At 68.3% G+C, this 47,911-nt stretch carries 42 protein-coding genes (1 of these 42 cut by a window edge); 28 read left to right on the top strand and 14 right to left on the bottom strand.

Features of this window, described 5'->3' with window-relative positions; all coding sequences use genetic code 11:
* The 6 genes from ACFQ0E_RS02625 to ggt form a co-directional block, all read left to right on the top strand.
* Positions 1-3,097 (top strand): DUF7507 domain-containing protein (locus ACFQ0E_RS02625; RefSeq protein ID WP_386822144.1); only part of this gene is annotated, 3,097 nt, incomplete at its 5' end.
* Between the two features lie 11 nt (positions 3,098-3,108).
* Complete coding sequence (locus tag ACFQ0E_RS02620) at positions 3,109-6,819, top strand: hypothetical protein (protein ID WP_386822143.1); 3,711 nt, start codon at positions 3,109-3,111, stop codon at positions 6,817-6,819.
* Positions 6,820-7,070: 251 nt separating this feature from the next.
* The gene (locus ACFQ0E_RS02615; protein WP_386822142.1) at positions 7,071-8,489 is read left to right on the top strand and encodes a hypothetical protein; all 1,419 of its coding nucleotides are present in this window, start codon (positions 7,071-7,073) and stop codon (positions 8,487-8,489) included.
* A 442-nt stretch (positions 8,490-8,931) separates the two neighbouring features.
* A complete protein-coding gene (locus ACFQ0E_RS02610) occupies positions 8,932-11,454 on the top strand; it encodes a beta strand repeat-containing protein (protein ID WP_386822141.1) in 2,523 nt (840 codons plus the stop codon).
* 129 nt (positions 11,455-11,583) lie between these two features.
* Entirely contained in the window at positions 11,584-13,458 is a 1,875-nt protein-coding gene (locus ACFQ0E_RS02605; protein ID WP_386822140.1) for a putative bifunctional diguanylate cyclase/phosphodiesterase, read from the top strand.
* Positions 13,459-13,561: 103 nt separating this feature from the next.
* Positions 13,562-15,301, top strand: a complete 1,740-nt coding sequence (gene ggt, locus ACFQ0E_RS02600) for a gamma-glutamyltransferase (protein ID WP_386822139.1) — start codon at positions 13,562-13,564, stop codon at positions 15,299-15,301.
* A 52-nt stretch (positions 15,302-15,353) separates the two neighbouring features.
* On the opposite strand, the gene ACFQ0E_RS02595 is transcribed toward ggt, so the two are convergent.
* Positions 15,354-15,560: a hypothetical protein gene (locus ACFQ0E_RS02595; protein WP_386822138.1), complete on the bottom strand. Its 207-nt coding sequence runs from the start codon at positions 15,558-15,560 to the stop codon at positions 15,354-15,356.
* 205 nt (positions 15,561-15,765) lie between these two features.
* On the opposite strand from ACFQ0E_RS02595, the gene ACFQ0E_RS02590 reads away from it, so the two are divergent.
* The 6 genes from ACFQ0E_RS02590 to ACFQ0E_RS02565 all read left to right on the top strand — a co-directional run bounded on the left by ACFQ0E_RS02590 (position 15,766) and on the right by ACFQ0E_RS02565 (position 22,041).
* Positions 15,766-16,890 carry a hypothetical protein gene (locus ACFQ0E_RS02590; RefSeq protein ID WP_386822137.1) on the top strand — a complete coding sequence of 375 codons (1,125 nt, stop codon included), beginning with the start codon at positions 15,766-15,768 and terminating at the stop codon, positions 16,888-16,890.
* A gap of 44 nt (positions 16,891-16,934) precedes the next feature.
* Entirely contained in the window at positions 16,935-18,059 is a 1,125-nt protein-coding gene (locus ACFQ0E_RS02585) for a hypothetical protein (protein WP_386822136.1), read from the top strand.
* Positions 18,060-18,086: 27 nt separating this feature from the next.
* The gene (locus ACFQ0E_RS02580; protein WP_386822135.1) at positions 18,087-18,983 is read left to right on the top strand and encodes an AEC family transporter; all 897 of its coding nucleotides are present in this window, start codon (positions 18,087-18,089) and stop codon (positions 18,981-18,983) included.
* A 30-nt stretch (positions 18,984-19,013) separates the two neighbouring features.
* Positions 19,014-19,724, top strand: a complete 711-nt coding sequence (locus ACFQ0E_RS02575) for a 2OG-Fe(II) oxygenase family protein (protein WP_386822134.1) — start codon at positions 19,014-19,016, stop codon at positions 19,722-19,724.
* A gap of 119 nt (positions 19,725-19,843) precedes the next feature.
* Entirely contained in the window at positions 19,844-20,287 is a 444-nt protein-coding gene (locus ACFQ0E_RS02570; RefSeq protein WP_386822133.1) for a PKD domain-containing protein, read from the top strand.
* Positions 20,288-20,349: 62 nt separating this feature from the next.
* On the top strand, positions 20,350-22,041 hold the full coding sequence (locus ACFQ0E_RS02565; protein WP_386822132.1) for a serine hydrolase domain-containing protein: 1,692 nt from the start codon (positions 20,350-20,352) through the stop codon (positions 22,039-22,041).
* Positions 22,042-22,126: 85 nt separating this feature from the next.
* On the opposite strand, the gene ACFQ0E_RS02560 is transcribed toward ACFQ0E_RS02565, so the two are convergent.
* From ACFQ0E_RS02560 to ACFQ0E_RS02540, 5 genes are read right to left on the bottom strand one after another with little or no spacing between them, the layout of a single operon-like run.
* Positions 22,127-22,624 (bottom strand): hypothetical protein, encoded by a 498-nt coding sequence (locus ACFQ0E_RS02560; RefSeq protein ID WP_386822131.1) that lies wholly within the window; start codon positions 22,622-22,624, stop codon positions 22,127-22,129.
* A gap of 45 nt (positions 22,625-22,669) precedes the next feature.
* Positions 22,670-23,155, bottom strand: coding sequence for a hypothetical protein (locus ACFQ0E_RS02555; protein ID WP_386822130.1), 486 nt, complete (start codon positions 23,153-23,155; stop codon positions 22,670-22,672).
* A 5-nt stretch (positions 23,156-23,160) separates the two neighbouring features.
* The gene (locus ACFQ0E_RS02550; RefSeq protein ID WP_386822129.1) at positions 23,161-23,532 is read right to left on the bottom strand and encodes a hypothetical protein; all 372 of its coding nucleotides are present in this window, start codon (positions 23,530-23,532) and stop codon (positions 23,161-23,163) included.
* A 34-nt stretch (positions 23,533-23,566) separates the two neighbouring features.
* Positions 23,567-23,878: a hypothetical protein gene (locus ACFQ0E_RS02545; protein ID WP_386822128.1), complete on the bottom strand. Its 312-nt coding sequence runs from the start codon at positions 23,876-23,878 to the stop codon at positions 23,567-23,569.
* A 49-nt stretch (positions 23,879-23,927) separates the two neighbouring features.
* Positions 23,928-25,412, bottom strand: a complete 1,485-nt coding sequence (locus ACFQ0E_RS02540; protein ID WP_386822127.1) for an AAA family ATPase — start codon at positions 25,410-25,412, stop codon at positions 23,928-23,930.
* Between the two features lie 173 nt (positions 25,413-25,585).
* On the opposite strand from ACFQ0E_RS02540, the gene ACFQ0E_RS02535 reads away from it, so the two are divergent.
* Both ACFQ0E_RS02535 and ACFQ0E_RS02530 read left to right on the top strand, forming a co-directional pair.
* Positions 25,586-26,215, top strand: coding sequence for a nucleotide-binding protein (locus tag ACFQ0E_RS02535; RefSeq protein WP_386822126.1), 630 nt, complete (start codon positions 25,586-25,588; stop codon positions 26,213-26,215).
* A gap of 33 nt (positions 26,216-26,248) precedes the next feature.
* A complete protein-coding gene (locus ACFQ0E_RS02530; protein ID WP_386822125.1) occupies positions 26,249-26,572 on the top strand; it encodes a hypothetical protein in 324 nt (107 codons plus the stop codon).
* Between the two features lie 22 nt (positions 26,573-26,594).
* Here ACFQ0E_RS02530 and bla read toward each other — a convergent pair whose 3' ends face one another.
* Positions 26,595-27,380, bottom strand: coding sequence for a subclass B2 metallo-beta-lactamase (gene bla / locus ACFQ0E_RS02525; protein WP_386822124.1), 786 nt, complete (start codon positions 27,378-27,380; stop codon positions 26,595-26,597).
* A 4-nt stretch (positions 27,381-27,384) separates the two neighbouring features.
* Complete coding sequence (locus ACFQ0E_RS02520) at positions 27,385-28,302, bottom strand: penicillin-binding transpeptidase domain-containing protein (protein WP_386822123.1); 918 nt, start codon at positions 28,300-28,302, stop codon at positions 27,385-27,387.
* A 134-nt stretch (positions 28,303-28,436) separates the two neighbouring features.
* Between ACFQ0E_RS02520 and ACFQ0E_RS02515 the strand changes: the two genes are divergently transcribed.
* The 4 genes from ACFQ0E_RS02515 (at position 28,437) to ACFQ0E_RS02500 (ending at position 33,248) form a co-directional block, all read left to right on the top strand.
* Positions 28,437-29,987 carry a hypothetical protein gene (locus ACFQ0E_RS02515; RefSeq protein WP_386822122.1) on the top strand — a complete coding sequence of 517 codons (1,551 nt, stop codon included), beginning with the start codon at positions 28,437-28,439 and terminating at the stop codon, positions 29,985-29,987.
* 83 nt (positions 29,988-30,070) lie between these two features.
* Entirely contained in the window at positions 30,071-30,547 is a 477-nt protein-coding gene (locus tag ACFQ0E_RS02510) for a SixA phosphatase family protein (protein WP_137853232.1), read from the top strand.
* Entirely contained in the window at positions 30,544-31,113 is a 570-nt protein-coding gene (locus ACFQ0E_RS02505) for a YceI family protein (protein ID WP_386822121.1), read from the top strand. The genes ACFQ0E_RS02510 and ACFQ0E_RS02505 overlap by 4 nt, the downstream gene beginning before the upstream one ends.
* Complete coding sequence (locus tag ACFQ0E_RS02500; RefSeq protein WP_386822120.1) at positions 31,110-33,248, top strand: phospholipase D family protein; 2,139 nt, start codon at positions 31,110-31,112, stop codon at positions 33,246-33,248. The genes ACFQ0E_RS02505 and ACFQ0E_RS02500 overlap by 4 nt, the downstream gene beginning before the upstream one ends.
* An 18-nt stretch (positions 33,249-33,266) precedes the next feature.
* On the opposite strand, the gene ACFQ0E_RS02495 is transcribed toward ACFQ0E_RS02500, so the two are convergent.
* The 3 genes from ACFQ0E_RS02495 to ACFQ0E_RS02485 all read right to left on the bottom strand — a co-directional run bounded on the left by ACFQ0E_RS02495 (position 33,267) and on the right by ACFQ0E_RS02485 (position 36,666).
* A complete protein-coding gene (locus ACFQ0E_RS02495; RefSeq protein ID WP_386822119.1) occupies positions 33,267-35,726 on the bottom strand; it encodes a serine/threonine-protein kinase in 2,460 nt (819 codons plus the stop codon).
* 34 nt (positions 35,727-35,760) lie between these two features.
* Complete coding sequence (locus tag ACFQ0E_RS02490) at positions 35,761-36,342, bottom strand: ECF-type sigma factor (protein ID WP_386822118.1); 582 nt, start codon at positions 36,340-36,342, stop codon at positions 35,761-35,763.
* A gap of 111 nt (positions 36,343-36,453) precedes the next feature.
* Entirely contained in the window at positions 36,454-36,666 is a 213-nt protein-coding gene (locus tag ACFQ0E_RS02485; protein ID WP_386822117.1) for a hypothetical protein, read from the bottom strand.
* A gap of 155 nt (positions 36,667-36,821) precedes the next feature.
* On the opposite strand from ACFQ0E_RS02485, the gene ACFQ0E_RS02480 reads away from it, so the two are divergent.
* The 10 genes from ACFQ0E_RS02480 (at position 36,822) to ACFQ0E_RS02435 (ending at position 45,813) form a co-directional block, all read left to right on the top strand.
* Positions 36,822-38,573, top strand: a complete 1,752-nt coding sequence (locus tag ACFQ0E_RS02480) for a hypothetical protein (protein WP_386822116.1) — start codon at positions 36,822-36,824, stop codon at positions 38,571-38,573.
* A gap of 201 nt (positions 38,574-38,774) precedes the next feature.
* On the top strand, positions 38,775-38,963 hold the full coding sequence (locus tag ACFQ0E_RS02475) for a hypothetical protein (protein ID WP_386822115.1): 189 nt from the start codon (positions 38,775-38,777) through the stop codon (positions 38,961-38,963).
* Between the two features lie 89 nt (positions 38,964-39,052).
* Positions 39,053-39,250 (top strand): hypothetical protein, encoded by a 198-nt coding sequence (locus tag ACFQ0E_RS02470; protein WP_137853228.1) that lies wholly within the window; start codon positions 39,053-39,055, stop codon positions 39,248-39,250.
* A 306-nt stretch (positions 39,251-39,556) separates the two neighbouring features.
* A complete protein-coding gene (locus tag ACFQ0E_RS02465; RefSeq protein ID WP_386824005.1) occupies positions 39,557-39,937 on the top strand; it encodes a hotdog fold thioesterase in 381 nt (126 codons plus the stop codon).
* A gap of 60 nt (positions 39,938-39,997) precedes the next feature.
* Positions 39,998-40,780 (top strand): lysophospholipid acyltransferase family protein, encoded by a 783-nt coding sequence (locus tag ACFQ0E_RS02460; RefSeq protein WP_386822114.1) that lies wholly within the window; start codon positions 39,998-40,000, stop codon positions 40,778-40,780.
* A 61-nt stretch (positions 40,781-40,841) separates the two neighbouring features.
* Entirely contained in the window at positions 40,842-41,420 is a 579-nt protein-coding gene (locus ACFQ0E_RS02455) for a hypothetical protein (protein WP_386822113.1), read from the top strand.
* Between the two features lie 59 nt (positions 41,421-41,479).
* Entirely contained in the window at positions 41,480-42,478 is a 999-nt protein-coding gene (locus tag ACFQ0E_RS02450) for a YheT family hydrolase (RefSeq protein WP_386822112.1), read from the top strand.
* Positions 42,479-42,562: 84 nt separating this feature from the next.
* A complete protein-coding gene (locus tag ACFQ0E_RS02445) occupies positions 42,563-44,641 on the top strand; it encodes a tetratricopeptide repeat protein (protein ID WP_386822111.1) in 2,079 nt (692 codons plus the stop codon).
* A gap of 42 nt (positions 44,642-44,683) precedes the next feature.
* Positions 44,684-45,298 carry a YbhB/YbcL family Raf kinase inhibitor-like protein gene (locus ACFQ0E_RS02440; RefSeq protein ID WP_386822110.1) on the top strand — a complete coding sequence of 205 codons (615 nt, stop codon included), beginning with the start codon at positions 44,684-44,686 and terminating at the stop codon, positions 45,296-45,298.
* An 8-nt stretch (positions 45,299-45,306) separates the two neighbouring features.
* Positions 45,307-45,813 (top strand): RDD family protein, encoded by a 507-nt coding sequence (locus ACFQ0E_RS02435; protein WP_386822109.1) that lies wholly within the window; start codon positions 45,307-45,309, stop codon positions 45,811-45,813.
* Between the two features lie 35 nt (positions 45,814-45,848).
* Here the strand turns inward: ACFQ0E_RS02435 and ACFQ0E_RS02430 are convergent, their stop codons facing one another.
* From ACFQ0E_RS02430 to ACFQ0E_RS02420, 3 genes are all read right to left on the bottom strand, one after another.
* Positions 45,849-46,346, bottom strand: a complete 498-nt coding sequence (locus tag ACFQ0E_RS02430) for an META domain-containing protein (RefSeq protein ID WP_386822108.1) — start codon at positions 46,344-46,346, stop codon at positions 45,849-45,851.
* Between the two features lie 32 nt (positions 46,347-46,378).
* On the bottom strand, positions 46,379-47,272 hold the full coding sequence (locus tag ACFQ0E_RS02425; protein WP_386822107.1) for a DUF4377 domain-containing protein: 894 nt from the start codon (positions 47,270-47,272) through the stop codon (positions 46,379-46,381).
* Between the two features lie 121 nt (positions 47,273-47,393).
* On the bottom strand, positions 47,394-47,911 hold the 3' portion of the coding sequence (locus ACFQ0E_RS02420) for an undecaprenyl-diphosphate phosphatase (RefSeq protein ID WP_386822106.1). 307 nt of this gene lie beyond the right edge of the window; the window shows 518 of its 825 coding nt (coding positions 308-825); its start codon lies off the right edge, out of view; it ends in the stop codon at positions 47,394-47,396.

Genomic DNA, 47,911 nt, shown 5'->3' with positions numbered 1-47,911 from the left:
CGTGACGCTGGATCCGCTGACGGGCGCGGTGAATGTCGCGCCTGGCACGCCTGCGGGCACGTACGTGGTGACGTACGAGATCTGCGACGTGATCAATGGCCCTGGCGTGAACTGCGATACGGCGACGGCGACGGTGACGGTGGCAGCGGCGCCGATCGTGGCGAACCCGGACACCGCGACCGGCATCAATGGCTCCACGGGTGCCACGGGCGTCATCAACGTGCTGGTGAACGACACGCTCAACGGAAATCCGGCGACACTGGCTGACACCACGATCACCGATGTGATCGCGGCGACGCCGATCGGCGGCGGTCCGGTGCCGGTGCTGAATCCGGCGACGGGTCTGGTGGACGTGCCTGCAGGTACGCCGGCCGGTACGTACACGATCACGTACACGCTGTGCGAGCAGCTGAATCCGACGAACTGCAGCACGACGACGGTGACGGTCACGGTGGATGCGGCGCCGATCGATGCGGTGGACGACAACTACCCTGCCGTGGATGGCCTGGTGGGTGCGACGACGGCCTCGGTGCTGGCGAACGACACGCTGAACGGCGGTGCGGTGACGGTGGGCGTGGGCGGCAACGCCACGCTGACCCCGGGTGCGGCACCGACGCCGACCTCGGGCAGCATCGTGATGAACGCCGATGGCACGATCACGATCGCGCCGAACACCGAAGCGGGCACGTACACCTATCCGTACACGATCTGCGAAGTGCTGAATCCGACGAACTGCGATACCGCCATCGCGACCATCGTGGTGACCGCGCAGCCGAGCCTGACCGTGGTGAAGACGGCGGGCACGCCGTCGGGCAACACGGCCGGTTCGACGATCGCCTACAGCTTCCTGGCGACGAACACGGGCAACGTGACGGTCACGGGTCTGGTGGTGAACGACGTGCAGCTGGATGCGCCGGGTGCGACCTGCCTGGTGACGACGCTGGCGCCGGGCGCGAGCACGACCTGCACGGGCGTGCACACGATCACGCAGGCGGAAGTGGATGCGGGCGTGGTGAACAACAGCGCGACGGTGACCGGTTCGACGCCGGGCGGTGGCAGCACGACTTCGCCGCCGTCGACGACGAGCACGCCGCTGTCCCAGAGCCCGTCGCTGTCGCTGGTCAAGGCGCAGCCGACCGGCAGCCTCACCGCTGGTTCGACGATCACCTACACCGTGACCGCGACCAACACCGGCAACACCACCCAGACCAACGTGGTGGTGAGCGATCCGATGCTGACGCCGAACAGCGCGACCTGCGCGAGCGTGGCGCCGGGCGGCACCTGCGTGCTGACCGGTACCTACGTCGTGCTGCAGAGCGACGTCGACGCTGGCCAGATCGTCAATACCGCGTCGGTGACCTCGACGACGATCACGACGCCGGTGACGGCGACCGTGACCACGCTGATCGCGCGCAACCCGGCGATCAGCGCCACCAAGACGGCGACGCTGACCAGCGATGGCGGCGTGGCGGGTGCGGCGGATGTCGGCGACGTGATCACCTATGCGGTGACGGTGACCAACACCGGCAATGTGACCATGACGCTGAACTCGGTGATGGACAGCCTGGAAGGCCGCACGCCGGTCGCGCTGACCTGCACGCCGACGACCCTGGCCCCGGGCCAGAGCGCGACCTGCAACAGCTACACCTACACCGTGCAGGACAGCGACATCACGACGGTCGGACCGACCCTCGACAACGTGGTCACGGCCACGGGCACGTCGGTCGGCTCGGCGCAGTCGGTCAGCTCGTCCAGCACGGCGGTGGTCACGATCAATGCGGCGCCGGCGACGGTCCGCGTGACCAAGGTGGCTTCGCCGCGCGACGTGAAGGTCGGCGACCTGGTGCGCTACACGGTGACGATGCAGAACACGAGCCAGACCCCGGTGGTCGACGGCACGATGATCGACACGCCGCCGGCGGGCTTCACCTACGTCGAGGGCTCGCTGACGGTCGCCGATGCCGACAACGCCGGTCGCCTGGTCGGGACGTATCCGATCCGCGTCGACCGCATCGACATCGCGTCCGAGGGTCGCGCCACGATCACCTACCTGCTGCGCGTGGGCGCGGGCGTCCGCCCGGGCATTCACACCAACAGTGCGGTGGTCGAGGACAACGGTTCGGTGGTTTCGAACGTGGCCACGGCCGACGTGCAGCTGACGGGCGACCCGATGCTGGAGGAATCGCTGATCGTCGGTTCGGTGTTCAACGACACCAATGGCAACGGCCTGCAGGACGAAGGCGAACGCGGCGTTCCGGGCGTGCGCATCGCGACGGTGGAAGGCATCCTGGTCGAGACCGACCAGTACGGCCGCTACCATCTGACCGGCATGAACGGCGGACGCTGGGAACGCGGTCGCAACATCATCCTCAAGGTCGATCCGGCCACGCTGCCGCCGGGCACCACCTTCACCACGGACAACCCGCTGGTGAAGCGCGTGACCCCGGGCCTGCCGGCGCGCTTTGACTTCGGCGTGAAGCTGGTGCAGGGCACGTTCGAGGGCGGCACGAAGGCGGTGGAGATGGAGCTTGGTTCGGTGATGTTCGCGCCGGGCAGCGCCGAGATCCGCCCCGAGTACCGCGAGGCGATCGACAGGATGGCCGAGACGACGCAGAAGTTCGGAGGCGGCGAGGTGATCGTCGCCGCCGAAGGCGACAGCGACCTGCTCGCGTTCGAGCGTGCGGTCGCGGTGCGCGACGCGCTGGTGGCGAAGCTGCCGCCGGCCGTCGCCTCCGCCCTGCGGATCAGCGTGCGCGCCAATCCGCAGGAGCCGGCGAGCACGGTGGTGGGCGTGATGGACTGGCCGCTGATCGGCACGTTCCTGTTCGAGACCGACAGCGCCGAGATCAAGGCGGAGTACCTGCCGCTGATCCGTCGCATCGCCGAGTACATGGCGGAGATCGGCACGACGCGGGTCGCGGTGGTCGGCCATGCCGACAAGCGCGGTTCGGAAGAGCACAACGTGGCGCTCGGCATGCGCCGCGCCAAGGCAGTCCAGGAGGCCATCGCGGAAGCGTTGCCGGCAGAGATGCGCAACGGTGTGAAGGTCGATTTCAACGTGGATCCGGCAGCCCCTGCCGGCATGAACGGTCAGTGAGGGGCGCCGACATGAAGATGAAACTGCTCGACTACACCCTGATCGGCATCCTCGCCAGCGGCATGGCCACCCAGGCCGTCGCACAGGACCCGGCGCAGGCCGCGCCACCGGCAGACGCCACGCAATGCGGCGATGCCGGCTGCGAATCCAGCGAGGGCGTGCTGTTCAAGGTGCGCACCCGCGGCGAACAGCGTCCGGTCACGAACGCGATCAGCGAACGTGCCGACTCGACCACGCTGCAGCCCGACCGTCGCGTGACGGTCGAGGCCGAGCGCATCGATTCGAAGTGGGAATACAACCTCCAGCCCGGCCAGGCGATGGCGATCGGCCGCTGGTCGACCGACCTGCCCGGTGGCGGCGTGATCTGGGCGACTGAGGATCCCAACCTCGGCCAGCCGCAGTTCAACGTGTCCGCGCCGTCGCTGGTGCCGTTCGACGGCAGCCGCATCACCAAGCCGGTGCGGTTCTACGCGTACAACAACTATCCGGCCTTCATCCAGCGCGCCGAAGTGCTGGTCTTCCGCGCCACCGACGCCGACCTGGTGTCGCCGCTGGCCAAGGTCGACCTGCCGGTCGCTGGCGTCAGTGAAGTGCAGTGGGACGGCACCCTGCCGGGCGGCTACCAGCCGCAGGCCGGCGACGAACTGCTGTACCTGGTGCGCGCCTACGGTGCCGACGGCAGCTACGACGAAACCTTCCCGCGCCGCCTGCAGCTGGTGCGCCCGGAGGAAGTCGAGCGCGGCAACCAGGTCCTGCGCAACTCGGTCGAGCGCAGCACCGGCACGGCGATGAGCGCCGAGGAAGCGGAACAGCGCAGCCTGGTCGAAGGCGTGTTCGGCGAGAACTCGCTGCGCCAGCAGAACATCCCGATCTACGGCTCGCGCATCCGCATTCAGGGACGCGACATTCCCGACGGCATGGCCGTGCGCATCAACGGCCAGAGCCATCCTGTCGACCTGCAGCGCAAGCTCGTCGCCGAGTACCTGGTGCCCGTGGGTCGCCACCAGTTCGACATCGAAGCCAGCGGCCGCGACCAGCAGGCCGCGCGCGAACGCCTCGACATCGACGTCAGCGGCAAGTACATGTTCGCCGTCGCGATCGCCGACTTCACCGCGTCGGGCAACAGCGTGTCCGGTTCGATCGAACCGCTGGCCGGCGACGATCGCTACGACGACAGCTTCCTGATCGATGGTCGCCTGGCCTTCTATCTCAAGGGCAAGGTCAAGGGCAAATACCTGATCACCGCCCAGGCCGACACCCAGGAGCGCGAACTGCGCGACCTGTTCGACGGCTTCTGGGACGCCGATCCGCAGGACGTGTTCCGCCGCCTCGACCCGGATGCCTATTATCCGGTCTACGGCGACGATTCCACGACCTACCGCGATGTCGACACCATGGGCCGGCTGTATGTCCGCGTCGACTGGGACAAGAACCAGGCGCTGTGGGGCAACTTCAACACCGGCGTCACCGGCACCGAGTACGGCCAGTATTCGCGTTCGCTCTACGGCGCCGCGCTGAGCTGGCGCTCGCGTCGCGCGACCGACCTCGGCGAGGCCGGCACGCAGATCAAGGCCTTCGGCTCCGAGGCGCAGACCGCACCGGGCCACAGCGAATTCCTCGGCACCGGCGGTAGCCTCTACTACCTCAAGCACACCGACGTGCTGCCCGGTTCGGACAAGGTCGTCCTGGAAGTGCGCGACAACACGACCGGTCGCGTCGAGCGCCGGATCGACCTCGCGCGCGGCGCCGACTACGAGATCGACGAGTTCCAGGGCCGCCTGCTGCTGACCCGTCCGCTGGCGCAGATCACCCGCGAGAACATCCCCACGCTCACCCGCGACGCGCCGCTCGACGGCTTCGCGCAGGTGCTGCTGGTCGACTACGAATTCGTGCCCAACGGCTTCGACGCCGACGACACCACGATGGGCTTCCGCGGCAAGCACTGGTTCGGCAACCATGTCGCCGTCGGCGCCACCTGGATCGACGAGAACCGCGCCGGCGAGGACTACTCGCTGAAGGGCCTGGACCTCACGTTGCAGGCCGGTCGCGGCACCTACCTCAAGCTCGAACAGAGCCGCACCGAAGCGACCAGCGCGCCGATCTTCTATTCCGACAACGGCGGCCTGAGCTTCACCGAGCTCAATCCGGTCACCGGTCCGCGTGAAGGCGATGCGCGTGCGGTCGAGGCCCGGGTCAACTTCCAGGAACTGGGCTGGACAGATCTCGACTGGTCGGCCGGCGCCTGGTGGCGCAAGGTCGACGCCGGCTTCTCGGTCGGCCGCTTCGATCGCGGCCAGGAGATCCGCGAACACGGCGCCGAAGTGCTGGGCCAGTTCGCGCCGAACGTGAACGTCCGCGGCCGCTACAGCCGCGCCGAACGCGGCACCGATGCGCTGATCCAGGCGCAGGTCACCGGCGAATGGCGGATCAACGACCACAATCGTCTGTCGGCCGAGCTGCGTCGCGTCGAAGAGCAGCGTCTGCTCGGCGAAGCCGCCGGCCTGCTCGCCGCGCTGCAGTACACGCACCGCTTCGGCAGCAGCCTCGATGTCTACGGCACCGCGCAGTTCACGGTGGACGACGACGACGGCCGCTACGCCGACAACGACGCGCTGACCCTCGGCGCCAAGTACCTGTTCGGCGACCTGTCGAGCATCGGTGCGGAAGTGACCAGCGGCGATCGCGGCGACGCGGCGCAGATCAACGGCGAATACCGGATCAGTCCGGAGCACACCGTCTACGGCCGCTACACCTATTCGACCGACAAGACCGACTACGATCCGCTGTTCAACGACCGCCTCAACTCTGGCTGGACGCTGGGCCAGCGCTGGCGCCTGTCGAACCAGGTGAACCTGTTCAACGAAAGCCAGTTCCTCAAGGCGCCGAACGAGTCCGGCCTCGCGCATACCTTCGGCATGGATTTCTATCCGGGCGTGGGCTGGACCCTGGGTTTCACGCTGCAGAACGCCAACCTCGACCGCGACGTCGGCAATGTCGACCGCCGCGCGATCAGCGTCAGCGCCGGCCGCAGTTCCAACGACACGCAGTGGCAGAGCAAGCTGGAGTGGCGCGATGACAGCGGCGCCGAAGAGCGCACGCAGTGGGTGACGACCAACAACTTCACGCACAAGCTCAACGACAGCTGGCGGATCGCGGCGCGCTTCAATTACTCGAAGACCACCGACGACCTGCTGGCCACCGCGGGCGCGAAGTTCATCGAAGGCAACTTCGGCTTCGCCTACCGGCCGTTCGATTCCGGCAAGTGGGCGCTGCTCGGTCGCTACACCTATCTGTACGACGTGTCCGCGCTGCAGCAGGTGGGCGACAACGTCGCCAACTACGACCAGCGCAGCCAGGTGCTCTCGCTCGAAGGCATCTACAAGCCGAACGTGCAGTGGGAATTCGCCGGCAAGCTGCTGCGTCGCGAAGGCGAGGTGCGCTTCGGTCGCCTGAGCGGGCAATGGGCGGATTCGGGCGCGACCTTCGCCGCGATCCAGGGCCGCTACGCCTTCGCAGACAACTGGCACACGCTGGCCGAGTACCGCTGGCTCGGCGTGAAGGACGGCGGCGACCGCCAGGGCTTCCTGTTCGGCATCGATCGCAACCTCGGCAAGAACCTGCGCCTCGGCGTGGGCTACAACTTCACCGAGTTCAGCGACGACCTCACCGACTTCGATTACGACCACAAGGGATGGTTCGTGAATCTGGTCGGCTGGTACTGATCCTTTCCCATCGATTCCACGGAGCCGTGCGCATGGATTGCGCACGGCACGGAACCGCTCAGCCTCAAGAACAAGAAGTGAACATGCACAAGACCATAGTCGACCCACGCACTTCCTTCCGCAAGCGATTGGCTGCAACCGCATCTCTCGCGGCTCTGCTTCTTCTCCCTGGGCATGTGTTCGCGCAGCGCGCCATCGAAATGAATTCGGCGGGTGCCAGTACGGCGGCGACGCCTCCGTTCCAGGGGCCGTTGACCATCACCCTCCAGAACAACACCGACAATCCGGGCGGCAACACCTTCGCTGCGGTCGGTGCCACCACGCCGACGGCGACGCTGACGATCCTCAACCAGCAGTTCGCGAATGCCACCAATTTCGCCGCCAACGGCGCCATGATCGGCGGCACCTTCGCAGGCGACCCGCACTACGCCGCGATGAACTTCCTCGGTGGTGGCCAGAGTGCGCAGTTCACTTCGCTGCCCACGGTGACCGCAGGCACAGGTATCGCAGTCGCGACCAACCACGCCGCCCAGTTCGAGTTCCGCACCAACGGCCTGCTGGCCGCAGGATCTCCTGCGAGTGGTCGTTTCCAGTTCGCCGACCTGCGGATCGACCTCAACGTGCCGGTCTCGAACCTGGTGCTGCATATCGCCGGTCTCGGCGGCAACGCCGGCGGCAAGAACTTCACTGCGGAGTTCGACCTGGTGCCAGGCAGCTCGATCGGTGCCACCGGTATTGCGCGCCTGTCGGGCAACGCCGCGTTCGGCGTCGCCGGCAACCAGATCAATCATCTGGTCGCCACGCCTGCGGCGAACTGCAACGTGGCCAATTCGGGCGCGTGCGGCTCGGTTCATGTCACGGGCACCGCGATCACTCGCGTGTACCTGCGCATGTACATGCGTTCCAGTGATGCCACGGCCTGGCCGACCAATGGCGCGGAGGGTTGGATGTTCGCTCTCTCGGGCGAAGTCTCCGATATGACCCCGGCTTTCTCCGGCCTCCCGGCTTCCATCGTGCCGGGGACCAATTATTCGGCCACGCTGACCTGCACCAACCAGGGCCCGAACATCGCCTACTCGCCGACCTGCACGCCGACCGCCAGCGCGGGCACGATCTCCGCGCTCAACTGCGTGCCGGCGATTCCGGTTCCGCCTGCCGGCCTGAGCCCGATCGCACCGAACAACCAGATCGCGTGCAGCTTCAACTACGTGCTGCCTGCGGGCGGTGGCCAGACGCAGGTGACCTTCACCGGCCAGACCGGCGCGGTCAACGACCGCAACGGCGGCAGCGTGGGCTCGGCGCCGAACAATCAGGTCGTCGCGAACGTGCCGGTGCCCAATGCCGACCTGGTGCTGACCAAGACCAACACGCCGGGTGCGAACGGCAATGTCGACCAGGCTGCGGACACCGTGGTCTCTGGTGCGCCGAGCAACTATGCGATCACCGTGACCAACAACGGTCCGAATGCGGCGAACGGCGCCGTGGTCACCGATCCGGCGCCGACCAACCTCAACTGCACCACCGCGACCTGCAGCGCCGCAGGCGGTGCGGTCTGCCCGGTGCCGACCGGCGCCGCGCTGGTGACCGCGCTGCAGGGCGCCGGCGCCACCGTGCCCACCCTGCCCAACGGCGGGTCCGTGACCTTCACCCTGAACTGCACCGTCCAGTGAGTCTGGTCGTGGCGCGGTTGCGATGAGGACGGGGCCCTTCGGGGCCCCGTTTCTTTTGCGCGATCCGCTGGCGGGCGATCATCGAGGCATGGCCTCGGAAGCCCAGGGTCGTGCAACCTGCAATGGGGTGCCATGCTTCCGATGAGCGGCAACCATTCCGCTGCGGATGGTCTATCCTGTCAGACGTAACAGCATGAATGTGATACCGCCTGCGCCGTAAGGTGCAGGGACGGCAGGGTGCGGATGCGGGCAGTCACGGAAGTCGGATTCCCGGCTCCGGCACTGCGCATCCGTCAGGCTCATGCGGGCCGCAAGGTCCTGATGTTGGGAACGTCAACGTTACCGGGGTGTCTCCATGCAACTGAATGCACGAGCAGTCCTCGCCCATTGTCCGGAACGGCGTGCGTCGATCGCGCCGCGACCGTCCGGCTGGCGAATCCTCATGCTCGCGGCAGTCATGTTGCTGGTCATGCCGATCGCGCAGGCCGCGCAGGTACAGCAGCTCAACACCCAGTCCGCCACTGCTACCGGGGCGGGTGCCTCGGGCAAGCCGACGATCGCGAGTTTCAACATTCCCAGCGGAAAGAATCGTGCCCTGTTCATCTGGGGCTCGTTCGAGCGCGATCACTGTTCGCCTGCGGACACGTCCGGATTGCTGTGCACGAGCGGCAATGTCGCCGGCACCGGGTTGGGCGACAACTGGCCGGAGCCCCGCGTCGGTACGCCGCCGGCCACCACCACAAACAACCAGATCACCGCGCAGGTCATCGGCCCCGGCGGGACGATCAACAAGCAGAATGCCCTCGTGATCGGTGGCACGCCCAGCGGCGACACCCGTTTCATCACCATCAGCACCTCGCCGACCGGTTCGCCCGCCGGCACGGCGTTCTTCAGCGTCAGCAGCTTCCACATCGTGCTGTTCGAGAACGAGATCAACACCTTGCTTGGTGGTGCCGCATCGGGGACCGTCAGCATTTCCTTCCCCGACGTCACCACGCCCTCCGGAGCAGGCGATGATGCGATGGTGATCGCATCGGTGTTCCAGAACGTCGAACAGACGGTCACCGGTTTCGTGCGCAACGCCACCGCGACGGCGCAGGTGACCACCGGTACGCCCGGCAACTACAGCCTGGCACCGGCCGCCTACGATGCTGGTCAGGCACCGGATGAAGCCGACGATGGCAAGCTGGTGACGGGCGCCAACAGCAGCGTCGCAGGGTTCACCCTGCCGGCAGGCCACGTCGCGCTGGCCACGCCATCGGTCACCAATGCCGCAGGCCAGTACGACACGCCCAATGGCAACATCAATGACGAGCCGAACGGTTTCACCGGTGGTGCGTACTTCCGCAATGGCGGCGCCACGCCGGGCAGTCTCTATACGCTGCAGGCTGCCGGGGCGGCGGCCACGCTGGTCTACGGCGGCACCAACGCCTCCTTCCTGCTCGAATCCGACAACGCCGACGTGCCCGATGCGCCGATCAGCTACGGCAATCCGACGCACACCGTCACCGGCATCCGCCTCGGTGCGACGGTCGACGCCGATGCCTCGCTGCTCAACAATGCCACCGCCACCGGCGACGACGTCAACAACACCGACGACGAAGACGGTGTGACCCTCGTGCCGCTGCTGCCGATCGGGCAGACGACCGTGGTCCCTGTGAGCATCCAGAACGGCTCGGGCTTCCTCAGCGCCTGGTTCGACTGGAACGTCGACGGCGACTTCAACGACGCCGGCGAACAGATGGTCACCGCGCAGGCCGTGGCCGTGGGCACCGTGAACCTCAACATCGTGGTGCCGCTGGGCGCGGCGATCGGCCCGACCTTCGCCCGCTTCCGCGTCTGCACCAACAATACCGCGCTGGACAACTGCAACACGCCGACGGGCACCGTGCAGAGCGGCGAAGTCGAGGACTACCAGTTCCAGGTCGGGCGCACGCTCACCCTGCGCAAGATCACCGTCGGCGGTGCGGGCGGGCCGTTCGGCTTCACCCTGACCAACACCGTGCAGACCACCGGCACCGTGACCACCGCGGCCGCGAACACGCCGACCCAGGTCGATGGCGATACCGGTACGGCGGGCACGCAGGTGTTCACCATCGTCGCGCCGACCACGGCGGTGACCATCAACGAAAGCAGCCTGCCTGCCGGCTGGTCGCTGACCGGTGCGACCTGCGTCAACGCCAGTGCCGCCACCGTCGGCAGCCTCAGCGGCAGCACCTACACCATCACCGGTGCCGAGGTCGCGGCCAGCATCAGCTTCACCTGCAATTTCACCAACGACAAACTGCCGATCCTTCGCCTGCAGAAGGCGCTGCCGAGCGGCCGCTTCAATGCGGGCGACCAGTTCACGCTGAGCATCGCCGGCACCGGCGGGCCGGCCTCGGTGACCACCACAGGCGCGGGCAACACGGCGACCGGCGTGGCGACGCTCAACCCGGGTGCGGTCGGCGCCAGCTACACCTTCAGCGAGGCCGGCGCGTCTGGCGCGAACCTCGCGAACTACGCCACGACCTATGCCTGTACGAATGCGCTGTCTGGCGGGCAGACGCCCTCGGGCAGCGGCACCACGTTCAACGTGACCGCCGTGGCGGGCGACGACCTGACCTGCACCTTCACCAATACCCGCAACGCCCAGGCCGACCTGCGCCTGACCAAGACCAACACCCCCGGGCAGAACGGCGAAGTCGACCAGGCTGCGGACACGGTGGTCTCCGGTACGCCGACCACCTACACGATCACCGTGAGCAACCTCGGTCCGGACGCTGCCAACGGCGCGATCATCACCGATCCGGCGCCGAGCAACCTGACCTGCGCGACCGCGACCTGCGCCGCGTCCGGCGGCGCGGTTTGCCCGGTGCCGACTGGTGCCGCCCTGGTGACCGCCCTGCAGGGTGCGGGAGCCACGGTGCCGACGCTGCCCAATGGCGGTGCTGTGACGATCACCCTCAACTGCACGGTCAACTGAGTCGTGCCCGCCGTCGCCTCCGGGCGACGGTGGGCTGTCCGATCGACGCCGGTTTCCGCGTTAAGCTGTCCGATCATTCACGCCTATGGCTGCGCCGTGCGGCCGTGACGTGCGACCGAGGACGCGACCATGGCGGCAGGTGCGGGGAGCCCGAAGCAGCTGGATCGCGGCGCGCTGGCGCGCCGGCACAACCACGCGCTGGTCGCCATGGGGCGACGGGTCTGGAGCGAGGACTGCACCCTCGAGAGCGCGATCGCGCTGATCTGCGAAATCGCCGCCGATACCCTGGAGATCGAGCGCGTCAACGTCTGGCGCTGCGACCATCCCGCCGGCCGGATGCGCTGCATCCATGCCTACGAACGCAGCCTGCGCCGCCACAACCCGCCCGGGTTCGAGGAGGAGCTCCCCCTCGTCGGGGCATACGCCGACCAGCTCGACGACGTGCGCGTGATCGACGTCGCCGACGTGCATGTCGGTGACAGTCCCGCCGCAGACGACGGTTTCCAGGCGTATTTCGAACGCCACCAGGTGCAGTCGCTGCTCGATGCGCCGATCCGCAGCCAGGGCGAACTGCTCGGTGTGGTCTGCCACGAACATGTCGGCTGTGCCCGGATGTGGACGCCCGAAGACCAGGCCTTCGCCGGCAGCATCGGCGACTACATCGCCGCCGCCTACGAGATCAGCCGCCGGCGCGAGGTCGAAAGCCGCCTGCGCTACATCGAACGCCACGATCCCGAGACCAACCTGCCCAATCGCGACCACCTGCTGGAAGTCGCGCACATCGCGCTGCGGCCGATGCACGAGCAGGACAACGGCCTGGTGGTGGTTCACCTGCAGCTGGAGATCCCGCCCGAAGTGGCGGGCGACGACGCGGATCGCCAGCGGCTGGTCGCCGATGCCGCCGAACGCCTCCGCGACGCGCTGGGCCATACAGCGACCCTGGCGCGGGTGCGCGAGGATGCGTTCGCGGTGATCCCGCATCGCCAGCTGCAGGAAGTGGAGGCGCTCGCCCTGGCCGAACGCTGCATCGACCTGCTGCAGGCCGGTTTCGAGCCGCTCGGCGATGCCGCGCATCCGGTGGTGGTGTCGGCGGGCATCGCGTTCTCGCGCGACCTGGTGGCGCCTTCGGCGGACGCGCTGCTGCGCAACGCCGAGAACGCCTGCCATCGCGCACGGGACACCGGCTTCAATCGCTGCGAGGTGTTCGACGCCGACCGCCATCGCGGCCTGCTCGAACGGCTGCGCACCGAGCAGGCGCTGCGCGAGGCGTTCGCCAACGGCCACCTGCTCCTGCACTACATGCCCGAGATCGACCTGCGCGACGGGACCTGGCGGTCCGCCGAGGCCCTGCTGCGCTGGCGCGACGAGACCGGCCGGATCATTCCCGCAAGCGAGTTCATCGAAATCGCCGAGACCTCCGGCCTGATCGTGCGCCTCGGTCGCTGGGTCCTGCTCGAAGCCTGCTGCGCGGCGATGCGCTGGCCCGCACGCGACGGCGTCGCGCCGCTGCTGCGCGTCAACGTTTCCGCCCGCCAGTTCGAGCAGGCCGGCCTGATCAACGACGTGCAGATGGCGCTGGCCGAATCGCACCTGCCACCGGAGCGGCTGTGCCTGGAGCTGACCGAGACGATGCTGCTGCGCGAGCAGGACGCCGCCGCCAGGACGCTCGCACGGATCCGCGCACTGGGCGTGCGCGTGGCCCTCGACGATTTCGGCAGCGGCTACTGCTCGCTCAGCTATCTCAAGCGGCTGCCGATCGACACGCTGAAGATCGATCGCGGTTTCGTCGCGGGGCTGCCGCAGGACCATGCCGACCTGGCCATCGTCCGCGCCGTGTCGCAGCTCGCGAACAGCCTGGGCATCGATGTGGTGGCCGAGGGCGTGGAGACGCAGTCGCAGGCCGACTGCCTGCGCGACTGCGGCGTGCAGGGCGTGCAGGGCTGGCTGTATTCCCCGGCGATCGACAACGAGGCGCTGATCGCGGCGTTCGGCGCGGGGCGCTGAGCCCGTCGCGGATCGCGTCCCGCCGGCGCAAGACGCCAATCCGCGTCCTTTCCGTCCGGTGCGGGGGCGCTACCCTGTGTGCCTTGTCTTCCGGAGCGTGCCGATGTCCGTCCGTCCGAACCGATCGTCCTCCGTCCGCGCCGTGGCGCGTGTCGCCCTGCTGGCCGCTTCGCTGACCTGTGCGATGGGCGCCGTCGCCGCCGACCGCGTCACCGGCAAGCCCTTCGCCACGCGCAGCGAGGTCTACGCACCGCAGGCGATGGCCGCGACCTCGCATCCGCTGGCGACCCAGATCGCCCTGCAGACCATGCGCGACGGCGGCAGCGCGATGGACGCCGCGATCGCCGCGAATGCCGCGCTCGGCCTGATGGAGCCGACCGGCAACGGCATCGGCGGCGACCTGTTCGCGATCGTCTGGGATCCGAAGACAAAGAAGCTGCACGGTTACAACGGTTCCGGGCGTTCGCCGAAGGCGCTCACCCTGGAGGAATTCGAGCGTCGCGGCCTCAAGGACATCCCGCCGCACGGCCCGCTGCCGGTGACCGTGCCGGGCACCGTCGACGCCTGGTTCGCGCTGCACGCGAAGTTCGGCCGGCGCACGATGGCGCAGAACCTCGCGCCGACGATCGCCTACGCGCGCAACGGCCATCCGGTGCACGAGGTCATCGCCTACTACTGGGGACGCAGCGTGCCGGTGCTGTCGAAGTGGCCCGGCTTCAAGGAGCAGTTCACCATCGACGGTCGCGCGCCGCGACGTGGCGAGACCTGGCGCAACCCGCATCTGGCGAACACACTGCAGAAGATCGCCGAGGGCGGGCGCGATGCGTTCTACAAGGGCGAGATCGCGCGCACCATCGACACCTATTTCAAGGCGAACGACGGTTTCCTGCGCTTCGAGGACATGGCTGCGCACCGCGGCGAGTGGATCGACCCGGTGAGCACCAACTATCGCGGCTACGACGTGTGGGAACTGCCGCCGAACGGGCAGGGCATCGCCGCGCTGCAGATCCTCAACCTGCTCGAACCGTACGACCTCAAGTCCTACGGTTTCGGCAGCCCCGAGCATATCCACCTGTTCGTCGAGGCGAAGAAGCTCGCCTTCGCCGATCGTGCGGCCTCGTATGCCGATCCCGACTTCTACAGGACGCCGACCGCGCGCCTGATTTCCAAGGAATACGCGCGCGAACGCGGCAAGCTGATCTCGATGGATCGCGCGATGAAGGCCGCCGAGCCGGGCATCATCCCCGAGCTCAACGAGGGCGACACCATCTACCTGACCACCGCCGACAAGGACGGCATGATGGTCTCGCTGATCCAGTCGAACTATCGCGGCATGGGCAGCGGCATGACGCCGCCCGGACTGGGCTTCATCTTCCAGGATCGCGGCGAGCAGTTCGTGCTCAAGCGCGGGCACGCCAACAGCTTCGCGCCGGGCAAGCGCCCGTTCCACACCATCATTCCCGCGTTCGTGACGAAGGACGGCAAGCCGTGGCTGAGCTACGGCGTGATGGGCGGCGCGATGCAGCCGCAGGGCCACGTGCAGATCCTGCTGAACATGATCGACTTCGGCATGAACCTGCAGGAAGCCGGCGATGCGCCGCGCATCCAGCACGACGGCAGCACCGAACCCGCCGGGCAGAACACCGCGATGACCGATGGCGGCGAAGTGGATCTCGAGACCGGCTATTCGATCGAGGCCATCCGCGCGCTGATGCGCAAGGGTCACTCGGTCCGCTTCGCCGACGGCCCGTACGGCGGCTACCAGGCGATCATGGTCAACCCCGACGGCGGCTACGTCGGTGCCAGCGAGTCGCGCAAGGACGGCATGGCGGCGGGGTATTGAGCGGGATGCCCTCCGGCCTGGAGGGGCATCCCGCGCGACATCGCGTCGTGGCTCAGCCGCAGCCCCGGCGCGTGAGGCAATCGAAGTATTCTGCGGTGCAGTATTCGTCGTCGCCGCCGTTGATGATGCAACTTTCGTACTGCTGCCAGCAGTAGGCGTAGGTTGCAGGCGAGCACGCTGCGTTCGCGTAGCCCGTGCTGCCCAGGGTCAGTGCGATGGCGAGAAGAAATGGATGAGCGAGCAGGCGTCGTGTCTTCATGGCATGTCCTATGCGTCGGCCCCGGAGCGGGGCATGTCGATGCTAGCGCAGGTGTCGTGGTGCATTCCCGGTGCCTGCCTGCATACGTGTGATGCACCTGGCCTTCGCCGCGTTCTTTCCGGGGTTTGACGCCGCATCCGGATGCAGGTCGAATGGTGGCACTGTCGGGTCGCCCGGTGCGCCCGTCGTCCGTGAAGGTGTGCGCATGATTCGCCGAGCAATCGTTCCTGTCCTGGCCACGGTCTGCGGCATCGCCGCTTGCCAATCGCCGACCGCTCCACCGCTGGTCGATGCGGCGCCTGTCGAGACGGCGTCCGACGCCCGAGCGGTCGCCAGTGACGAAGCCGCATCCCTCGCTCCGATGCTCTCGCCGCTCATCGAAGAGGCGCGCAATCGCGCCCATCGGGACGACATGCTGGCCCTGGCCGATGATGTGGCGGCGCAGGGCGATGCGCGCGCGCTGGCACTGGCGGCGACGCTGCGCGGCATCGGCCTCTGGCGCGAGACGCCGCAATCCGGCCCCGACCAGGCCGGCGAAGCGGACGCGAAGATCCGGCAATGGCTCGACGAAGCCGAACGCATGGCGCCGGAGGACGTGACCGCGCTGGTGCTGTCGATGGGCATGATCGAGCGCGACCAGGCCAGGCGCGCTGCGCTCATCGCGCGCTGGCGCAGGCTGGAGCCGGACAACCTCGCGCCGATCCTTCACGCCGATCAACCCGAATCAGCATTGTTCGAGGCAGCGGCGGCAGCGGACGTCTTCGACGATCATTACGACGATGCGATGCGCGCCGGCATCGACATCCTGTCGCGTACCTCGTCGCCGGCCCTGTCCCGCCTGCGCAGCGCTGCGAAGGACATAGGTCCCGAAGGACACGATGCGGTGATGGTCATCGGCTTTCATGCGGCATCGGTCATGCCGGCGTTCCAGAGGGTCTCGACGCCCTGCCGCGCCGAAGGCATCGACGAGGTGCGCCTGCGGCAATGCGACCGCATCGCGCGGACGTTGATGCAGCACGGCGGCAGCATGATCGCCGAGCGGATCGGCACTGCGATGCTCCGGCGCCTGCCGACGTCCTCGGCGAGCGATCGCGCCGCTGCGGACGCCATGGATCGCGAGAGCGATTGGCTGGTCTACCGCAGCGGCGAGTTGTCGCAGCGCGATCTGCGTGCGTACATGGCACGTTTCGTCGACGAATTGCGCGCATTTCCGCAGATCGGCGAGCGTGAGCTGATGCGCAAGCTGCTGCAGGCGTCAGGCGTGCCGACGGCCCCGCCGCCGGGCTGGCGCAAGGCGCAGGATCCCGCGTTTCCGGTGGCCACGCGATGATCGGGTTCGTTCGTACCGGCATGCTCCGCAGGAGCGCGCCGATCATGATCCGCTCGCGGTGGCACGTGTTGCCGATGCTGGTCGCCTTGCTGCTGGTCGGTTGCCAGCCGGAGCGTGCGGCGGCGGAGAAGACGATGGCGGGCGGCGCGGCATCGGAGGCGCCATCACGGTCGGAGGCCGATCCTGCTCCAGATGCCGTCGCTGCCGCATCGCCTGCGGCCAGGCCGGGGCCGAACACGGCACCTCCGGTCGCGGCACCGCATCCGGACATGCTCGCGCTGGCCGACGATGTCGCCCGCCTCGGAGACGCGCAGGCGCTGGCCCTGGCAGCGCTGCTGCGCGATGGCGCATTGCTCGGCGCAGGGCCGCGGGGCGCCGGCGCTCCCGCCGCGCGGCCGAAACGGATGGATCCCAAGGTGCGCGAGTGGATCGACGAAGCGCAGCGGCGCGCGCCCGATGAGGTGACGGTGCTGGTGTTCGCGATCTACGTCGAGCGGGACGATCTCGCGCGCAGGGAGGCGCTGCTCGCGCGCTGGCGCGCGCTCGAACCGCAGAACCTGGCGCCGGTGCTGCACGGGAGCCTGCCCGAGACTGCGCTGTTCGAGGCCGCATCGTCCGCGTCCGTCTACGACAGCCATTACGACGATGTGCTGCGGTTGATCATCGACACCTTGCCGCGTATCTCCTCGCAGGCTCTGGCGCGCATGGGCGCCGCCTCGCCGGGCATGACGCAGGACGAGCAGGCGGCAGCGATGGCGCTGGTGTTCTGGGCCTCGCTGGGATTGCCGCCGTTCCAGCGGATCTCCGCGCCCTGCCGCGCAGCAGACCTCTCTGCGGCACGCCGCCAGACATGCCGCCAGGTCGCCGAGGTGCTGCTGCGCCGGAGCGACGTACTGATCGCCGAAGCGATCGGCGGTAGCATCTTCCTGCGCGGTCCCGGCACCGATGCCGAAAAGAAGGACGCCGAGGCATTGCGACGCGAGGGCGACTGGCTGATGGCTTGCATGCAGCAGGCGTATGCGCGCAATCCGCGCGCCTTCTCGCGACGCTTCGCGCAGCTGATCCGTGGCGGCATGCACACGACCGAGCGCATGGTGATGCGCCAGTTGGTGGTCGAAGCCGGCTTTCCGCCCGCGCCGCCGGCTGGCTGGCGGCGCGGGTCGCCCTGACGCGTCCCGCACGTTCGCATCGTCGACATGGCCCACGACGCCTTCGCCCTGATCCTGCTGATGCTCGCGCTGGGCTACGCCTTCCAGCGCCTGCGCGTGCTGCCCGACAACGCGGCGCAGACGCTGAACCTCGTGGTGCTCTACGTCTGCCTGCCGGCGGCGGTGCTGCGCCACGCGCCGCGCCTGCACCTGGAGCCCGCGCTGTTCGGCGTGGCGCTGGTGCCGTGGGTGCTGCTGCTCGCCGCCGTGCTGCTGGTGACGCTGGCTGCACGTCTGCTGCGCTTCCGCGACGATGAGCGCGCGGTGCTGCTGCTGACGGTGGCACTGGGCAACACCAGCTTCCTCGGCTATCCGCTGACGAAGGCGCTGATCGGCGAACACGCGCTGCCCTACGCGGTGATCTACGACCAGTTCGGCGCCTTCCTCATCCTCTCGACCTTCGGCCTCTGGGTGCTGGCGCGCTACGGCGGCGATCGCACGCCGACCGTCGGCGACATCCTGCGTCGCGTCGCCACCTTCCCGCCGTTCTGGGCGCTGATCGCCGGCTTCACGGTGATGCCGGCCGAGCCGCCTGCGTGGATTGCGGGCGGGCTGCAGCGCCTGTCTGACGCTTTGCTGCCGCTGGCGATGCTGACCATCGGCCTGTCGGTGAAGCTGGCGCTGCCGCGCGACGAGCTCAAGCCGCTGGCCACCGGCCTGCTGCTGAAACTGCTGGCGATGCCGGCGCTGGCCTGGCTGCTGGTGCGGGCGATGGGCATGGGGGGCGACATGGCCCGCGCCACGGTGCTGGAGTCGGCGATGCCGTCGATGGTCACCGCCGGCGCGCTGGCGATCTCGCACGACCTCGCGCCGCGCCTGGCCGCAGCGATGGTCGGTTACGGCCTGCTGCTGTCGCTGCTGACCCTGCCGTTGTGGGCGCGGTAGGATGCGCGGACCTCGATCCGACGCCCGGGCATGATCAACGACGACATCGACATCGACCGCTGGCGACAGGCGCTCGCCCTGCGGTCGCGGGTGCAGATTCCGGATTTCCTGCAGGCCGATGCCGCCGAAGCGCTGGCCGACGAGCTGTCGACGCGCACCCCGTGGCAGTTGGCCGAGCGCAGCAGCGGCGAGTCGCGGACCACGCCGCGCGGCGCGTATCCGGACGATGTCGCGTTCGAAACGCTGCTGAAGCGCGGCTATGCGCTGGCGGCCGATCAGTACCAGTTCTCGTACGACAGCTACATGCTGATCCGCGCGGCGAAGGAGGGCTGGGATCCGGACCTCCTCGCGCATCACGTGCTGCGCTTCCTCAACACGCCGATGTTCCTCGAATTCGCACGCTACCTCGGCAGCGACCCGACAATCACCCACGCCAGCGCACAGTGCACGCGTTACCGTCCGGGACAGTTCCTGATGCCGCACCAGGACCTCGACGTCAACGAGGGCCGGCGCTATGCCTTCGTGATCAACCTCAGCCGCGAGTGGCGGCCGGACTGGGGCGGGCAACTGCAGTTCATCGACGATGCCACCGGCGCCGTCACCGAGACCTTCCTGCCGCGCTGGAATTCGCTGAGCCTGTTCCGCGTGCCGCAGACCCACCATGTGACCCTGGTGTCGCCCTGGGCCGCGCGTCCGCGGCACGCGATCACCGGCTGGTGGCTGGCGCGGTCCGCGCCCTGAGCGCACCGCAAGGGGCACATGCAAATCCCCACCGGCGTCGCTAGGGTGTGGGTCGGCGCAAGCCCTGGGCATGCGCCGCCACGCCGCCGCGCGCGGCACCACCGCCAAGGAGAGGACCCATGCGTGAATCCGTAGCCCGTCACCTGCGTGTCGCACGGCCCGTTGCGTTGGCCGTCGCGATGACCACTGCCGCGACCGCCGCCTTCGCTGCACCCACGCCGGAAACGGCGCGCCTGCAGGACACCGCGCGACGCGCGGACGATGCACCGGCCAGGCTCGTCCGCACCAGCAACCAGACGCCCTGGATCTACATCAACCACTACATCACGAACTATGCGCTCGACATCACCGTCGGCGCCTACGATCCCGATGGCAGCGTCGTGTACCTGGTCGTCGACTTCGGCGACGGCACCACGGCCAGCATCGCCGGCAACCAGATCACCACCCAGCACGTCTACGCCGCTTCCGGCACCTACACCATCACCGTCACGGCCCTCGACAACAGCGGCGGCTACAGCGTCGGCACACGCAGCGTGTGGATCAGCGGCAGCGATTCCACCTGAAGTCCAAGGCTTCCCGGCGCCGGCGCATGCCGGCGCCGTTCCCTTTCCATCGCAGGCATCCCATGACCCGATCGTCGCTCTTCCTCGCCCTGGTCCTCTCGCTCGCCCCCGCAGCGGCGTGCATCGCCACGGAAATTCCGCCGGTCTCCGAGCAGGCCGCGAGCGCCGCGCGCGAGATCGACGCCTTGCTGCTGCGCAGCTTTTCCGAGGATGCGCCGGGCGTCGCGGTACTGGTCGCTCGCGGCGACACGGTGATCTATCGCAGCGCGCGTGGGCGCGCCGATGTCGAGGCCGGCGTGCCGCTCAAGCCGGAAGACCGCTTCCGCATCGGTTCGGTGACCAAGCAGTTCGCCGCCGCCGGCGTGCTCGCGCTGGTCGAGGCCGGCAAGGTGAAGCTCGACGATCCGCTGTCGAAATACGTGCCGGGGTATCCGAACGGCGACAAGATCACCGTGCTGCAGCTGCTCAACCACACCTCGGGCGTGAAGAGCTACACCGGCATTCCCGGGCACATGGCCGGGCCGATCCGCAACGACCTGACCACCGCGCAGCTGATCGATGTGTTCAAGGACCATCCGGTGGATTTCGCGCCGGGCGCGCAGTGGGCCTACAACAATTCCGGCTACGTGCTGGCCGGCGCGGTGATCGAAGCCGCGAGCGGCCAGCCATGGCATGAGTACCTGCGCACCACTTTCTTCGAGCCCCTCGGCATGCGCGACACCGGCGACGGGCACGACCCGGCCATCGTCGCGAAGCAGGTGAAGGGCTACACCTTCGATGGCGGCAAGCCCGCGCCGGCGATGCAGTTGAGCATGACCCAGCCGCATGCCGCCGGTGCGCTGGTGTCGAACGTCGACGACCTGCTGCGCTGGAACCGCGCGCTGCACGAAGGCCGCGTGCTGAAGTCGCAGACCTACCGGCGGATGATCACGCCCGAAGGCAAGGCCGCCGATCCGGGCGTGGGCTATGGCTTCGGCCTGACCGCCGACACCGTGCGCGGCCAGCCGCAGCTGCAGCATGGCGGCGGCATCTTCGGCTTCTCGAGCTTCCTCGCCTACCTGCCCGGTCCCGACATCACCGTGGTCGTGCTGGAGAACGACGACACCTATCCCGGCCGCGAACGGCCCGATGCGCTGGCGCGCAGGCTGGCCGCGATCGCGCTGGGCAGTCCCTATCCCGCGCCGATCGCCGTCCCCGTCGATGCCGCCACGCTGCAGGCCGCAGAAGGCGTGTACCGCTTCCCGTCCGAAGTCGTGCGCACGCTGCGCGTCGTCGATGGCCGGCTCACCGCGCAGCGCACCGGCAGCAACCGCTCGTCGCTGATCCCGATCGCGAAGGACGCATTCCTGTACGAGGACGGCTTCAACCGGATGACCCTGCAGCGCGACCCGACCGGACGCATCACCGGCATGCGCTTTTTCGCCAACGGCGAAGGCGAGGGCGTGCTCGGCGCGCGCAGCGACGAACCCCTGCCGGCCGAGCCCAGGGGCATCGTGCTCCCGCGTCCCGTCCTGGAGCGTCTGACCGGCAGCTACAGCGTCCCGGGCATGCTCATGAAGCTGTTCATCGAAGGCGAGGCCCTGAAGGTGCAGCTCGTCGGCCAGCCCGCCTTCACGCTGCAGGCCTCGTCGCCCCTGCAGTTCTCGGTTCCGGAAGTCGCCGCCGAACTCACCTTCGCCGAAGGCAGCGAACCCGCCGCCTCGGTGACTCTGCGGCAGGGCGGGCAGGTGATTGTGTTCAAGCGGGTGCCATAGGGTGCACTTCGCCGCCTTGGCTTGAGGTCTCGACACGAACCGAACCGTGTGTCGAGGCAAGCCTGATGCGGCTTCGCGGGTCGCTTCAGTGGCCCATCGACTCGCGTGCCAATCGAAGTCCGTCGAGCAGGGTGTCGGCCAAGGTGCGAACCTCGTCTTCGGGCCATGCAGGCATGAAATGTTTGCCGGATGGCGTGACGACGGGAAGGTTGCAGCCCCAGAACAGCTTCCCGTGGATGTGGCGTTCATCCTCGGTGAATTCGAGCGGTTTGCCGACGCTCGCCGCGATGTCGCCCAGCAGGTTCCACGCGTTGTAGAAGGTGTTGCACTCGATGCCACCAGCGGTCGGTGTCTCCACCCAGCACGCGATTGCGTCGAAGTCCCAGGTCCCACTGGTATCCACCGCTGCCGAGAGGCCTTTCGCTTTCGCGTATGCGATGCCTGCGGCCTCGCTGTCGAACAAGGCCACCGCGCCCATGTCCGTGAGCAGAACGCCGTCCTGCTCGTCCGAATACCAGACGAGGAAGCGGTCTTGGCCATCGAGCCGGAAGGGAATCAGGAAGTGTGAGCGTTCGACCTGCATATCGATCTCGGAATGGATAAGCCACAGTGAGGGGCTGGCCCGGCACTATCTCTCTCGATTGGTGGGAGTCGGCAACAGTTCCACCGATCGCCCGCCGGCATGCGCGAGGATCGCGCGCATCGGACAGTTCGGGTGATGCTGTTCGCAGTGGAAATCCTTCGGGATCAATCCCGAGCGCAGGCAGGCGCGTGCGCCGGGATGCGCGCGGCAGATGTGGAACGAGCGCGCGGTGAGAAAGAACTGGATTTCCTCGTGGCCATTGATGTATTCGAGCAGTTGGCGGCGTGCCAGCCCGTCGTCGATCCGGTGGTCATCGTCGACGATGCGGCCATGCAGCTCGATCGGCAGCGGATGCCATTCGATCGCGCCGTCGCGGCTGATGCCGTGCAATGCGGTGTCGTCGTTGCGCTGGTCCCAGCACTGCGTGAATTCGAGCTGCGCATCGGGATGCAGCGTCTCCCACCACGCGAGGGTCTTGGCGCGGTCCTCGTCGGCGAGATCGCGAAGGAGCTGGTGCGGGATGGGATGCATGATCTTCATGGGGTTGCGAGGAGACGGGCCTTCACGTATCCGGGCGAGGTGAAATGGATGTGACTGAGATTGCCGTCGCGGGACAGGCCTAGCCAGTAATGGCGAGGCGTCATCGATTCGAGGTGCAGGTGGCAGATGTCGGTTTCGACGACCAAGCCGCCAATGAGCGCCGATGGGTCCATGCGGATCCAGTCCATCAGGTCGATCGGGTCCAGCATCAGCGGGACGCGCCGTGGGCCCCACAGGGTGATGGCCAGCGTCTTCGCACCCGTGATATGCAGCGTGTATCTGGCGTCCCCCGTACGTTCGATGCGCAGCGAACAATCTTCGACGACGAGATCGTCGATCAGTCCGTTCGGAAAGAGGTCGATGCGCATGGCAGATTTCGGATCGAAGCAGGTTTGCGCGCAGTCAGCGCGCCAGTCCGTCGTAGAGAATCAGTACGGCAGCAATGAAATACAGCCCGAGGATGATCAACGGCGCATTCAACAGATAGCGATTGTGCAGCCTGCGTCGCTCGTCCGGGCTCAACAGTGAGGCATAGGCCTGCAGCTGTGCCAGTGGCAGGCCGCGCATCACGAGGAAGTCCCAGCGTCCTTCCTCGACCTTGATGCCGGCCTTCGCCAGCCGCCGAGGCACGAAGATCGCGTAGAGCAGCAGGAATGCAAGGCTGGTGCATATCGCCGCCGTGATCGTCACGGAGAAGAGCTCGGTAGCCGACATGTCGTGATGCCCTCCCATGGTGCGATGTGCAGATGCGAAGACGGATTCTTCAATCCGCCAGCACCGTCCGCGGTCCCGCCCATTCGCGCAGTTCCTGCACCTGTTCGGCCATCAGCACCGAGAGCGGTCGGGTGTTCTTCAGTTCGGCGCGGAGCTGGAATTCGCTGAGCGGCTGGCCGCTGGCGTGGGCGGAGTAGAGCGCGGCGACGATGGCCTGCTCGATTTCGGCGCCGGAGAAGCCGTCGGAGGCGCCGGCGAGGGCGGCGAAGTCGAAGCTGTCGCACTCGACCTGGCGGCGGCGCAGGTGCAGGGCGAACAGTTCGGCGCGCGACTCGGCGCTGGGCAGGTCGACGAAGAAGATCTCGTCGAAGCGGCCCTTGCGCAGCAGTTCGGCGGGCAGTTCGTGCACCTGGTTGGCGGTGGCGACCATGAACACCGGTGACTTGCGCTCGGCCATCCAGGTGAGGAAGGTGCCGAGCACGCGACGCGAGACGCCGCCGTCCTCGCCGCCGGAGCTGGCGAGGCCCTTTTCCAGCTCGTCGATCCACAGCACGCAGGGCGACAGCTGTTCGGAGGAGGTGAGGGCGTCGCGCAGGTTCTTCTCGGTCTCGCCGTGGTACTTGTTGTACAGCGCGCCGAAATCCAGGCGCAGCAGCGGTACGCCGAAGCCGGCGGCGATCGCCTTGGCCAGCATCGACTTGCCGCAGCCCTGCACGCCGAGCAGCAGCACGCCCTTCGGCGGGTCCAGCCCCGGCGGCACGTTGCCGTCGACGAAGGCGGCGCGGCGCAGTTCGATCCAGCGCTTCACGCGCTTGGCACCGATCACGTGCTCCAGCTTCACCGGGTCGAATTCGTAGTGCAGGTGGCCGCTGCGGTTGATCAGTTCGAACTTGAGCTTGGCCAGCTCCGGCAGGTCCTCGGCGCCGAGCACGCCGTCGCGGAAGATCAGGTGGCGCGCGATGCGGCGCGCGTCGGTCTCGCTCAGGCCGCGCAGGTTGCGCACGATCTGCTTGACCGCTTCGGGGTCGACTTCGACGCGCTTGCCGCCGTGCTCGCGGGCGTAGGCGGCGGCCTCGTCCTTGACCATCTTCAGCAGCGCCTCGCTGGCCGGCAGCTTCGGCCGGTAGCGCACCGCGTGCGCTTCCAGGTCCTCGGGCAGCTCGACCTTGTTGCCGACCAGCACCAGCACGTGCGGCAGGCAGTTGCGGCGCTGGAGGATGTCGCGGACCTGGCGCAGGGTGCCGGCGTATTTCAGGTAGGGGGCGAAGTCGAGGAGCAGGAAGACGCCGCGCTGGTCGTGGCGGTAGATCGCCTGCAGGGTGGCGCCGGCGTCCGGGGCAACGTCGGCCTCGTCCTCGCGGTCCATGTCGATGCGGCGCATGCCCTCGGTGATCGACCAGCGGAACAGGGTGCGCCAGACGTGCATCAGCGACTGGCGGAACAGTTCCACCACCCTGGGCTCGTCCGGGGTCTCGATCACGATGAGGGGGGTGTCGGCGCGAATGAGCGCCACGAGGTCCTGCAGTCCGTTCATGCTGTCCTGGTCGTGCCGGCATGCAGCCGGGGGGCGGGATGCCCGAAAACGTCGCAGACGATAGCAAAGCGGGGCCGGCATCGCCCGGATTCCCGGGGCCGCGAGCGGCAAGTGCTTGAATTCCGCAGCGATCCGGGTGGTAAGCTGCGGCATCTTCACTGCGGGAGGTGCCGATGAAAACGGTTCTGGTCGCCAGTTCGAAGGGCGGGGTCGGCAAGACCACCCTCGCCACCCACCTCGCCGCGCAGGCGGCGCTGGAGGGGCATCGCACCGTGCTGGTCGACGCCGACCCGCAGCATTCCTCGACGCGCTGGGCCGAGCGCCGCGCCGATCTGGAAAGTGCGGTACTGCCGGTCGACGGCACCCGACGCAGCTGGGCGAAGCACGTCCCCGACGACGCGCAGCGGATCATCATCGACGCTCCGGCCGGCTCCACTGCCGACAGCCTCGAAGCTTTCCTCGACATCGCCGACGGTCTGGTGGTCCCGGTGCTGCCGTCCACGCTGGACATCGACGCCACCGTGCCCTTCCTCAACGGCATCGCCAAGCACCCGCGCGTGCGTCGCGGCCAGCTGAAGGTTGCGCTGGTCGGCAACCGCCTGCGGCCGTGGACGAACGCCTCGCAGCAGGCGGTGGACCTTCTGAAGCAATGGCCGTATCCGGTGGTCGCCGAGCTGCGCGACAGCCAGGCCTACGTGATGCTGGTCGGCCTGGGCCGCAGCCTGTTCGACTACCACTCGCAGCACGTGCGCGAGCATCAGGACGACTGGGCGCCGCTGCTGAAGTGGGTGAAGAAAGGCTAGTCGCGTCCGATGGCGGACACGGCGCTGGAGCGCATGCGCCGGCAGGCGCGGTGGGTCGCATGGCTGATGTGCCTGTCCTTGCTGCCGGGCATCGCCAGCGGGGCAGTGGCGATGCTGGCCTCGGATCGCGACGCACCGTTCGTCGCATGGTGCGTTGCGTGGTGGTGGAACCTGCTCTTCGCCGGCGGCGTGCTGCTGCTGTTCGTCGGGACCTTTGCGACATGGGTGGCTTTTCGCTGCCCCGCATGTCGTTTCCGTCTGTCGCGAGGCCCGGTCGTACCGACCGACTTCATGGTGCCGAAGCCCGCGATCCGCTTCTGCCCGCACTGCGGCGTGGATCTGGCCAGGACGCCCTAGGTTCGGGCGCAGCGTCTGGCCGTCATGGCCTGGTCGACGCCGGACGTGCTTGTGTTGCGTGCGCCCGCAGCAGCGCGAGGTAGTGCGCGATCAAGTCCTTGCCGTGCACGGGCGAGCCATGTCCCGAGACGATGGTCCGGATCGGCGGCGTCAACGTATCCAGGCGCGCGAGCGTAGCCGGATAGGCATCCAGATCGGCATCGTCGAGATTGCCGAGCGACTCCTTGAGGATGCAGCCGCCGTAGAGCGTGCGCTCTTCGGGGAAATACACGAACAATCCGTCTGCGGTGTGCGAGCGCCCCAGGTACATGGCCTGCACGCGCCCGCTCTGCGTACTGAAATTCCCGGGTCGCACATCGTCGGGCGTGACCGACGGGATCGCGGGATAGTCGCGGAACGATGCGCGCAGGGACTGCATCAGTGCGGGCCAGCGCACGTGCAGCAACTCTGCGATCTGCTGCGTGGCGAGCACGCGCGCGCCCGCACGCTGCCAGTAGCCGGTGCCGCCCGCACGGTCGGGATGGTGGTTGGTGAGGATCACTTCGGTCACCGGCAGCGGCGTCACCTCGCGGATCGCACGATGCAGCTGGGCGGCGGTATCGGGCGTCCAGGTGGCACCGATCACGGTCACCTCGGTGGCGCCGACGTAGACCATGCTGTTTTCCTTCACGAATGCGCGGTCTTCGGCGACGTACAGCGGGCCGCGCAGGTGATGCAGGGTGACGTCGGCTTGCGGCGAGGCGGGGGGCGTCTGCGTGGCGCAGGCCGCCAGTGCCATCGTGAATGCGAGGCAGAACAGTGCGCGCATGGTCTCAGTGCCCTCCCAGCGCGCCTGCGTCGCGCAGCAGCTGCTTGCCGAGTGGAATGCGCTTGCCCAATGCGATGCTACGCGCGCGCTCGTCGGTCGACGCGAGGTCGATGCCGAGCACGAAGCTCGCTGCCGGCGCCTTGCCGCCTTCCACCCGGCCGGCCTCTACCCAGCCCACCCACCAGGCATTGCCGCTGTCGCGATCGACGTGGGTGCCGGTCTTGCCGTAGATCCGCCGGCCATCGATTTCGCCGCTGTCCATGGCCGCCTTCACCGTGGCGATGTGCGCGGGCGAGATCGGCAGCGCGCCGCGACGCAGGCGGTCGATGAAGTCCAGCTGCTGGCGCGCGGTGATGGTCAGCACGCCGTCGTGCCAGACCTGTGCCGGGACCTCGCCGATGCGGCCGTTGCCGTACTGCAGGCGCTGCACCCAGGTCGCCAGCCGCTCGCGGCCGATGCGGTTGGCGAGCACGCCGAAGAAGCTCTCGCTGGAGGTCTGCATCGCCTCGCGCAGGGCCATGTCGCGCTCCCACTGCGGTCGGTCCGGATAGCGCTTGCCGTTCCACGGCACGACTTCGTCGCCGTTGCGCAGGGTGCCGGTCTGCAGCGCGACCAGGGCGACCAGCACCTTGAAGGTCGAGGCCGGGCTCAGCGGGGTGTCGGCGCGATCGCCGCCGTGCACCACCTGCACCGGCTTGCCGTCGCGCTGGAGCAGGAAGCTGCCCGGATGGCCGTAGGCGGCGAAGCGGGCGGCGGGGCTGGGGGTCGCGGCGGTCTTTGCAGGTGGTTTGGCCTGTGCCGTCGGTGCGACGGCGAGGGCGATGCCCGTGCAGAGGAGTGCGGCCAGCGCAGCGGTGCGGAACGTGGCCGTGCAGAGCGTGACGGTGCGGAGCATGACTGTACGGAACAGGGACGGCGACATCGGCGACTCCGGCAGCGGTTGGGATGACCCCAGTGTCGACTCAGTGGGCGTGCAGCCCAATGCCCGCTGTCGTCGCGATCGTCACTGCTGTAACTTTTGTCACTCCGCGCCGACGCGCGTGACAGACTCGGGCCATGAACGACGCACGCATCGACGCACGCAAAGACGGCAGGGTCACGGCCCCGATCGAGATCGAACTGGAGGCGCCCGCCCGGGTGCTCGGCAAGCCGGTACGGCACCAGTCGCTGTGGATCCTGCTGCGGCTGTGGCTGGCCGCGCAGGCCGGCGAGGGCTGGGTGCGCGAGACCCAGCTGCGCGAGCAGTTCGCCAGCGCGCGCAACCTGCGCATGGTGATCAGCCGGGCCTACGGCGACTTCGCGCGCTGGGGCCTGCGCGTGGGCTGGGGCAAGGACCGCACCCGCGACCCCGAACTCCTGCCGCTGGCCGGGCGCAACCGCGGCCCGTACTGGCTGGTCGATGGCGAAGCCCCCCGGCTGCGCATCCTCCTGCACGGCGAGCCGGCCGGCGCCGACGCCGTCGCCGCATGGCTGGGCAAGCCGGTGCAGCAGGCCTCCGCGACCGCCGTGGCCCGCGCCAGCCGTGCCAGCCCGGCCTACTGGCATGCCTGGGCCGGCGCGCGTCGCGACATGCTCGATGGCCGGCTGATCCTCGACCGCGAGCGCGGCGCGCTGGCCGGCTACCGCCGCGCGCAGACCCTGGCGCCGGATCCGTGGCTGCAGGCGCTGTCCTTGCTGCAGCAGGCGATGGTCTGGCGCCGCGCCGGCAACGCCGATGCCGCCCGCGCGGTGCTCGCCGAACTCGACAAGCACTGGCACGACGAGCAGGCGCCCGAGCACGCCTGGCTCGGCGCGATGGCCGCGATCGTGCAGGCCTGGTGCGCCTATGCCGGGCGCGACCCGCTCGGCGCCAAGCAGATCCTCCGCCAGGCCACCGAGGACCCACGCTGGGTCGGCCTGTTCCAGTACCACCCACGCGTGCGCAGCGAACACGCCAACCTGCAGGCGCTGATCCACCGCGCGCTGGCGCTCGACGAAAGCGTGGACCTCCTCGAACGCACCGCCGCCGCGCGCACCGCGCTGGACCACTACCGCCTGGCCCTGGCGCTGGCCAACGAAGCCGAGATGTTCGACGCCGCCGCGTCCACGGCCAGCAACCTCGGCTGGTCGCTGTGGCTGTTCGAGCGCTGCGGCCTGGACGTGCCGAAGGACGACGGCCATCCGCTGGCGTGGATCGCGCTGGCGGCGTGGCTGAACGAGCGCCACGGCCTCGGCGTCGGCTTCTGGAACACGATCTACCTGCTGCGCATGGTCCGCGCCAACGGGCCGGACGCCGTGCATCCGCGCCTGGACGCGTTCCAGCGCTGGCCGGTGATTTCGCCGGCGAGCTTCCGCGAGCTGACTGCGCCGATCGTGCTGTCGACCGACTGGCCGGACTGGCGCGCGCTGGCCGTCGCCCTGCTCGCCGATGTCGACGCCGGCCGCGTCCAGGTCGATGCCCTGCAGCGCGCGAACCTGCTGTACGAAGTCGCCTGGTACGAGGCCCATGCTGGCGACGCCCAGCGCAGTACCGATGCGCTGGCGCGCCTGCGCCGCCGCCTGCGCGAGCTCACGCCCTCGGACCGCCTGTTCTTCCGCGAGGCCATCCGCAAGCTGCCGGAAGGCTGATGCGCGGATGCGGGTCTCGCGGATCGACGCCCGCGAATCTCGGTTAAGCTGACCCGACCATTCCGGCCAAGGACCGTGCGCCCATGCGAACCCTGATCCTGCTCCGCCACGCCCATGCCGAACCCGCATCCTCCGACCAGGCCGACCTCGACCGCCCGTTGTCCGCGGAGGGTCTGGCCGAGGCCGAGGCCGCCGGGCGCTGGCTGTCGGAGCAGGGGCTGGTGCCGGACCGGGTGCTGTGTTCGCCGGCGCGACGCACGCGCGAGACCCTGGAGTCGGTGATGGCCACGATCGGCTTCGTCGAGCAGCGGCTGGTCGAGCAGATCTATGAAGCCACCCCGGGCACCCTGGCGGCGCTGGTGGACGAACACCGCGAAGCCGAGCGCCTGCTGCTGGTCGGCCACAATCCCGGCCTGGAGCGGCTGGCGGCCCTGATGCACAGCGGACAGTCCGGCGACTACCGGGGCATGCCTCCCGCCGGCATCGTGGTGCTGGATTTCCCCGTCGAGGCCTCGGTCGAGCCCGGCGTGGCCCGTCTCTCCGCGTTCTGGTGGCCGTGAACCCAGTCGTTGCCGCGCTTCTCCTGCCCGTCGTCGCTGTCGCACTGGCCACGGGGCGTCCCGCCTCGGCGGCCGAAGTCGATACCCAGCACACCCGCATCGGCTTCAACCTGAAGACCCGCTGGGGACAGAGCCTGCGCGGTCGTTTCCCGACCTACCAGGGGCGCATCGAAACCCTCGACGATGGCCGCGAGCGCGTGCACCTGCGCATGTCCGCGCGCGACATCGAGATCGTCGGCTATCCCAGCTATACCGCCATCACCCGCGGCGATGGCTTCTTCGACGCCGATCGCTTCCCCGAGATCGAGTTCGTGTCCGAACCCTACGACGATGCGCTGATCCGTGCCGGCGGCAAGCTGGCCGGGCAGCTGCGCATCCGCGACGTCACCCGTCGCGAAGTCTTCCTCATCGAGCCCAGCGCCTGCGAACGCGTGGCGGTCGACTGCGATGTGGTCGCCAGCGGCGGCGTACGTCGCAGCGACTACGGCGTCGACCGCTGGATGTTCGCGGTCTCGGACAACGTCCGCTTCACGCTCCGCCTGCGCGTGCGGGAGACTGCGGAATGACGCGCTGGACCCTCTGCGCGCTGGCCGTGCTGGCCTTCGCGCAGACCGCCTGCAGCACGCTGTCCGAGCGCGAGCACACGCGCGTCGTCGCGGTGGTCGAGGCCGCCCGCAGCGCCGAGTCCACCTGCGACCGCGCCGACGCCTGTGCGCGGCCGTCGCCGCTGCGCGAGCTCGGCGAACGCGCGCAGGGCGTGGTCGTCGCGTCGTCGTCCGCATCGCAGGACGCTGACGAGGCAGCCAGCGATGCCCCGGCTGCCGGCCCGCCTGATGCCGATGCGGGCACGACCGATGCAAGCACGGCCGAAGCACGAGCAGCGCAGCCCGTCGCAGCCATCCCGGGATCCTCTGCGCCACAGCACTACGCGCTCATCCTCGACTACGGCCAGGATGCGCTGCTCGCTCGGCTGGACCTGATCCGCGGCGCGCAGCGCAGCATCGACATCCAGACCTACATCTTCGACGAGGACGACGCCGGTCACCTGATCCTCGACGAACTGCTGGCGGCCGCGCGGCGCGGCGTGAAGGTGCGCCTGCTCGCCGACCAACTGGCCGCGCTCAAGCACGTGGACACCGTCGCCGCGCTGGCGGGTGCGCACCGCAACTTCGAGATGCGCGTCTACAACCCGGTGCTGGGCCGCGCGCGCTTCGGTTATCCGATGTACGCGGTCGCGACGCTGTGCTGCTTCCGCCGCCTCAACCAGCGCATGCACAACAAGCTGATGGTGGTCGACGGCCTGATCGCGATCACCGGCGGACGCAACTACCAGAACGATTATTTCGACTGGGACGCGCGCTACAACTTCCGCGATCGCGACATCCTCGTCGCCGGGCCGTCGCTGCCGGACATGGCCGCGCATTTCGAGGCCTTCTGGAACGCGCCGCTGAGCACGCCGCTGACGAAACTCTCCGACGTGGGTCGTCTCGTGCTGAAGCAGGGCGTGCCGCCGGTGCGCGACCGCGCGCCCGAGCATCCGCGCCGGCTGCAGGCCATCGGCCGCGATGCAGACGACGCCGCGCTGGTGCGCGAGCGCCTGGTCGATGCCGCGCTGCCGGTGCGCCACCTGCGCTACATCGGTGATCCGCCCGAGAAGCACGACGAAGAGGATTCGCCAGATGCCACCGCGTCCTCGCGCCTGCTGCGCGACCTGATCGTGTCCGCGCAGGACCGCGTGCTGCTGCAGACGCCCTACCTGGTGATGTCGAAACCGGCGCAGCGCATGTTCCTGCAGATGCAGGCGCGTCCGAAGCCGCCGCGCGTGCAGGTGTCGACGAACAGCCTGGCCGCGACCGATGCCTTCATCCCGTACGCGCTGTCGTACAAGTACAAGCGCCGCTACCTGCGCGACTACAAGTTCGAGATCCACGAATTCAAGCCGTTCCCGCAGGACGCGCCGATCGACGTCGAGGCCACCGGTACCGTCGATGTCGAATGGCTGGACGACGGCACGCCGGTGGTGCAGGGCGTGCCGGTGCGGCCATCGCTGGACCTGTCGCCGAACGTGGGTCCGCTGGGTTCCGGGTCGTCCGGCGGCGCGGGCTCCTCGGGCGCCTCCGCGTTCGGTGGCAGCCGCTCGCCCGACCGGCCGACGCCGCTGGCCCGCGAGTATTCGGCGCTGCGCTATTCCAAGCGCGGCAGCAACGAACCGGTGCCGCTCAAGCGCGGCGGCGTGCGCTTCGGCCTGCATGCCAAGTCGCTGGTGATCGACGACCGCGTCGGCGTGATCGGCACGCACAACTTCGATCCGCGCGGCGACCACTACAACACCGAGGCGGTGGTGGTGATCGACGATCCCGTGTTCGCCCGCCAGCTCGCCGACAGCATCGAGCGCGACATGCGCCCGGAGAACGCCTGGGTGATCGCGCCGCGCGACAAGCCGCCGGTGTTCTCGGGGCTGGAGTACTCGCTGGCGAAGATTTCCGAGCACCTGCCTGTGTTCGACTTCTGGCCGGTGCGCTATGCGACCAGCTACGAGTTCAAGCCCGGCCCGGACTGCCCGAAGCCGCTGTCGCCGCGCGACCCGAAGTTCCGCGCCTGCCACGAGCCGGTCGGCGACTTTCCCGAGGTCGACATGCTGATCCGCCCGCTGACCCGCATCTTCACCGCCTTCGGCGCGGGCCTGGCGCCGATCCTCTGAGTCGTGCCGGTGACGGTGTCAGCGGCGCTGCAGGCGCTGCCTGCAGCGCGCGGCCCAGTCGAACTCGCGCATGTAGAAGGTGTCTTTTTCTCCGGGCGTCATGTCTTCGAACAGCGCCTCGATTCGCGCAAGCGTGCGCTGCGATGGTGCCTTGGTGCAGGCGAGGTAGGCGCGCATCACGTCGTTTGCGATCGGTGGCTTTCCCGGAGGCTTGTCGAGATCCGCGATCGAGGCCAGCTTCCGTTCCGCAGACGCCAGACGATCGGTGATGAAGTCGGTCATCATCGAGTCGTAGGTCACTTTCACGGCGACGGAATGCTGGCTTCCCATCGTCTTCGAAATGATCTGGTCGGCGATCGCATAGCGATCCGCCGATCGAGCGTAGCGACCCTTGAGCAGGTCGAGTCTCGCTGCGGTGTCGTGGATCATCCCGAGCCACGCATCGCTTTCGACGAAGTAGGCGGAGGCGTCTCGCAGGTTGCTCTGCGCGAGGCGGTCTGCAGCATCCAGATCCTGGTCGCGGATCATGGCATTCACCAGATAGTTCCTGGCCAGGTAGCGCATCCGGAGATTGTGGGGATCCCGTGCCTCGACGACATCCAGCGCCTCGCGGTAGAGCGCGATCGATACCTTCGGATCCTTTTCGAGGAAGGCGAGGTTGATGAGCGCACCTGTGTGGTTCTGCACCGCACGCAGTTGGGACGTGCTGCCGATGCGCGCGCGCGTATCGGGAATGATCGTCCGATACTGCTCGGCTGCACCCCGTTTGTCGCCGTCACGGCCCGTCAGCATCGCGCGTGCGATGCGCAGGCTGTCGTGCGTGACCGGATCGTGAGCCAGGCCCTTGTCGTAGAGGGTTGTCGCCGCGTGGATCGCCTTGCGGTTTCCTTCGTCGTCGCCCTGCGCATTCATCGCAAGCGCCTGGGCGGTGTAAGCGCGTGCGAGCTCGTCGGGATGCTGTTCAGGCGCATCGCGCAACAGGGCGATCGCCTGTTCGATGGCGCGATGCTGATCTGCGCTCCGGTCGAGATGATTGAGTGCGTTGGACGTTGCGATCAACAGTTCGGCGCGCGTGCCCGGGGGCATGGTCGCATCGTTCTGCAGTCGTTCCATGCCGCGTTCGAGCAAGCGATATGCCGGGACATCGCCTTTCGCAAGTTCGCTCGGGTGCATCGCATCGAACAGTTCGCCGAAATAGTCCGCGAGCATGTCGGCTTTGTCGCGTTCTCTCTCCGCGCGTTCGCGTTGGCGCGTTTCCTTCTCGCGTGCTGCGACCGCAGCGACGCGCTCGGCCTCCACGCGTCGAAGGGCAACGTTCATGCTGTACAGGTGATAGCCGACGAAGGCCAGCGCCGCGATGCCTGCAGCGAGCGCAGGCCAGTAGCGTCGCGCGGCGCGGCGCAGGCGATAGCCGCGTTCGGCGTCGCGCGCGGCGACCGGCAGACCGTCGAGCCATCGCTCCAGATCGGCGGCGAAGGCGCTGGCGGCGGGATAGCGCTGCGCGGGATCCTCGGCCGTGGCCAGCGCGACGATGGCGTCGAGGTCGCCGTGCAGCCGGCGCGAGAGCGCGTCCGCCGTGGTGCCGCGCGCTTCCGCCAGCGATTGCGCGGCAGGCCTGTCGTCGAGCAGCAGGTCGTCGTACTGGCGCGACATGCGTCCCGGTGCCGGTGACGGCGGAAACCCCGAGAGGAGCAGGCGCAGCAGCAGGCCGAGCTGGTAGAGGTCGCTGGCGGTGGTCGCCGGTTCGCCGTTGCGCTGCTCGGGCGCGCTCCAGGCCGGGGTCATCGCATGCGTATGGGTGTGCTCGTCATCGTCGTCGAGCAGGCGGGCGATCCCGAAATCGAGCAGCTTGGCGTTGCCTTCCGCATCGACCAGCACGTTGCCGGGCTTGAGGTCGCGATGCACGACGAGGTGGCGATGCGCGTGGTCGACCGCGCGGCACAGCTGGATCATCAGGCGCACGCGGGTGTCGAGCGAGGCCTGGTGCAGGTCGCACCAGCGGTGGATCGGTTGCCCGGCGACCAGTTCCATCGCCAGCCAGGGCTGTCCGTGGGCGTCGAAGCCGCCGTCGATGAGCTGGGCGATGTTGGGATGCTGCAGGCGCGCGAGCAGTTGGCGTTCGCGCAGGAAGCGCGCGGCGAGCCCGGCGTAGCCGCCGTGCATGCGCTTGATCGCGACATGGCGCTCGAAGCTGCCGTCGGCGCGCTCGGCGCGGAAGACCTCGCCCATGCCGCCCTGGCCGATGCGTTCGCGGGCGCGATATGGCCCGAAGCGCAGGTCGAGCGCCGCAGGCGCGTCGAGTTCGGACTCGTCGACCTGCGCGAGCAGCTCGCGGACGCGCGCGATCAGCGCGGCATCGTCGGTCCGCTGGAGGAGGGCGTCATCGCGCGCGGCGGCATCGAGATCGAGCAGGTCGCGGAGCAGCGCCAGCGCACGGACTTCGACTGCGTCGTCGCGCGGGAAGGCATCGTCGGTCATCGGGTGTCCGTGGTGGTCGCGGCAGTGCCGCCGCTCATGCGTCGTCCTGCAGGCGTTCGCGCAGCCAGGCGCGCGCCGAGGCCCAGTCGCGATAGACCGTGCGTTCGTCGAGTTCCAGCACGTTCGCCACCTCGGCCACGCTCAGGCCGATGAAATAGCGCAGTTCGACGACCCTGGCCATGCGCTCGTCCAGCCGCGCCAGCGCGTCCAGCGCCTTGTCCAGTTCGGGCAGCTGCGTGTCGTCGGGGATCGGCAGCTCCAGCGCGCGGGTGAAGTCGTCGCGCAGCAGGCCGCCGCCATGCTTCTCGCTGGCCGCGCTGCGCGCGCGGTCGACCAGCATCTGCCGCATCATCCGCGCGGCGGTATGGAACAGATGCGCGCGGCTGAGCAGGGCCTGCGGACGCTCGCGGTCGATCAGCTTCAGCAGCACGTCGTTGACCAGCGCCGTCGGTTGCAGGGTGTCGTGTCCGCGATGCCCGTACAGCTCGCGCCGCGCGATGGCGCGCAGGTCGGCGTAGACCATCGGCAGCAGCCGGTCCAGCGCAGTCGTGTCGCCTTCGCTCCAGCGGCGCACCAGCTGCGTGACTTCCTGCGTGGCGTCCGTCGAATCCTGCATGCCTGGCTCCCTGTGGGCGGAGCGGTATCGTTGCCCCTGCCCGGAAGCTCGTCAACACGCGCGCGCATCGGTCATGCCCGCAGCCATGGACGCTGGCCTTGTCCCGCAGCGTCATGACACGACAAGCGAGAAGGCCAGGCCGACGATCACCAGCAGCGCGGCGGCGAAGTGTTCGTCCGCCACTGTTTCGTCGGTATGCGCCAGTGCGATTACGCTCGCGGGCGGTACCAGTCCCTTGAGCATGCGCAGCGAGTGCGCACGTGCGCGCTGCGCCAGGCTGGCGGGTGCGTCGTCGTCGGTGATGGCGTGCTGGGACGGTGACATCGGGCGTGCGTCGGGTGGTCCGGACAGGGAAGCGGGGCGTGCCGGATGCCTTACGGGGAACGCCACGCAACCCTGACATGCATGGGCGCATGTCAGGGTTCGCGGCGGTCGCACGTACCCCGTGGCACATCCCCCAACGCGTCCACGGAGGTCGCATGAAACACCACAACCCCGCCAGATCGCAGCGATCAGTCGCCCTGACCACATCGGTCGGGATCCGCTGCCTGCTGGCTTTCGCCTTGCTGCTTTGCCTGTCCTTCGTCGCGAGTGCCCAGGCGGCGATGCAGGGACTCACGACCACATCATTCGGCTCCGCGCTTTACAAGGACGGCAAGCTGCGCGAATTCCTTGTACGCAATGGTCGGGTCTACCGCAGAGTCGGGTCTGTCGGAGATTGGGAGAACATCACCGCGCAGTTCGATGGCGTCAATCGCGTTGGCGATGGCGAGATCACCGCATTCGATGCCGAAGTCTATTCCGATGGCTTGTACCGCATGTTCCTCAGTCGCGGCGGCAGCGTGTATCGAATCACGGAACGTCAGGGCGGAGGATGGAGCGTCTGGGAGAACGTCGACCATGCTTTCGGCGGTACGGGTACGGCGGCGATCTCTTCGTTCACCGTGTCCAGGGACAAAGATGGCTGGCTCAGCCAGTATCTTGTACGTGCCGGCAGGGTCTACGCTCGTCGCCAGTCGCCGCCCAACGGCACGTGGTCTGCCTGGTACGATCACACCGGCGTCGCCGACTGGGTCGGCAGCAGCCCGACTGCCCGCGTGACGGCGTATCACAAGGCGATCCATGCCGATGGCCTCGAGTACCAGTTCGTCACGCGCGGCGACCGGATCCATCGCATCGTCGAACCGCAGTTCGAAACATTCGAAGACATCACCAGCGCGTTCGTTTCGGTCGGCGGTGCGAGGATCGCTCGCGCGGATGCGCCGATTCGCACCAAAGTGATGGTGATCGACATGGATCCACTGATCGCCAGTCTCGGCAATCAGCCGCTGAGTCGGGCCATGCCGTGGTGGAACAGTCCGCGCACGATGGAGCGTTTCCTCATCGACCAGATGGAGTCGATCACCGATGGCGTCGTCCAGTTCTCGGTTGTCCGCCACCTCACCTTGCGCGAGTTTCCGACCTTCGTCGGCGGCACGGTTTTCGGCGAGCAGGAATACCTGGCCTGCGCCACGGCATGGTCCACATGCACCGAAAGCCGCAAGCTCGACTATGCCAAGTTGCTCCGGGACAAGAAAATCTGCGAGCTTGCAAACGCCGACACGATCGATGAAGTGTGGTTGATGGGTGGGGCCTTCTTCGGATTTGCCGAGGCGCGGATGGCCGGGCCGGGCGCCTTCAACATCAATGGCGAGGTCATCGGCAACACCACCTGCAACGTGAAACTTCCCGTCATGGGCTTCAGTTACGAGGGCTTCGAGTACGACGACAGAATGCACAACATGCTGGAGAACATGGCTCACCGGATGGAGTACACCATGTGGCGCAAGTTCGGTGCGTGGCGGAATTTTTACCAGCCGATCCCGCCCCTGCCGTTCCCGACGAATCCCAACCTTCTCGAGCGTTTCACGGCGCGCGGTTTCGATAGCACGACCGCAGCCTGCGGCAACGCGCATGGCAGCCTCAATACTCCCGTGCCCGACAGCGACCCTGACAATGCGGGGCAATACAACCGCGACGATCGCCATATGGAAGAGAACACCTGCGACGACTGGGAACGGTATCCCGCGTTGACTGGCGCGACGACACGGAACAACTGCGACAAGTGGGGATGCACGGATCTGGGCTGGAACCGTTACTGGCTGGGCAAGATCCCGAACTTCGCTGGCCGCAATGGGGGCCTGCGCAATAACTGGTGGGCTTACGTGCTCGATTGGGACGCAGCGCAGTAAGCGCCGTCCGCGGATAAGCCCATGCAACATCCTCTCGATGCCCGCGCCCGTCGCGGGCATCGTCGTTCTGCAGGTCCGTTCCTTTCGGATCAATCACTTGCATGCATGACGAAGGCGGGGTGACTTCCGGCATATGTGTCATGCCGGGATGGTGTTGTACTTTACCAACACACCAAGACGCAGCCACTTCAGGACACCACGATGAACGCCTCCACCCCGACCACCACCCACGCCCCCGTCGACCCGGCCCGCGACACCGTCGTGCCCCTGTCGTCCGCCCGCCGCTACCTCGAGCGCACCGCCGGCACCGGCTACGGCCGCTCCAGCGGCTACGCCTCGAACAAGCGCTACACCTCCGACTGGGGCCAGCCGCGCTTCCGCTGCGCCTGATCCCGTCCTCCCGCAACACCCGCGCCCCGCGACACCCCCACCACAGCACACCTCCCCCTGCACATCCTCCGCATCGCCAAGGTCACGCCATGAACGCCTCGCACTCCCACGCCCCGCTCGCCCCGCGCACGCCGGCTCCCGTGTTGCCGGCCAGCGGACCCGACCACCTCGCCGCCCCGCGCTACCGCGCGCGCGACTTCGGCACCGGCTACGGCCGCTCCAGCGGTTATGCCGCCGAACGCCGCTACACCTCCGACTGGGGCCAGGCCCGCTTCCGCTGCGGCTGAGCCCGGTCTCCCGTCTTCTCCCCCACGTTTTTCCGATGGCAGGCACGCCATCACCCTCCGCACGCGCCCTCTCTCCCGCGCCGGAGGCCCTTTCCCCGGACCCGGCCCGGCACGTCGATACGCCCGTCCCCAGGCACCTCGACGCACCGGGCCGGCTCTTTTCGCCCCCCGCGGCACGCCGGCCATGATCCGGCAGCGGTGCTCGGCTATCCTTGCGCGGTGACCGACATCCTTCCCCCGGCGCCGTCCCTGTTCCGCGCCCAGACCAGCCTCGAACAGCTCAACGCCAGCTCCCGCGATACCGCGATGGAGCCGCTGGGCATCGTCTTCACCGAGATCGGCCCCGACTTCCTGCGCGGCACCATGCCCGTGGACCGGCGGACGAAGCAGCCCTACGGCCTGCTCCACGGCGGCGCCTCCGTGCTGCTCGCCGAGACCCTGGGCAGCGTCGCGGCCAACCTCTGCACCGCGCCCGGCGAGATCTGCGTCGGCGTCGAGATCAACGCCAACCATCTGGTCGCGGTGCGCGAAGGCACGGTCACCGGCACTGCCCGGCCGCTGCACGTCGGTCGCCGGACCCAGGTCTGGGAAGTCCGGATCGAGGACGAACTCGGTCGCCTGGCCTGCGTGTCGCGCCTGACCCTGGCCGCCGTGCCGCACCGTACGCCGGCGTCCGCCGAGGGCTGAGCCCGGCCGATCCCTGCGACCGGGATGCACAGCCGCGCCCGGGTTCGGTATCGTGCCCGCATGACCGTTCCCCCCCCGTCTTCGCCGGTCGCCCGGCTGCTCCGCTATGCCTGCCGCACGCCGCTGCTCGCGTGGCACGTCCTCGTCGACCTGCCGATCATCCTGATCCTGATGTCGCCGCCGTTCGGCGACCTGCGCATCGCCGGCGATCCGCTCAAGCACCGCGTGGTGCGCTGGTGGCAGCGCAGCCTCATGCGCGTGTTCGGCTTCCGCATGCGCTGCATCGGCACGCCGCTGCCGGGCGCGGTGATGTTCGTCGCCAACCACGTCAGCTGGATCGACATCGTCGCCCTGCACGCCTACCGGATGATGGGCTTCGTCGCCAAGCGCGAGATCGCCTCCTGGCCGCTGGTGGGCTGGCTGGCGACGATGGGCGAGACCATCTACCACCAGCGCGGCAGCCAGGAGTCCCTCGGCGGCGTGCTGCACGAAATGCTCGCCCGCCTGCGCGACGGCCGTGCGGTCGGCGTGTTCCCGGAAGGCCGCACGCGGAGCGGCGACGAGGTCGGCCCGTTCCACGCCCGCATCTTCCTCGCCGCCGTCGAGGCCAACGTGCCGGTGCAGCCGGTCGCGCTGCGCTACGGCGCGCACGGCAGCGCCCAGACCATCGTCGCCTTCGGCCCGACCGAGAGCTTCGCCGCCAACTTCCTGCGCCTGCTCGGCGAACCCTCGCGCGACGCGGACATCCTCTTCCTCGAACCGATCCTGCCCGGCGACGCCGAAGGCCGGCGCCGCCTGGCCGAGACGGCGCGTGCGCGCATCGTCGAGGCGATGGGGCAGTAGGGGGACGATTGTCATCCCGAGCGTAGCGAGGGACCTGTTTGCAGAGATGCTGGAGGATGGGATGCGAGGAAAGATGGTAGTGCACAAGCGCCGACTCTACTCTGCGCACCACACACTCCTGCGTATTGCGAGGGTCAGTGCTTCGAAAGCCGCAGAGAAGTCTATTGGCTGGAGAGATCACGAATTTGTCGCGGTTACGATGAGCTGCCTTGCGATTGAGGCTATTTGCAATGCCTTCGGTGAAAGAATGGTGGATCACTGGAAGGAGGACGTCGAAAGCGCAAGTCCTACGCTGAAGTTGCGGATTCTCTGCTCGTCCATGGGGGTGGAATACGACAAGAATGCCGAGCCTTGGCGTACTTTGCGGAAGATGCACACAGTCAGAAATCGAATCGCACATCCGAAGCTGGAGTCTGTCGAGAAATCCGAATCAATGACTGTGGCGAGATATCGACGAGAAGAGCGGATCGAGCCGGTATCTTCGCTGGAGAAGCAAGTCGCAGAACTCGCACAGGGAGCCCCCGTTGCAGTTCAGCGCCTGCTAGAAGTTTTTGGTGAAAAACTGAGCGAAGACGATCAATTCGACCTCCTCCATGACAGTTGGGAAGGAACAGCACATCCTGAAGTGACTCTGGAGTGAGTCATCCGGACACATAAGCAGGTCCCTCACTACGTTCGGGATGACAAGGAATACGCGCCATGATCTCCGATTCCCCCTACCGTGCGCCGCCGTCGCTGCGCAGCCCGCACCTGCAGTCGCTGCTGTCGACCAGCCCGCTGCGGCGGACGCGCGGCGCCTGGCTGCTGCGCCGGACCGGGGCGGTCCATGCGCCGTACCTGGTCGACGGCGGCGACGGCATCCGCCTGGAGGGCGTGCACAGCCGCCTGCCGGGCGTGGCGCCGCGCGGCCTCGCGCTGCTGCTGCACGGCTGGGAAGGCAGCGTCGAATCCAGCTACATGCGCATGACTGCCGTGCACCTGCTGCGTGCCGGTTTCGAGGTGTTCCGCCTCAACTTCCGCGACCACGGCGACACGCATCACCTCAACCAGGCGCTGTTCCATTCCAACCGCATCGACGAAGTGGTGCACGCCGCGCGCGATGTCGCCGACCGCTTCCTCGGCGACAGCGACCGCCCGATGGTGCTGGCCGGCTATTCGCTCGGCGGCAACTTCGCATTGCGCGTCGCGTCCCGGGCCGGGCGCGCAGGCCTGCCGCTGGCGCGCGTGGCGGCGGTCTGTCCCGTGCTCGATCCGGGCGTGACCATGGCGCGGATGGAGCAGGGCATCCCGTTCTACCTGCGCTATTTCGAGCGCAAGTGGCGTGAGTCGCTGCGCCGCAAGCGCGACACCTTTCCGCAGTACTACGACTTCGACGACAGCGTGCTGAAGCTGGGCCTGCGCGACCTCACCCGCTGGATGGTCGAGCGTCACACCGACTTCGACAGCCTCGACGCCTACTTCAACGGTTACTCCGTCGCGGGCGAGCGGCTGGCCTCGCTCGCGGTGCCCGCCGACATCCTCACCGCCGCCGACGACCCGGTCATCCCGGTCGAGGAATTCCATGCGCTGACCCTGCCGTCGACCGGCCGGATCGAGATCGCCACCCACGGCGGCCACTGCGCCTTCCTGGAATCCGTCCGTCTCGATGGCTACGCCGAGCGCTGGGTCACCGCGCGGTTGTCCCAGGCCCTGGAATAGGGCGCGCCGCCCCGGCCCCCGCACCCCGCCCGGGTACACTAGGCGGTTCCGGGCCCCGGGCCCTGTCGTGCAGATCCAACGTCCATGCAAGATCGAATCATCGAGGCCCTCCGCTCCGGCGCCCATGCCGACGCCCTGGCGCTCGCCCGCGAAGCCGTCGCCGCCACCCCGCACGATGCGGACAACCACGCGCTGCTGGCGCTCGCCGAACGCGCGAATGGCGACCTGGCTGCCGCCATGCACGCGATCAACCGTGCGGTCCTGCTGGCCCCGGACAACGCCGACCTGCACTTCCAGCGCGCGGGCCTGCTGCTGGCGGAGTACAAGCTGGACGAGGCGCAGGCGGCGCTGTCGCGCACCCTCGACCTCGACCCGAACCAGTTCCCGGCCTACATCCTCCAGGCGCAGATGGCCTTCGGCCGCGGCGACATGGACGAAGCCGAGCGCCTGCAGCGCTATGCCGCGCGCGTTGCGCCCGAGCATCCCTGGGTGCGCACCATCGAGGGCATGATCGCGCTGCGCCGCGGCGACTCGATGCGCGCGCTCTCGGTGCTCACCGAGGCCGCCAAGCAGATGCCCGACGACCTGCAGGTGCTGTACGCGCTGGGCTTCGCGCACATGGAGCAGGGCCATCTGGCCTTCGCCGAGTCGGCGTTCCGCCGCATCGTCGAGGCCTCGCCGAACCAGCACGGCCTTCGTGGCGTGCTTGCCGACGTGGTGATGCGCCAGGGGCGCCCCGACGAGGCGCGGCAGATCGTGCAGCCGCTGCTCGACAACGCGGAGACCTCGACGCATTCGCTCAAGCGTCTGACCGCCGGCCTGGAGCTGCGCCTGGGCCGCCTCGACGAAGCCCTGGCCCTGCTGCGCGCCGCGATCGCGCAGGAACCCCGCGACCCCGAGACCTGGGCGATGGCCGCCGACCTCTGGCGCCGCAGCGGGCGTTTCGACGAAGGCCGCGAAGTCACCGACGCCGCGTTGTCGAAGCATCCCGAGGCCGCGCCGCTGTGGCGTCTGCGCATCACCCTGGAGCCGACCGGCAGCGACGAGGCCAAGGCCGTCGTCGATCGCTGGCTGGCGCTGAACGCCGACGACGTGAACGCGCTGGAAGCGCAGATGCTGATGATGGAAGTGCGCGGCGACCTGGAAGCGCGCGACGCGCTGGCGCAGCGCATCGTCGAACTGGAACCGGGCCGCAGCAGCGCCGAGACCCGCGTGTTCGACCGCCTGATCGGCCAGGCGCCGGAAGCCGCGATCGCCCACGTGCAGGCGCTGATCGCGAAGATGCAGGACGAGGGCCTCAAGCGCGGCCTGATGGCGTGGCTGGGCATCGCCCAGGACAAGGCCGGCCGCCATGCCGAGGCCGTGCAGACCTGGCTGGCGATGAACGGAGCCGAGGCGATGATCCGCCGCCCGCTGACCGTGCCGGGCAAGGCCAGCGGCACCTGGCCTGAACTGGCCGACGTGGCGGCGGGCGCGCCGCCGCTGGCCTATCTCTGGGGCGTGCCGGGCTCGGGCGTGGAGAAGGTCGCTGCGGTCATCGGCAACGCCGGCTACCCGCTGCGTGCCGATCGCATCGGCCCGAACCCGCCGCGCGACGCCCTCCAGGATCCGGCGTGCATCGCCGCGTTCAACGACGGCACGCTCACCGGCGAACAGGCGCTGGCGCAATGGCGCAGCGCGCTCGCCCTGCGCGGCGTGCCCAACGGCGCGATCATCGATTGGTTGCCCTACTGGGACAACGCGCTGCTGCACATGATCCGCCCGCTGCAGCCGGAGGCTATCGTGCTGATCGCGCTGCGCGACCCGCGCGACATGCTGCTCGAATGGCTCGCCTTCGGCAGCGCGATGCAGTACGCCCTGCCGTCGGCGAACGAGGCCGCGCTGTGGATCGCGCGCCAGTTGCAGCACGTGCTGGTCATCACCCGCGACCTGCTGGTCTCGCACAAGGTCATCCGCACCGATGACGTGCTGGGCGACCTGGAAGCGTTCGCAGGGGAAATCGGCGGCGGCCTGGGCCTGGAGCAGATCCTGATTCCGCAGCCCGAGCTCTTCGGGCGCATGGGCTTCCCGGCCGGGCACTGGCGGCAGTACGCCGAGCCGCTGGCCGAGCCGTTCGCGCTGCTGTCCGACGTGGCGCAGGCGTTCGGCTACCCGGCGAACTGATCCGCGCACCGAATCCATCCGCACACAGCCAAGGAGATCGTCATGAAGCTCACCAGCGACAGTTTCGAACACGGCAAGCGCATCCCCGCCGAATTCGCCGCGGGTGCGCCCGATGGCTTCGGCGGCAACCGCAACCCGCACCTGCGCTGGGGCGATGCGCCGGCCGGCACGCGCAGCTTCGCGCTGCTGTGCATCGATCCGGACGTGCCGACCGATCCGGCCCTGGTGCAGGACGCCACGCGGCCGATCCCGGTCGAACATCCGCGCGGCGACTTCGTGCACTGGGTGATGGCCGACATCCCGGCCGGTGTCGATGCGATCGACGCGGGCGCCTGCAGCGAAGGCTTCACCGCGCGCGGCAAGACCACGCCGGCCGGTCCTGCCGGCGCCCGTCAGGGCGTGAACGACTACACCGCCTGGTTCGCCGGCAATGCCGACATGAGCGGCGACTACCTCGGCTACGACGGCCCGTATCCGCCGGGTCACGACGCGCGCCTGCACCGCTATTTCTTCCGGCTGTTCGCGCTCGACGTCGAGCGCCTCGACCTGCCGGCGCGCTTCACCGCCGCCGACGTCTTCCGCGCCATGCACGGCCACGTGCTGGCCGAGACCGCGATCTACGGCACGTACTCGCTCAATGCGGACGTGAAGGGCTGAGGAACATCATGCAGGTCGACCCGCAGCACAATCCCTACGATGCGCCGAGCGCCCCGATCGAGGCGCAACTGCCCTCCGAGCGTCTCGCCATCGAGAATGCGGGCCGCTGGCGGCGCCTCTTCGGTTTCCTGATCGACTACGCCGCCAGCACCATCCTCAGCGCGGTCATCGCCGTCCCCTATGTGATGTTCCTGTACTGGCAAGGCGGCGACGCCGCCCTTGACGCGCTGGAAAACCAGCAGAACATCTTGCTGGACTACGTGTTGGGCCTGTTCGCGACGCTGCTGTACTACATCGTGCTCGAAGGCTGGTTCGGTTGGACGATCGGCAAGCTGGTCACCGGTACCCGCGTGGTGAACGAGAAAGGCGCACGGCCGACCTGGAAGCAGGTCGTGGGCCGCACCCTGGGACGCTTCATTCCCTTCGAGCCGTTTTCGCTGCTGTTCGCCAACGACAACGACAAGCGAGGCTGGCACGACACGCTGTCGAAGACGCACGTGGTGCGCCGCCGCTGACGCGATGGCGCCAGCGTGGGCGAAGACGCGCCGAGTCAGATCTTCATCGGCAGCTGCTCGAACTCCAGCACCTGGCCGTCGTCGCTGGTCAGGCGCAGGCGGTAGGGCAGGGGTTCGAGCAGCTCGGCCTTGAACGAGCGGTTCATCAGCTCGCTGAAGGCCTGGTCGGCGCGGTTCTTCTCGTCCTCGCAGGACATGCGCGTGGCGATCGCGATCTGGAACGTCATGCGCTTGCCGGACACCTCATAGGTGCCGCGCAGGTCGTTGCAGCCGCCGTTGGCGCGCACGTCCTTGCCGGTGAAGCTGACCTCGAAGGCCACGCCCGGCGCGCGCAGGGCGTCGGCCTGTGCGCCGGTGGCGGACGCGAGCTTCCATCCACCGGTGTTGACCAGTTCGTTGCGGTCCACGCGCAGGCTGCGCGTCTTGTCGCCGGCATCGGCGGAGGCGCCCGGCGCCGGTGCGGCGATGGCGATGGAGGCGGACAGCAGCGCCGCGATGGAGAGGACGGCGCGCAGGGATGTCGACGAAGGCATGGCGGATCTCCGGAGGATGCGGTGGCGCCCGCTTACGACTTGGGCGCGCCCTGCTGGACGGTTTCGGATTCGACCGACATCTCCATCACGTAGGCGATGTTGGTGCCGTCGTCCGGACGGTTGTCGCGGCGATAGCGCTTCACGCGCAGCACGTTGCGGATGCCGGGCTCGTGGGTGAAGCCCTCGATCCTGTCGTAGAACAGGCGCCACGGACCGAGGTCGGTCTTCAGGCCCTGGTCGTCGTAGCGCAGTTCGCGCAGCTCCAGGCAGGTCTGTGGCGCGGTCGCCATCGGCGGCTGGCAGGGCTTGGTGAAGGCGGCGACTTCGATGAACACGGTTTCGCCCTGGTTGCCGTAGCGCGCTTCCGGGGTCATCTCGCCGACGAAGCGGAGGATGTCGCCGTTGCCGGCGCGCCATTCCAGCGTCGGCTGGTTCTTCGTCTGCGGTGTGCCCGGCGTGGCCGTGACACGCGAGGAGCCCTGGATGCGCAGGGTCATTTCACCGTCGAGCGCGGCGACCTCCGGTTCCGGGCACTGCATCTTGGTGCCGGTCAGCGCCTCGACGCGGATTTCGTCGCCGAGTCGGCGGTACAGGCCGCCTAGGCCGTTGCAGGTGTTCTCGATGCGGATGCTGCCATCGACGAAGCTGATCCGGACCGGCTTGTCGGGGCGCATCAGCAGGGCGCCGATGGTGCGGCCCTTCGCGTCGACGGCTTCCTTCAGCGACCACTGGTGGCGGGTGAGCAGGCTGTCGTCGACATAGGGCGCGGGCGCCGGGGTGGAGGCCGGCGTGGTGTCGGACAGGGCGCTGTTGTCCGGCGCTGCGGCGGCGGGGTCCTGGGCCTCCGTCTCGTCCGGGGGCTTCGAGCAGGCGGCGAGGAGCAGGGGGACGATCACGAGTGACACTACCGGGAGACGACGCTTCATCTGGTTTCCTGACGGGATGAGATGCGGGTGGGCCGGGGGGGAGGGTATTCCTGGAACGGAGTCGTGAACGGGGTGGTGCGGGATTCGGGGTTGGCGGCCGTGTCGGGGGCCTCGGCCGGGGTCACTCCCCGGCCGGCAGCCACAGCAGCAGTGCGGCGCCGAGCGCGAAACGATACACCGCGAAGGCGGTGAAGCGATGGGTCTGGATGTAGCGCAGCAGCCATTTCACCGAGACGAACGCGGTCACCGCCGAGGCCACGAAGGCCACCGCCAGCGCCGACCAATTCTCCTGGCCGATCCCGCCGTCGCGGTAGAGGTCCAGCAGCTCGTAGGCGGTGGCGGCGAACATGGTCGGGATGCCGACCAGGAAGGCGAATTCGGTCGCCGCCATGCGGCTGGTGGTGCCGGCCAGCAGGGCGACGAAGATGGTCGCGCCCGAGCGAGAGGTGCCCGGGAAGACCCCGGCCACGACCTGGGCGATGCCGACCAGGATCGCGACCGTCCAGGTGATCGTCTCGCGTTCGCCGAGCACGGCGGCGCGCTTGGCCGCGAAGTGCTCGGCGGCGATCATCCAGACGCCGCCGATGATCAGCGCCCAGGCCACCGGCGTGACGGTCTCCGGCAGCTCCCAGCCCAGCG

The organism is Lysobacter brunescens, from assembly GCF_042677005.1.
Taxonomy (GTDB): Bacteria; Pseudomonadota; Gammaproteobacteria; order Xanthomonadales; family Xanthomonadaceae; genus Lysobacter_I; species Lysobacter_I brunescens.
This window is presented reverse-complemented; position numbering and strand designations above follow the sequence as displayed.

Excerpts from the sequence above, each read along its gene's own strand:
- ACFQ0E_RS02620 (WP_386822143.1), top strand. The coding sequence starts at position 3,109 with ATGAAGATGAAACTGCTCGACTACACCCTGATCGGCATCCTCGCCAGC.
- ACFQ0E_RS02610 (WP_386822141.1), top strand. The coding sequence starts at position 8,932 with ATGCTCGCGGCAGTCATGTTGCTGGTCATGCCGATCGCGCAGGCCGCG.
- ACFQ0E_RS02605 (WP_386822140.1), top strand. The coding sequence starts at position 11,584 with ATGGCGGCAGGTGCGGGGAGCCCGAAGCAGCTGGATCGCGGCGCGCTG.
- ggt (WP_386822139.1), top strand. The coding sequence starts at position 13,562 with ATGTCCGTCCGTCCGAACCGATCGTCCTCCGTCCGCGCCGTGGCGCGT.
- ACFQ0E_RS02595 (WP_386822138.1), bottom strand. The coding sequence starts at position 15,560 with ATGAAGACACGACGCCTGCTCGCTCATCCATTTCTTCTCGCCATCGCA.
- ACFQ0E_RS02590 (WP_386822137.1), top strand. The coding sequence starts at position 15,766 with ATGATTCGCCGAGCAATCGTTCCTGTCCTGGCCACGGTCTGCGGCATC.
- ACFQ0E_RS02585 (WP_386822136.1), top strand. The coding sequence starts at position 16,935 with ATGATCCGCTCGCGGTGGCACGTGTTGCCGATGCTGGTCGCCTTGCTG.
- ACFQ0E_RS02580 (WP_386822135.1), top strand. The coding sequence starts at position 18,087 with ATGGCCCACGACGCCTTCGCCCTGATCCTGCTGATGCTCGCGCTGGGC.
- ACFQ0E_RS02575 (WP_386822134.1), top strand. The coding sequence starts at position 19,014 with ATGATCAACGACGACATCGACATCGACCGCTGGCGACAGGCGCTCGCC.
- ACFQ0E_RS02570 (WP_386822133.1), top strand. The coding sequence starts at position 19,844 with ATGCGTGAATCCGTAGCCCGTCACCTGCGTGTCGCACGGCCCGTTGCG.
- ACFQ0E_RS02565 (WP_386822132.1), top strand. The coding sequence starts at position 20,350 with ATGACCCGATCGTCGCTCTTCCTCGCCCTGGTCCTCTCGCTCGCCCCC.
- ACFQ0E_RS02560 (WP_386822131.1), bottom strand. The coding sequence starts at position 22,624 with ATGCAGGTCGAACGCTCACACTTCCTGATTCCCTTCCGGCTCGATGGC.
- ACFQ0E_RS02555 (WP_386822130.1), bottom strand. The coding sequence starts at position 23,155 with ATGCATCCCATCCCGCACCAGCTCCTTCGCGATCTCGCCGACGAGGAC.
- ACFQ0E_RS02550 (WP_386822129.1), bottom strand. The coding sequence starts at position 23,532 with ATGCGCATCGACCTCTTTCCGAACGGACTGATCGACGATCTCGTCGTC.
- ACFQ0E_RS02545 (WP_386822128.1), bottom strand. The coding sequence starts at position 23,878 with ATGTCGGCTACCGAGCTCTTCTCCGTGACGATCACGGCGGCGATATGC.
- ACFQ0E_RS02540 (WP_386822127.1), bottom strand. The coding sequence starts at position 25,412 with ATGAACGGACTGCAGGACCTCGTGGCGCTCATTCGCGCCGACACCCCC.
- ACFQ0E_RS02535 (WP_386822126.1), top strand. The coding sequence starts at position 25,586 with ATGAAAACGGTTCTGGTCGCCAGTTCGAAGGGCGGGGTCGGCAAGACC.
- ACFQ0E_RS02530 (WP_386822125.1), top strand. The coding sequence starts at position 26,249 with ATGCGCCGGCAGGCGCGGTGGGTCGCATGGCTGATGTGCCTGTCCTTG.
- bla (WP_386822124.1), bottom strand. The coding sequence starts at position 27,380 with ATGCGCGCACTGTTCTGCCTCGCATTCACGATGGCACTGGCGGCCTGC.
- ACFQ0E_RS02520 (WP_386822123.1), bottom strand. The coding sequence starts at position 28,302 with ATGTCGCCGTCCCTGTTCCGTACAGTCATGCTCCGCACCGTCACGCTC.
- ACFQ0E_RS02515 (WP_386822122.1), top strand. The coding sequence starts at position 28,437 with ATGAACGACGCACGCATCGACGCACGCAAAGACGGCAGGGTCACGGCC.
- ACFQ0E_RS02510 (WP_137853232.1), top strand. The coding sequence starts at position 30,071 with ATGCGAACCCTGATCCTGCTCCGCCACGCCCATGCCGAACCCGCATCC.
- ACFQ0E_RS02500 (WP_386822120.1), top strand. The coding sequence starts at position 31,110 with ATGACGCGCTGGACCCTCTGCGCGCTGGCCGTGCTGGCCTTCGCGCAG.
- ACFQ0E_RS02495 (WP_386822119.1), bottom strand. The coding sequence starts at position 35,726 with ATGACCGACGATGCCTTCCCGCGCGACGACGCAGTCGAAGTCCGTGCG.
- ACFQ0E_RS02490 (WP_386822118.1), bottom strand. The coding sequence starts at position 36,342 with ATGCAGGATTCGACGGACGCCACGCAGGAAGTCACGCAGCTGGTGCGC.
- ACFQ0E_RS02485 (WP_386822117.1), bottom strand. The coding sequence starts at position 36,666 with ATGTCACCGTCCCAGCACGCCATCACCGACGACGACGCACCCGCCAGC.
- ACFQ0E_RS02480 (WP_386822116.1), top strand. The coding sequence starts at position 36,822 with ATGAAACACCACAACCCCGCCAGATCGCAGCGATCAGTCGCCCTGACC.
- ACFQ0E_RS02475 (WP_386822115.1), top strand. The coding sequence starts at position 38,775 with ATGAACGCCTCCACCCCGACCACCACCCACGCCCCCGTCGACCCGGCC.
- ACFQ0E_RS02470 (WP_137853228.1), top strand. The coding sequence starts at position 39,053 with ATGAACGCCTCGCACTCCCACGCCCCGCTCGCCCCGCGCACGCCGGCT.
- ACFQ0E_RS02465 (WP_386824005.1), top strand. The coding sequence starts at position 39,557 with ATGGAGCCGCTGGGCATCGTCTTCACCGAGATCGGCCCCGACTTCCTG.
- ACFQ0E_RS02460 (WP_386822114.1), top strand. The coding sequence starts at position 39,998 with ATGACCGTTCCCCCCCCGTCTTCGCCGGTCGCCCGGCTGCTCCGCTAT.
- ACFQ0E_RS02455 (WP_386822113.1), top strand. The coding sequence starts at position 40,842 with ATGCGAGGAAAGATGGTAGTGCACAAGCGCCGACTCTACTCTGCGCAC.
- ACFQ0E_RS02450 (WP_386822112.1), top strand. The coding sequence starts at position 41,480 with ATGATCTCCGATTCCCCCTACCGTGCGCCGCCGTCGCTGCGCAGCCCG.
- ACFQ0E_RS02445 (WP_386822111.1), top strand. The coding sequence starts at position 42,563 with ATGCAAGATCGAATCATCGAGGCCCTCCGCTCCGGCGCCCATGCCGAC.
- ACFQ0E_RS02440 (WP_386822110.1), top strand. The coding sequence starts at position 44,684 with ATGAAGCTCACCAGCGACAGTTTCGAACACGGCAAGCGCATCCCCGCC.
- ACFQ0E_RS02435 (WP_386822109.1), top strand. The coding sequence starts at position 45,307 with ATGCAGGTCGACCCGCAGCACAATCCCTACGATGCGCCGAGCGCCCCG.
- ACFQ0E_RS02430 (WP_386822108.1), bottom strand. The coding sequence starts at position 46,346 with ATGCCTTCGTCGACATCCCTGCGCGCCGTCCTCTCCATCGCGGCGCTG.
- ACFQ0E_RS02425 (WP_386822107.1), bottom strand. The coding sequence starts at position 47,272 with ATGAAGCGTCGTCTCCCGGTAGTGTCACTCGTGATCGTCCCCCTGCTC.